This is a genomic window from Enterobacter cloacae complex sp. 385G4 (assembly GCF_057320665.1).
Genome location: NZ_JBXWDD010000011.1, coordinates 1 through 56,296, shown reverse-complemented (window position 1 = coordinate 56,296; position 56,296 = coordinate 1). Strand labels below are relative to the sequence as shown.

Annotated in this window: 55 protein-coding genes and 1 rRNA gene; 28 read left to right on the top strand and 28 right to left on the bottom strand. The window is 56.4% G+C overall.

Features of this window, described 5'->3' with window-relative positions:
* Positions 1-35: 35 nt before the first annotated feature.
* Entirely contained in the window at positions 36-710 is a 675-nt protein-coding gene (yiiM, locus tag AC2FAJ_RS20680) for a 6-hydroxyaminopurine reductase (RefSeq protein ID WP_045630603.1), read from the bottom strand.
* 71 nt (positions 711-781) lie between these two features.
* Positions 782-1,402, bottom strand: a complete 621-nt coding sequence (gene sodA, locus AC2FAJ_RS20675; RefSeq protein WP_003861999.1) for a superoxide dismutase [Mn] — start codon at positions 1,400-1,402, stop codon at positions 782-784.
* Positions 1,403-1,690: 288 nt separating this feature from the next.
* Here sodA and rhaT point away from each other — a divergent pair, with 288 nt between their 5' ends.
* Complete coding sequence (gene rhaT, locus AC2FAJ_RS20670; protein WP_045630604.1) at positions 1,691-2,725, top strand: L-rhamnose/proton symporter RhaT; 1,035 nt, start codon at positions 1,691-1,693, stop codon at positions 2,723-2,725.
* Here rhaT and rhaR read toward each other — a convergent pair whose 3' ends face one another.
* Positions 2,726-3,574, bottom strand: coding sequence for an HTH-type transcriptional activator RhaR (gene rhaR / locus AC2FAJ_RS20665; protein ID WP_041911786.1), 849 nt, complete (start codon positions 3,572-3,574; stop codon positions 2,726-2,728).
* 73 nt (positions 3,575-3,647) lie between these two features.
* Positions 3,648-4,484 (bottom strand): HTH-type transcriptional activator RhaS, encoded by an 837-nt coding sequence (rhaS, locus tag AC2FAJ_RS20660; RefSeq protein ID WP_485454484.1) that lies wholly within the window; start codon positions 4,482-4,484, stop codon positions 3,648-3,650.
* 301 nt (positions 4,485-4,785) lie between these two features.
* Between rhaS and rhaB the strand changes: the two genes are divergently transcribed.
* From rhaB to rhaM, 5 genes are all read left to right on the top strand, one after another.
* A complete protein-coding gene (rhaB, locus tag AC2FAJ_RS20655; protein WP_319880894.1) occupies positions 4,786-6,255 on the top strand; it encodes a rhamnulokinase in 1,470 nt (489 codons plus the stop codon).
* Positions 6,252-7,511 carry an L-rhamnose isomerase gene (gene rhaA / locus AC2FAJ_RS20650; RefSeq protein ID WP_041911783.1) on the top strand — a complete coding sequence of 420 codons (1,260 nt, stop codon included), beginning with the start codon at positions 6,252-6,254 and terminating at the stop codon, positions 7,509-7,511. The genes rhaB and rhaA overlap by 4 nt, the downstream gene beginning before the upstream one ends.
* 96 nt (positions 7,512-7,607) lie before the next feature.
* Positions 7,608-8,438: a rhamnulose-1-phosphate aldolase gene (gene rhaD, locus AC2FAJ_RS20645; protein WP_193357991.1), complete on the top strand. Its 831-nt coding sequence runs from the start codon at positions 7,608-7,610 to the stop codon at positions 8,436-8,438.
* Between the two features lie 30 nt (positions 8,439-8,468).
* On the top strand, positions 8,469-9,617 hold the full coding sequence (gene fucO / locus AC2FAJ_RS20640) for a lactaldehyde reductase (RefSeq protein WP_224066095.1): 1,149 nt from the start codon (positions 8,469-8,471) through the stop codon (positions 9,615-9,617).
* Positions 9,614-9,928, top strand: coding sequence for an L-rhamnose mutarotase (gene rhaM / locus AC2FAJ_RS20635; RefSeq protein ID WP_485454483.1), 315 nt, complete (start codon positions 9,614-9,616; stop codon positions 9,926-9,928). The genes fucO and rhaM overlap by 4 nt, the downstream gene beginning before the upstream one ends.
* On the opposite strand, the gene AC2FAJ_RS20630 is transcribed toward rhaM, so the two are convergent.
* From AC2FAJ_RS20630 to AC2FAJ_RS20615, 4 genes are all read right to left on the bottom strand, one after another.
* Positions 9,916-11,193, bottom strand: a complete 1,278-nt coding sequence (locus AC2FAJ_RS20630) for an oligosaccharide MFS transporter (protein WP_485454482.1) — start codon at positions 11,191-11,193, stop codon at positions 9,916-9,918. The two genes, rhaM and AC2FAJ_RS20630, sit on opposite strands and share 13 nt — an antisense overlap.
* 44 nt (positions 11,194-11,237) lie before the next feature.
* Complete coding sequence (locus tag AC2FAJ_RS20625; protein WP_485454481.1) at positions 11,238-13,361, bottom strand: alpha-galactosidase; 2,124 nt, start codon at positions 13,359-13,361, stop codon at positions 11,238-11,240.
* A gap of 104 nt (positions 13,362-13,465) precedes the next feature.
* Positions 13,466-14,461: a LacI family DNA-binding transcriptional regulator gene (locus AC2FAJ_RS20620; RefSeq protein ID WP_485454480.1), complete on the bottom strand. Its 996-nt coding sequence runs from the start codon at positions 14,459-14,461 to the stop codon at positions 13,466-13,468.
* A 16-nt stretch (positions 14,462-14,477) separates the two neighbouring features.
* Positions 14,478-15,026: a helix-turn-helix domain-containing protein gene (locus tag AC2FAJ_RS20615; RefSeq protein WP_003861973.1), complete on the bottom strand. Its 549-nt coding sequence runs from the start codon at positions 15,024-15,026 to the stop codon at positions 14,478-14,480.
* A 103-nt stretch (positions 15,027-15,129) separates the two neighbouring features.
* Here AC2FAJ_RS20615 and AC2FAJ_RS20610 point away from each other — a divergent pair, with 103 nt between their 5' ends.
* Positions 15,130-15,789, top strand: a complete 660-nt coding sequence (locus AC2FAJ_RS20610) for an AzlC family ABC transporter permease (RefSeq protein WP_028014867.1) — start codon at positions 15,130-15,132, stop codon at positions 15,787-15,789.
* Positions 15,789-16,112 (top strand): AzlD domain-containing protein, encoded by a 324-nt coding sequence (locus AC2FAJ_RS20605; protein WP_028014868.1) that lies wholly within the window; start codon positions 15,789-15,791, stop codon positions 16,110-16,112. The genes AC2FAJ_RS20610 and AC2FAJ_RS20605 overlap by 1 nt, the downstream gene beginning before the upstream one ends.
* Positions 16,113-16,152: 40 nt before the next feature.
* Here AC2FAJ_RS20605 and AC2FAJ_RS20600 read toward each other — a convergent pair whose 3' ends face one another.
* Positions 16,153-16,365: a YdgH/BhsA/McbA family protein gene (locus tag AC2FAJ_RS20600; protein WP_041911778.1), complete on the bottom strand. Its 213-nt coding sequence runs from the start codon at positions 16,363-16,365 to the stop codon at positions 16,153-16,155.
* Positions 16,366-16,479: 114 nt separating this feature from the next.
* Positions 16,480-17,316, bottom strand: coding sequence for a formate dehydrogenase accessory sulfurtransferase FdhD (gene fdhD / locus AC2FAJ_RS20595; RefSeq protein WP_485454479.1), 837 nt, complete (start codon positions 17,314-17,316; stop codon positions 16,480-16,482).
* Positions 17,317-17,687: 371 nt separating this feature from the next.
* Between fdhD and fdnG the strand changes: the two genes are divergently transcribed.
* The 4 genes from fdnG to fdhE are packed head-to-tail and all read left to right on the top strand — an operon-like array spanning position 17,688 to position 23,211.
* Positions 17,688-20,738 (top strand): formate dehydrogenase-N subunit alpha, encoded by a 3,051-nt coding sequence (gene fdnG, locus AC2FAJ_RS20590; protein ID WP_485454478.1) that lies wholly within the window; start codon positions 17,688-17,690, stop codon positions 20,736-20,738.
* Positions 20,739-20,750: 12 nt separating this feature from the next.
* Positions 20,751-21,653 carry a formate dehydrogenase subunit beta gene (fdxH, locus tag AC2FAJ_RS20585; RefSeq protein WP_003861960.1) on the top strand — a complete coding sequence of 301 codons (903 nt, stop codon included), beginning with the start codon at positions 20,751-20,753 and terminating at the stop codon, positions 21,651-21,653.
* On the top strand, positions 21,650-22,285 hold the full coding sequence (gene fdoI, locus AC2FAJ_RS20580; protein WP_015569914.1) for a formate dehydrogenase cytochrome b556 subunit: 636 nt from the start codon (positions 21,650-21,652) through the stop codon (positions 22,283-22,285). Before fdxH ends, fdoI begins: the two co-directional genes overlap by 4 nt.
* Complete coding sequence (fdhE, locus tag AC2FAJ_RS20575) at positions 22,282-23,211, top strand: formate dehydrogenase accessory protein FdhE (RefSeq protein ID WP_485454477.1); 930 nt, start codon at positions 22,282-22,284, stop codon at positions 23,209-23,211. The genes fdoI and fdhE overlap by 4 nt, the downstream gene beginning before the upstream one ends.
* A gap of 39 nt (positions 23,212-23,250) precedes the next feature.
* Here the strand turns inward: fdhE and AC2FAJ_RS20570 are convergent, their stop codons facing one another.
* Positions 23,251-23,622 (bottom strand): type II toxin-antitoxin system VapC family toxin, encoded by a 372-nt coding sequence (locus AC2FAJ_RS20570; protein ID WP_077266491.1) that lies wholly within the window; start codon positions 23,620-23,622, stop codon positions 23,251-23,253.
* Between the two features lie 2 nt (positions 23,623-23,624).
* Complete coding sequence (locus AC2FAJ_RS20565) at positions 23,625-23,867, bottom strand: ribbon-helix-helix protein, CopG family (protein WP_010436846.1); 243 nt, start codon at positions 23,865-23,867, stop codon at positions 23,625-23,627.
* 199 nt (positions 23,868-24,066) lie between these two features.
* On the opposite strand from AC2FAJ_RS20565, the gene AC2FAJ_RS20560 reads away from it, so the two are divergent.
* Positions 24,067-24,984 (top strand): alpha/beta hydrolase, encoded by a 918-nt coding sequence (locus tag AC2FAJ_RS20560; RefSeq protein WP_485454476.1) that lies wholly within the window; start codon positions 24,067-24,069, stop codon positions 24,982-24,984.
* 12 nt (positions 24,985-24,996) lie between these two features.
* Here AC2FAJ_RS20560 and fabY read toward each other — a convergent pair whose 3' ends face one another.
* From fabY to AC2FAJ_RS20530, 6 genes are all read right to left on the bottom strand, one after another.
* A complete protein-coding gene (fabY, locus tag AC2FAJ_RS20555) occupies positions 24,997-25,938 on the bottom strand; it encodes a fatty acid biosynthesis protein FabY (RefSeq protein WP_028014875.1) in 942 nt (313 codons plus the stop codon).
* A 44-nt stretch (positions 25,939-25,982) separates the two neighbouring features.
* Positions 25,983-26,420, bottom strand: a complete 438-nt coding sequence (gene dtd, locus AC2FAJ_RS20550; RefSeq protein WP_047362469.1) for a D-aminoacyl-tRNA deacylase — start codon at positions 26,418-26,420, stop codon at positions 25,983-25,985.
* On the bottom strand, positions 26,417-27,298 hold the full coding sequence (locus AC2FAJ_RS20545; protein WP_010436837.1) for a virulence factor BrkB family protein: 882 nt from the start codon (positions 27,296-27,298) through the stop codon (positions 26,417-26,419). Before AC2FAJ_RS20545 ends, dtd begins: the two co-directional genes overlap by 4 nt.
* A complete protein-coding gene (yihX, locus tag AC2FAJ_RS20540; protein WP_041911771.1) occupies positions 27,292-27,891 on the bottom strand; it encodes a glucose-1-phosphatase in 600 nt (199 codons plus the stop codon). Before yihX ends, AC2FAJ_RS20545 begins: the two co-directional genes overlap by 7 nt.
* Positions 27,892-28,009: 118 nt before the next feature.
* A complete protein-coding gene (locus tag AC2FAJ_RS20535; protein ID WP_000059683.1) occupies positions 28,010-28,810 on the bottom strand; it encodes a DeoR/GlpR family DNA-binding transcription regulator in 801 nt (266 codons plus the stop codon).
* Between the two features lie 34 nt (positions 28,811-28,844).
* A complete protein-coding gene (locus tag AC2FAJ_RS20530) occupies positions 28,845-29,741 on the bottom strand; it encodes a sugar kinase (protein ID WP_041911770.1) in 897 nt (298 codons plus the stop codon).
* 155 nt (positions 29,742-29,896) lie between these two features.
* On the opposite strand from AC2FAJ_RS20530, the gene yihU reads away from it, so the two are divergent.
* The 7 genes from yihU to ompL all read left to right on the top strand — a co-directional run bounded on the left by yihU (position 29,897) and on the right by ompL (position 38,634).
* Positions 29,897-30,787 (top strand): sulfolactaldehyde 3-reductase, encoded by an 891-nt coding sequence (gene yihU, locus AC2FAJ_RS20525; RefSeq protein ID WP_485454475.1) that lies wholly within the window; start codon positions 29,897-29,899, stop codon positions 30,785-30,787.
* 17 nt (positions 30,788-30,804) lie between these two features.
* On the top strand, positions 30,805-31,680 hold the full coding sequence (gene yihT, locus AC2FAJ_RS20520; RefSeq protein ID WP_188246135.1) for a sulfofructosephosphate aldolase: 876 nt from the start codon (positions 30,805-30,807) through the stop codon (positions 31,678-31,680).
* Positions 31,681-31,694: 14 nt separating this feature from the next.
* Complete coding sequence (gene yihS / locus AC2FAJ_RS20515) at positions 31,695-32,936, top strand: sulfoquinovose isomerase (protein ID WP_193357977.1); 1,242 nt, start codon at positions 31,695-31,697, stop codon at positions 32,934-32,936.
* A 16-nt stretch (positions 32,937-32,952) separates the two neighbouring features.
* Positions 32,953-34,977: an alpha-glucosidase gene (locus tag AC2FAJ_RS20510; RefSeq protein ID WP_485454474.1), complete on the top strand. Its 2,025-nt coding sequence runs from the start codon at positions 32,953-32,955 to the stop codon at positions 34,975-34,977.
* A gap of 45 nt (positions 34,978-35,022) precedes the next feature.
* Positions 35,023-36,405 carry an MFS transporter gene (locus AC2FAJ_RS20505; RefSeq protein WP_045630621.1) on the top strand — a complete coding sequence of 461 codons (1,383 nt, stop codon included), beginning with the start codon at positions 35,023-35,025 and terminating at the stop codon, positions 36,403-36,405.
* A 43-nt stretch (positions 36,406-36,448) separates the two neighbouring features.
* A complete protein-coding gene (locus AC2FAJ_RS20500) occupies positions 36,449-37,873 on the top strand; it encodes an MFS transporter (protein WP_280030199.1) in 1,425 nt (474 codons plus the stop codon).
* A 74-nt stretch (positions 37,874-37,947) separates the two neighbouring features.
* On the top strand, positions 37,948-38,634 hold the full coding sequence (gene ompL / locus AC2FAJ_RS20495; RefSeq protein ID WP_045630623.1) for a porin OmpL: 687 nt from the start codon (positions 37,948-37,950) through the stop codon (positions 38,632-38,634).
* 51 nt (positions 38,635-38,685) lie between these two features.
* On the opposite strand, the gene typA is transcribed toward ompL, so the two are convergent.
* Complete coding sequence (typA, locus tag AC2FAJ_RS20490; protein WP_028014891.1) at positions 38,686-40,509, bottom strand: ribosome-dependent GTPase TypA; 1,824 nt, start codon at positions 40,507-40,509, stop codon at positions 38,686-38,688.
* 378 nt (positions 40,510-40,887) lie between these two features.
* On the opposite strand from typA, the gene glnA reads away from it, so the two are divergent.
* From glnA to AC2FAJ_RS20470, 4 genes are all read left to right on the top strand, one after another.
* Complete coding sequence (gene glnA / locus AC2FAJ_RS20485; protein WP_008501856.1) at positions 40,888-42,297, top strand: glutamate--ammonia ligase; 1,410 nt, start codon at positions 40,888-40,890, stop codon at positions 42,295-42,297.
* Between the two features lie 169 nt (positions 42,298-42,466).
* Complete coding sequence (glnL, locus tag AC2FAJ_RS20480; RefSeq protein WP_014172250.1) at positions 42,467-43,516, top strand: nitrogen regulation protein NR(II); 1,050 nt, start codon at positions 42,467-42,469, stop codon at positions 43,514-43,516.
* An 11-nt stretch (positions 43,517-43,527) separates the two neighbouring features.
* Entirely contained in the window at positions 43,528-44,940 is a 1,413-nt protein-coding gene (glnG, locus tag AC2FAJ_RS20475) for a nitrogen regulation protein NR(I) (protein ID WP_028014893.1), read from the top strand.
* A gap of 110 nt (positions 44,941-45,050) precedes the next feature.
* On the top strand, positions 45,051-45,161 hold the full coding sequence (locus tag AC2FAJ_RS20470; RefSeq protein ID WP_017382667.1) for a YshB family small membrane protein: 111 nt from the start codon (positions 45,051-45,053) through the stop codon (positions 45,159-45,161).
* 53 nt (positions 45,162-45,214) lie between these two features.
* On the opposite strand, the gene hemN is transcribed toward AC2FAJ_RS20470, so the two are convergent.
* Positions 45,215-46,588: an oxygen-independent coproporphyrinogen III oxidase gene (gene hemN / locus AC2FAJ_RS20465; RefSeq protein ID WP_485454473.1), complete on the bottom strand. Its 1,374-nt coding sequence runs from the start codon at positions 46,586-46,588 to the stop codon at positions 45,215-45,217.
* A 188-nt stretch (positions 46,589-46,776) separates the two neighbouring features.
* Positions 46,777-47,292 carry a Der GTPase-activating protein YihI gene (yihI, locus tag AC2FAJ_RS20460; RefSeq protein ID WP_028014895.1) on the bottom strand — a complete coding sequence of 172 codons (516 nt, stop codon included), beginning with the start codon at positions 47,290-47,292 and terminating at the stop codon, positions 46,777-46,779.
* 577 nt (positions 47,293-47,869) lie between these two features.
* Here yihI and yihA point away from each other — a divergent pair.
* Positions 47,870-48,499: a ribosome biogenesis GTP-binding protein YihA/YsxC gene (gene yihA, locus AC2FAJ_RS20455; protein ID WP_045630625.1), complete on the top strand. Its 630-nt coding sequence runs from the start codon at positions 47,870-47,872 to the stop codon at positions 48,497-48,499.
* 98 nt (positions 48,500-48,597) lie between these two features.
* Here the strand turns inward: yihA and spfP are convergent, their stop codons facing one another.
* The 3 genes from spfP to AC2FAJ_RS20440 form a co-directional block, all read right to left on the bottom strand.
* The gene (gene spfP, locus AC2FAJ_RS20450) at positions 48,598-48,645 is read right to left on the bottom strand and encodes a small protein SpfP (RefSeq protein ID WP_071892919.1); all 48 of its coding nucleotides are present in this window, start codon (positions 48,643-48,645) and stop codon (positions 48,598-48,600) included.
* Positions 48,646-48,811: 166 nt separating this feature from the next.
* Positions 48,812-51,604, bottom strand: a complete 2,793-nt coding sequence (gene polA, locus AC2FAJ_RS20445) for a DNA polymerase I (protein ID WP_485454472.1) — start codon at positions 51,602-51,604, stop codon at positions 48,812-48,814.
* Positions 51,605-51,965: 361 nt separating this feature from the next.
* Positions 51,966-52,205, bottom strand: a complete 240-nt coding sequence (locus AC2FAJ_RS20440; protein ID WP_227013203.1) for a hypothetical protein — start codon at positions 52,203-52,205, stop codon at positions 51,966-51,968.
* Between AC2FAJ_RS20440 and AC2FAJ_RS20435 the strand changes: the two genes are divergently transcribed.
* Positions 52,102-52,953: an acyltransferase gene (locus AC2FAJ_RS20435; RefSeq protein ID WP_223824783.1), complete on the top strand. Its 852-nt coding sequence runs from the start codon at positions 52,102-52,104 to the stop codon at positions 52,951-52,953. The two genes, AC2FAJ_RS20440 and AC2FAJ_RS20435, sit on opposite strands and share 104 nt — an antisense overlap.
* Positions 52,954-52,976: 23 nt before the next feature.
* Here AC2FAJ_RS20435 and dsbA read toward each other — a convergent pair whose 3' ends face one another.
* From dsbA to AC2FAJ_RS20420, 3 genes are all read right to left on the bottom strand, one after another.
* Positions 52,977-53,600: a thiol:disulfide interchange protein DsbA gene (dsbA, locus tag AC2FAJ_RS20430; protein ID WP_028014899.1), complete on the bottom strand. Its 624-nt coding sequence runs from the start codon at positions 53,598-53,600 to the stop codon at positions 52,977-52,979.
* Positions 53,601-53,627: 27 nt separating this feature from the next.
* A complete protein-coding gene (locus tag AC2FAJ_RS20425; RefSeq protein ID WP_153656900.1) occupies positions 53,628-54,614 on the bottom strand; it encodes a serine/threonine protein kinase in 987 nt (328 codons plus the stop codon).
* Between the two features lie 75 nt (positions 54,615-54,689).
* Positions 54,690-54,959, bottom strand: a complete 270-nt coding sequence (locus tag AC2FAJ_RS20420) for a YihD family protein (RefSeq protein ID WP_116343731.1) — start codon at positions 54,957-54,959, stop codon at positions 54,690-54,692.
* A 68-nt stretch (positions 54,960-55,027) separates the two neighbouring features.
* On the opposite strand from AC2FAJ_RS20420, the gene mobA reads away from it, so the two are divergent.
* Together mobA and mobB are read left to right on the top strand one after the other, a co-directional pair.
* Positions 55,028-55,612, top strand: a complete 585-nt coding sequence (mobA, locus tag AC2FAJ_RS20415; RefSeq protein ID WP_045630629.1) for a molybdenum cofactor guanylyltransferase MobA — start codon at positions 55,028-55,030, stop codon at positions 55,610-55,612.
* Positions 55,609-56,112, top strand: coding sequence for a molybdopterin-guanine dinucleotide biosynthesis protein MobB (gene mobB, locus AC2FAJ_RS20410; RefSeq protein ID WP_485454471.1), 504 nt, complete (start codon positions 55,609-55,611; stop codon positions 56,110-56,112). Before mobA ends, mobB begins: the two co-directional genes overlap by 4 nt.
* Positions 56,113-56,210: 98 nt before the next feature.
* On the opposite strand, the gene rrf is transcribed toward mobB, so the two are convergent.
* A 5S ribosomal RNA gene (gene rrf / locus AC2FAJ_RS20405) occupies positions 56,211-56,296 on the bottom strand; the annotation flags it as partial.

The following is a 56,296-nucleotide window of genomic DNA, read 5'->3' as shown; positions in this document are numbered from 1 at the left end:
CGACTTCGCCTTACCCGGCCTACTTCCTACGGAACCTATTTCCCCCACAATCTCCGCGAACTACTCTCGATCTTCCCGCTTATACGCCGCTTTTGCATCGTTCTCGTCCAACTGGTAGACAACCCCGCCGCCGACAGCAGGCGATGATACTGTTCATCGTCGAAAGGCATATGCCAGGCAATCGCGCAGGCGTCGTACACCGACACCTCACTCAGGCGCGACGCGAGCTCAAGCGGCGCATCCGCCGAAACCTGTCCCGCCTGCACAACGCGGTACAGCCAGCCGGTTTTACCCGCGTTTTGCAGCTGGGCCGACATATCCTGAATACCGAAATGGTAGTTGAGCTTAAAGCACGGCGAGCGCGGCTGGGTGATCTGAATCAGGGCATCGCCCCAGCGGTAAATATCGCCAATAAAGACGTTCTTTTCCGTCAGCCCTTCCGTTGAGAGATTTTCGCCAAACGCGGGCGCGACGAAGAGGTCCGCCTGCTCAGGAAATTCGGTTTTCCAGTGCTGATAGTGCTCGCGCGGATAGTGGCACAGCGCGCGATCGGGCCCGCCGTGGATTTTCTTTTCAGCCTGCTGGTCGCCCACAAGCCCGAGCTCGGTCAGCGACAGCTCACCGTCGACCTGCACTTTGGCGATGGCGCTCGGGCGGCTGCCGTCGTACTCCCTTACCTTGCCTGTAAACACGTTCACCGGGTAATGCATCGCTGCCTCCATTACGCAGATACAAAAAAAGCGAGTCATCAGACTCGCTTCTCACAGGCGTCAATGCAACCTTATTTTTTAGCGGCGAAACGCGCTGCTGCTTCGTCCCAGTTCACGACATCCCAGAACGCTTTGATGTAGTCAGGGCGACGGTTCTGGAACTTCAGGTAGTAAGCGTGTTCCCACACGTCCAGACCCAGGATTGGGAAACCGGATGCGCCAGAGATCGCTTCACCCATCAGCGGGGAGTCCTGGTTAGCAGTAGAAACCACTGCCAGCTTGTCGCCTTTCAGAACCAGCCACGCCCAGCCAGAGCCGAAGCGGGTTGCAGCGGCTTTTTCGAATTCCGCTTTGAAGTTGTCTACGGAACCGAAGTCGCGCTCGATAGCCGCTTTCAGGTCGCCCTGCAGGGTGGTACCGGTTTTCAGGCCTTTCCAGAACAGGCTGTGGTTAGCGTGACCGCCCGCGTTGTTACGCAGTACGGTTTTCTTGTCTGCTGGCAGCTGGTCCAGCTTGGTGATCAGCTCTTCAACAGGCAGATTAGCGAACTCTGGCAGGCTTTCCAGCGCAGCATTCGCGTTGTTCACGTAGGTCTGGTGGTGTTTAGTGTGATGGATTTCCATCGTCTGCTTGTCGAAATGCGGTTCCAGTGCGTCGTAGGCATACGGCAGGGATGGCAGTGTATAACTCATAATCCTCTCCATTATTGTCGGGCGGCACAGCTGTTAATGCCGCGTAAGCAGTTGGTTCATTATAGTTAATTAAATGATATTGAAAATGATTATCAATGCCGTAGTTTTTATATGGTTATTCGGTTTTTGAGAAATAAAAGAATTGTGAGTCTGCTCACGCGCTTAACGTGCTGATTGCCATTCAAAACAAAAGTGCGGCAACCTTCTGAAGGTTCCTGAACAGCCTAATTTTTACACTCATCAAGTCGGGGGGAAGCCTCCGGCTATAAAAACGATGAGGACGTAAAAATGAATCATGCGATTACGATGGGTATCTTCTGGCATTTAATAGGCGCAGCCAGTGCAGCCTGTTTCTATGCCCCGTTCAAAAAGGTGAAAGGCTGGTCGTGGGAAACCATGTGGTCCGTTGGCGGTACCGTGTCCTGGCTGATTTTGCCGTGGACAATCAGCGCCATGCTGCTGCCCGATTTCTGGGGCTACTTCTCCTCCTTCAACGCCTCCACCCTGCTACCGGTATTCCTGTTCGGCGCAATGTGGGGCATCGGCAACATCAACTACGGCCTGACCATGCGCTACCTCGGGATGTCGATGGGTATCGGAATCGCGATTGGCATTACGCTGATAGTGGGCACCCTGATGACGCCCATTCTTAACGGCCATTTCGACGTGCTGATCAACACCCAGGGCGGCCGGATGACGCTGCTGGGCGTGCTGGTGGCGGTGATCGGCGTGGGGATCGTCACCCGCGCAGGCCAGCTAAAAGAACGCAAGATGGGCATCAGGGCCGAAGAATTCAACCTGAAGAAAGGTCTCCTGCTGGCGGTGATGTGCGGGGTCTTCTCGGCGGGCATGTCGTTCGCCATGAACGCCGCCAAACCGATGCACGACGCCGCTGCGGCGCTGGGCGTTGACCCGCTGTATGTTGCCCTGCCAAGCTACGTGGTGATCATGGGCGGCGGCGCGCTGGTAAACCTCGGTTTCTGCTTTATCCGTCTGGCAAAAGTGAAGAACCTGTCGGTAAAAGCCGACTTCTCGCTGGCAAAACCGCTGATCCTTACCAACGTTCTGCTCTCCGCGCTCGGCGGCCTGATGTGGTATCTGCAATTCTTCTTCTACGCCTGGGGCCACGCCAGCATTCCGCCGCAGTACGACTACATAAGCTGGATGCTGCACATGAGCTTCTACGTGCTGTGCGGCGGGCTGGTTGGGCTGGTGCTGAAGGAGTGGAACAACGCCGGACGTCGTCCGGTTGGCGTACTGAGCCTGGGCTGCGTGGTGATTATCATTGCGGCCAATATCGTCGGCCTCGGCATGGCGAACTGATTACGCTGCTTTTCGACTGCGATGACGCCACTGAACCGGCGTCATCCCCACCTCACGGTTAAACACCACCGAAAAGTAGTTACTGTCCTCAAAGCCGCTGCGCATCGCCACTTCACTGACCATCAGCTCCGTATGCTGTAACAGATACTGGGCGTGGCAGATGCGCAGCTGGCGCAGGTAATGGTTTATCGTCATCCCCGTCTGGGTGCGGAACTGCTGGCGCAGCGCGCGCTCGCTGCACTGCTCCTGCTCGCAGAATTTTTCCAGCACGAAACTCTTGTTCAGACTGCCCGCAAGCCGGGCGATCAGCTTATCCAGCAGCGCTTCCTGCGTGGTGGCGGAGGGATTATCCGTGGCGTAACGATGACGCTTCAGGGTCATCACCAGCTGGGCGAAAAGCAGCTCCGACATCTGGTTTGCCACCGGGTCGCTCTTCTGGCTCTCCTGCTCCAGCTGGGAAATCGTCTGGCGCACCTGAGCCATGCCGCTGCTGCTTAAGCGCCAGTGCGGTTCGCCTCCGGCATTCAGAATGCCCGGAATGTTGCTCGCCCAGTCGACATTCAGTTTAAGCCTGTCAGGGCAGTAGATGACGTTCTGCAACACCAGATCGTTAACCGAGGCGTAGGCGTGTTTGTCTTCGGCGCGAATGTAAAACAGATCCCCGCGCGTGATGCGGTAGGGCCGGTCGTTGAGGACGTGCAGGCCGTTGCCGCGCCACACCAGCACCAGCTCGCAGAACTCATGGGTGTGCTCGGCAAAGACATTTTGCGGGTAACGGTCGGCCACCGCGACGGCCTGACTCGCGGAGGCAAAAAAATCATCTTTGCGAAGAATTAACTGAGCGGCCACACCACAACCTCTACGGCGAATAACCGGGCATTATTAGCTTTTTTGCGGCCTGAAAACGGTGACTGCCCTCGCGTTACTGAAGCAACGCGTCTTTCCCCTGACGAATATCGCGCGGCGACCAGCTAAATTCCCGGCGAAATAGCGTCGAAAAGTGGTTACTGTCGCCGAAACCGCAGCGATAAGCAATTTCTGTAACGCTTTCGTCGGTATGCCGTAAAAGGTGACGCGCTTTGATCAGGCGCAGACGGTTAAGGTAACGCTGCGGCGTGAGCCCGGTATGCTGCTTGAGCTGACGATGCAGCGTGCGCAGCGAGAGCGAAAAGTCGTCCGCCAGCGTTTCCCAGCAGACATCTTCAGCGAAATGATCTTCCAGCCAGGCCATAAGCTGGTTCAGCCGTGCGTCATTATTTTCCATCCCTTCCACCAGGCTGCTTCGGCGCAGCAGCACCAGCAGCTGCATAAACAGCAGCTCGCGGGTGGCAATCGCGTGCGTCTCCTGCACGTCCTCGCTCTGCTCCATCTGGCTCACCAGCTGACGCACCTGCTGTAACGTGGATTGATTCACCCGCCAGTGCGACGGGTAGTGGCCGTCTTTCTCCTGCGGCAACAGCTGATTCAACCCGGAGAGAAACTGGAACGCATCCGGGGAACGATAGAGCACGTTGGTCAGACACAGGTTGTCGGTATGTTCATACAGGTGCCTGTCGTGGTCGCGCACGAAGCACACCGTACCGCCGCTGATGGTATACGGCTGACCGTTGAATACGTGGATGCCTGTTCCGTGCTCAACAATCACAATCTCATGAAAATCATGATGATGCTCCGGGAACGCAGCCTGAGGAAGCCGTGGCTCAATCGCGACGGGAGAAGCCCCCGAAGGAAAAAAATCGACGCTGTGCAGTACGGTCATAACGGCCCCCACCAATGAGAAAAGTTCTCAAAATAGTAATTAAGGCCCTCCACGCTCACCTTAAATTTTTGACAGTAAACCGCGCAAAAGCTGCCGATTTTTCAAGAAACAGGCGGAAAGATCGGGAAATGTGGTCAGCGTCACACTGCCTGCAAACCCCGTCATTACTGGAAACTGTGAACTCCCTCACGTTCACCTTTGCTTTCTTGCCAGCGCGAGATTTGGGCTGTCAGTGGAGAGAAGGTGGCTATTTCTTCCCTTTCTTACACTCATCGCTAATGACTTAAGAAAGGACCCGACCATGACTTTTCGCCATTGTGTGGCTGTCGATTTAGGCGCATCCAGCGGCCGTGTAATGCTCGCCACCTGGGACTGTGACCAGCACACCCTTACGCTACGCGAAATGCACCGTTTCGCCAATTGTCTGCAAAAACAGGACGGTTTTGTGACCTGGGATATTGATGCGCTGGAAGCGGAGATCCGCACCGGACTTCACAACGTCTGCGAAGACGGTATCCGCATCGACAGTATCGGCATTGATACCTGGGGCGTGGATTACGTGCTGCTGGACAGTCACGGCGAACGCGTTGGCCTGCCTGTTTCCTACCGCGACAGCCGCACCGATGGGCTGATGGCGCACGCCATCGCGCAGCTTGGCAAAGAGAATATCTATGGTCGCAGCGGCATTCAGTTTCTGCCGTTTAACACGCTGTACCAGCTGCGCGCGCTGGTGGAGCAACAGCCAGAGCTGGTTGAAAAGGTGGCGCATGCGCTGCTGATCCCGGACTACTTAGGCTATCGTCTGACCGGCAACATGAACTGGGAATACACCAACGCCACCACCACGCAGCTGGTCAATATCAACACCGATAACTGGGATGAACACCTGCTGGCATGGACGGGCGCCTCGCCGTCCTGGTTCGGCACGCCAACCCATCCGGGCAATGTCATCGGCCAGTGGATTTGCCCGCAGGGGAATGAAATTCCCGTTGTCGCCGTCGCCAGTCACGACACCGCAAGCGCGGTCATTGCCTCGCCGCTCGCCAGCAAAGACGCGGCCTATCTCTCCTCCGGTACCTGGTCGCTGATGGGTTTTGAGAGCAAAACGCCTTACACCAGCGACGCCGCGCTGGCCGCCAATATCACCAACGAAGGCGGTGCCGAAGGACGCTACCGCGTGCTGAAGAACATCATGGGCCTGTGGCTGCTCCAGCGGGTGCTGAAAGAGCAGAACGTCACCGACCTGCCCGCACTTATTGCGGAAACCGAAAAGCTGAAGGCCTGCACCTTCCTGATTAACCCGAACGACGACCGCTTTATTAACCCGGTGCACATGAGCGCTGAGATCCAGGCCGCCTGTTTTGACGCGGGGCAGCCGGTACCTTCCCGCCCCGCCGAGCTGGCGCGCTGTATTTTTGACAGCCTCGCCCTGCTCTATGCCGACATCCTGAGCGAACTGGCTGACCTTCGCGGTAAACCGTTCAGCCAGCTGCACATCGTGGGCGGCGGCTGCCAGAACCAGCTGCTGAACCAGCTCTGCGCCGATGCCTGCGGCATTACCGTGGTGGCAGGTCCCGTAGAGGCTTCCACGCTCGGCAACATTGGCATTCAGTTGATGACGCTGGACGAACTATCAAACGTCGACGATTTCCGTTCGGTGGTGACGGCGAATAACAGCCTGACCACCTTCACCCCCAATCCCTGCCATGACATTGCCCGCTACCGGGCGCAGTTTCAGCAAAAACGACTGACTAAGGAGCTTTGCGCATGACCACTCAACTTGAACAAGCCTGGGACCTGGCTAAACAGCGTTTCGCCGCCGTCGGCGTGGATGTCGAAGAGGCGCTGCGCCAGCTCGACCGTCTGCCCGTCTCCATGCACTGCTGGCAGGGTGATGACGTTGCCGGCTTCGAGAATCCGGGCGGTTCCCTGACGGGTGGCATTCAGGCAACGGGTAACTACCCGGGCAAAGCGCGCAACGCCACCGAACTGCGTGCGGATCTTGAAATGGCGTTGAGCCTGATCCCGGGGCCAAAACGCCTGAATCTGCACGCGATTTATCTCGAATCCGACGCGCCGGTCGCGCGTAACGAAATCAAACCGGAACACTTTAAGAACTGGGTGGAGTGGGCAAAGGCCAACCGGCTGGGACTGGATTTTAACCCGTCCTGCTTCTCGCACCCGCTGAGCGCGGACGGGTTTACCCTTGCACACGCCAACGACGAAATCCGGCAGTTCTGGATCGACCACGTCAAAGCCAGCCGACGCGTCTCGGCGTATTTCGGCGAACAACTTGGCACGCCGTCGGTGATGAATATCTGGATCCCGGACGGCATGAAGGACATCACCGTAGACCGACTGGCGCCACGCCAGCGCCTGCTGGCCGCGCTGGATGAAGCCATCAGCGAGAAGCTGGATCCGGCGCACCATATCGACGCGGTGGAGAGCAAGCTGTTCGGCATTGGCGCAGAAAGCTACACCGTCGGCTCGAACGAGTTCTACATGGGCTACGCCACCAGCCGCCAGACCGCGCTGTGCCTGGACGCTGGCCACTTCCACCCAACGGAAGTCATCTCCGACAAAATATCCGCCGCCATGCTCTACGTGCCGCGCCTGCTGCTGCACGTCAGCCGTCCGGTGCGCTGGGACAGCGACCACGTGGTCTTGCTGGACGACGAAACCCAGGCGATTGCCAGCGAAATCATCCGCCACGATCTGTATGACCGCGTGCACATCGGCCTCGACTTCTTTGACGCCTCCATCAACCGCATCGCGGCATGGGTTATCGGCACCCGCAACATGAAGAAAGCGCTGCTGCGCGCTCTGCTGGAGCCGACTGCTGCGCTGAAACAGCTTGAAGAAAACGGCGACTACACCGCGCGTCTGGCGCTGCTGGAGGAGCAAAAATCCCTGCCGTGGCAGGCGGTATGGGAGATGTACTGCCAGCGTCACGATGCGCCTGCGGGCAGCCAGTGGCTGGACAACGTGCGGGCGTATGAGAAGGACGTGCTCGCCGCTCGTCAGTAAAAAATATCGCCCGGCGGCGCGTTGCTTGCCGGGCCTACAGGTAAAAGCAGGCCGGGTAAGCGTAGCGCCACCCGGCATTTTCAAAGGAAACACTGTATGCAGACCATCACCACCTCCTGGTTCGTCCAGGGCATGATCAAAGCCACCTCCGACGCCTGGCTGAAGGGCTGGGACGAGCGCAACGGCGGCAACCTCACGCTGCGCCTGGACGATGCGGACATCGAGCCGTACGCCGCCGATTTTCACCAGAAGCCGCGCTATATTGCCCTGAGTCAGCCGATGCCGCTGCTCGCCAACACGCCGTTTATCGTTACCGGTTCCGGCAAGTTCTTCCGTAACGTTCAGCTGGACCCGGAAGCCAATCTCGGCGTCGTGAGGGTGGACAGCGACGGCGCGGGCTACCACATTCTGTGGGGGCTAACGGACGACGCGGTGCCGACCTCTGAACTGCCGGCGCACTTCCTCTCCCACTGCGAGCGCATCAAGGCGACCAACGGCAAAGACCGCGTCATCATGCACTGCCACGCCACTAACCTGATCGCCCTGACCTACGTGCTGGAAAATAATTCTGATTTCTTTACCCGCAAGCTGTGGGAAGGCAGTACCGAGTGTCTGGTGGTGTTCCCGGACGGCGTCGGCATTCTGCCGTGGATGGTGCCGGGTACCGACGAGATCGGCCAGGCGACCGCCAAAGATATGCAAAAACATTCGCTGGTGCTGTGGCCGTTCCACGGCGTCTTCGGCAGCGGTCCGACGCTGGATGAAACCTTCGGCCTGATCGACACCGCCGAGAAATCAGCAGAAGTGCTGGTGAAGGTCTATTCCATGGGCGGCATGAAGCAGACCATCCCCCGGGAAGAGCTGATCGCGCTGGGCAAACGTTTTGGCGTTACCCCGATGCAGTCGGCCCTGGATTTATACGCGTAACGCCACAGGCGATAGTTAAGGAGAATTATCATGAGCTTTATGTTGGCACTTCCCAAAATTAGCCTGCATGGCGCGGGTGCAATCGGCGATATGGTCACCCTGGTGGCGACCAGGCAATGGGGCAAAGCGCTGATTGTCACCGACGGCCAGCTGGTGAAACTGGGCCTGCTCGACAGCCTGTTTACCGCGCTGGACGCCCATCAAATGTCATATCACCTGTTCGATGAGGTGTTTCCGAACCCGACGGAAGCGCTGGTGCAAAAAGGATTTGCGGCTTACCGGGACGCGGAGTGTGATTACATCATCGCCTTTGGCGGCGGCAGCCCGATTGATACCGCCAAGGCGATTAAAATCCTCACCGCTAATCCAGGCCCGTCTACCGATTACTCCGGCGTCGGCAAGGTGAAAAACGCAGGCGTGCCGCTGGTGGCGATTAACACTACCGCAGGCACCGCGGCAGAGATGACCAGCAACGCGGTGATCATCGACTCCGCGCGCCAGGTGAAAGAGGTGATTATCGACCCGAACATCATCCCGGATATTGCCGTGGACGATGCCAGCGTGATGCTTGATATTCCGGCCTCCGTGACCGCCGCGACCGGTATGGATGCGTTAACGCACGCCATTGAAGCCTACGTGTCCGTTGGCGCACACCCGCTGACCGATGCCAACGCGCTGGAAGCGATTCGCCTGATTAACCTCTGGCTGCCGAAAGCGGTCGACGACGGTCATAACCTGGAAGCGCGCGAGCAGATGGCGTTTGGTCAGTACCTGGCAGGTATGGCGTTTAACAGCGCCGGGCTGGGGCTGGTACATGCTCTGGCGCACCAGCCGGGCGCAACGCACAACCTGCCGCATGGCGTGTGCAACGCCATCCTACTGCCGATCATCGAAAACTTTAACCGCCCGAACGCGGTCGCGCGTTTTGCCCGCGTGGCGCAGGCAATGGGCGTCGATACCCGCGGGATGAGCGATGAAGCCGCCAGCATGTCCGCCATTCAGGCGATTCGCGACCTGAGCGCCCGCGTCGGCATTCCGTCAGGCTTCAGCCAGCTCGGCGTCACCAAAGCCGATATCGAAGGCTGGCTGGATAAAGCCCTCGCCGATCCGTGTGCGCCGTGTAACCCGCGCACCGCCAGCCGCGATGAAGTCCGCGAGCTGTACCTGGAGGCATTATGATCCGCAAAGCGTTTGTGATGCAGGTAAACCCGGACGCGCACGACGAGTACGAACGCCGCCACAACCCGATCTGGCCCAAGCTGGAAGCGGTGCTGAAAGCCCACGGCGCGCACCACTACGCCATTTATCTCGACAAAACACGCAACCTGCTGTTTGCAACCGTGGAGATTGAATCGGAAGAGCGCTGGAACGCGGTCGCGAACACCGACGTCTGCCAGCGCTGGTGGAAATTCATGGGCGACGTGATGCCGTCGAACCCGGATAACAGCCCGGTGAGTGCGGAGCTGAAAGAGGTGTTTTACCTGGACTGATGTGTTAACGCTGCTGCCCCCGAGGCAGCAGCAATCTCCCGCCTGCCGCTCAGCGTAAACGCCGACACCACCGTAATCGCCAGCACGAAACAGCCCAGCATCAGATACGTCTCCTGAAAGCCGATCCGGTCATACATATTTCCGGCAAAGGCGGAGAGGAAAATCGCTGCCGACTGTTTGGCAAACTGAAAACCAATCAGATAGATGGTGGCCGACAGGCGCGTATCAAACACTCCGGTAATGTATTTGAATGCCCCCACCAGCAGGAACGGGACTTCCAGGGCGTGCAGCATCTTGAGGGCGATGACCTCCACGGCGGTGGTGGCAAACGACGAGCCGATAATGCGCGTCGCCATAATCACCCCGGCGATCAGCAGCGTATTCTTCGCGCCGATGCGGTTAATGATCCACGGCGAGCAGAACATGATGATGGCGTTACAAATCTCCCCCGCCGTGGTGGCAAAACCAAAGGCGCGGGTCCCTTCCTGCGGCGTGGCGAAGAAGGTTTTAAAGAAGGTGGCAAACTGCTGGTCGAAAACGTCATACACGCAGGCCACGCCAATCACGTACAGGATGAACATCCACATTCTGCGCTGGCGGAACAGGTTGAACACGGTTTTAGCGGTGATCTGCGGCTGGTTCGCGCCCAGGGCGTTCATCACCTGCGCCGTCTGGTTGGGCTTCGGCTTCGCGACCACCAGCAACAGCATCAGCAAAAGTGCCGCCGCCGATCCCATCCAGAAAACATACGACGGGTCGATGCCGAACAGGATGCCGCCCGTTGAGGCGCACAGCCCCCAGCCGAGGCAGCCAAACATGCGCGCCTTGCCGTATTCAAAGAGGCTGTTGCGGCTCACGCGTTCAATGTAGGCCTCAATGGCCCCGGATCCGGCTGAAAAAACAAAGCCGATATACAACCCGCCGCTCAGCGCGCCCAGCCAGATATTGGTTTTCAACAGTGGCGCAAAGACGTACAGGAAGAACGGCGCGAACAGAAACAGCAGCACCGAGATTATCCACAGCAGGTGTTTTTTCAGCCCCAGCTTGTCCGAAATGACGCCCAGCACCGGCTGGAACGCGATGGCCGACAGCGAGATGCAGGAGAAGACAATCCCGGTATGGGTTTTATTCAGGCCAATGATGTCCGACAGCCAAATCGGCAGGAACGGAAAGCAGGTGGCCATGATGAAGAAGTAGAGAAAGAAGAACAGCCCGAAGATCCAGAAATTGGGGTTGTCTTTGTGGGTACAGGTTGTTGTGTTCATTATTTTTATCCTCAACGGGGGGCCGGCTGCCCGGCCCGTCACCTTTACACGCGTTCTACGCCAATCAGAATGGCGGTTTCCGGATCCAGAATCGGCAGCGCAATACCCGCCTGCATCAGCCACTCGCCGCTTACCGTTTGCGGCGTTTCCATCCATGCCGGCAGCTTGCGCATGGTGTGCCCGCCCTCACCCGTAATCTGAATGTTCGGGTGATCGAGCAGCGTGATGCGGTACTGCGCGCTGGCGTCTAACCCCGGCATGCGCAGCGGCATCATCAGGGTGTAATCCGGCATCGCGAGCTGGCTGACTAAAAACAGCCCCTGCGTCCTGTCTTCGCTCACGATACCCTGCGCCAGGGTGGTGGCATCCGGCATATCCACGCGCCACTGGATGCCGTGATGAATGACCTCACGGTACCGCTTATGCAGCGCGGCGTAATGGCGATAGCCTTCGCGTTCATCTTCATCGACGGTGAGCGGATCCAGCTCCAGCCCCATATGGCCAAACAGCGCCGTCAGCCCGCGAAACTGAATGCTGTGCTGGCGGAAGGTGGCGTGACATTTATGATGACCGATATGCGCCCCCATCACCTCCGGCGGGAAGAAGTAGCTCATGCCGCGCTGGATGGTGCTGCGCTCCAGGGCGTCGTTGTTGTCGGACGCCCAGAAGCGGTGGCAGCGGGTCAGCACTTCATAATCGATTCGCCCCCCGCCGGAGGAGCAGGATTCAAATTCAATGTGCGGAAAACGCTCGCCCAGCACGTCCAGCAGGCGGTAAAACTGGCGGGTCTGCGCGTCGGCGGCGGCTTTACCGTTGTGCCCGGGCTGCACCAGCTCGCGGTTCATGTCCCATTTCACGTAGTCAACCGCATGCTCGCCCAGCAGCCAGCTCATGCGCTCCACGAGATAATCAAAGGCCTGCGGGATGTTGAGATTGAGCACCAGCTGGTGTCGTCCGGTCGCCTGGGGATAGCCCGGCAGCGCCAGCACCCAGTCAGGATGCGCGCGATAGAGATCGGAATCCGGGTTAATCATCTCCGGCTCGATCCAGATGCCAAATTCCATGCCGAGCCGTTTAACGTGACTGATTACCGGCGTCAGGCCGTTCGGGTATTTTTTCTCATCCAGGTACCAGTCGCCCAGCGCGGCATGGTCGTCGTTGCGGCCTTTGAACCAGCCGTCGTCAATGATAAAGCGCTCCACGCCCAGCGCGGCGGCCTCATCGGCCATGCGCATGATGTACTCCGGATCGTGGCTGAAGTAGATCCCCTCCCAGGTATTGAGGTGTACCGGGCGCGGTTTGTTTTCCGGGAAGCGGATGATGCTGTCGCGCAGGTAGCGGTGGAACTGCTGGCTCATGCCGTTCAGCCCGTGCGGGGAGTAGCTGGCATACAGGCGCGGCGTCCAGAGCGTTTCGCCCTCTTCAATCGCCATTTCACCCGGCAGGTAGAGCGCTTCGGCCTGTATATAACGGCGACCATCGGTTTTCGCTTCGGCGCGCAGGCGGTGGTTGCCGCTCCAGCCCAGATGCACGCCCCAGACGTCGCCCTGCATTTCGCTGAACGATGGCGTACCGGCGATCAGCGCCGGAAAATGTTCGTGGGACGTTTTACCCCGACGGTTTTCAATGACAAAGCTGTCGTGTTCAAGCGTGACGCGGTGCGGCTGAAATTCTCTGATCCAGCGTCCGTGAAAGGCCATAACCTCCTGCGCGCGCTCGGCCACCGGCAGCGTGACGGCGAATCGGTCCACCTGCCACGCCAGCGCTTTCAGGTTGGTTACTCCATGGCGCACCACCAGCACGCCGCTGGCCTCCAGCGTCAGCTCGCTGGTCAGACGCAGGCCCGCGCATCCATCTTCGGCGGTTATCGTCAGGGTGTTTACGTCCTGCTGCACCTGCGTGGTTTTAAACACCGGAGAACCGTCCAGCCCCTGGCGATGCCCCTCAATACCGGGCGAGCCAAACAGCCCGTGCCCCAGCTCGGCCATCAGCGTTACCGGGGAGTCCACATCCAGCCTGCCGTTTGCCACCGGCCGCGCCAGCGTAGCGACATTCTGCGGCGAAAAGTGCTGAAGGTGCGGCCCCCAGTAGAGAATTTCGGCGAACGGTTGGGTTTTTATCACCACGTCAACCGTGGCGCTTTCGAGTCGTAAAATGGCATCTTGCATCAGACATCTCCTGTCGTCGGGATGCCTTGAGTGTTGATCCGAAACGTTTCGGATACAAACCAAAACGTTTCGGATCTGTGATCGGGTTTGGAAATTTACGCAGTTTAGGCCGTCTGGCCCGGGAAGAATTCAGGCTGCCAGAGCACCTGGAGCTGCTCGATCGCCTCGCCATTGATCAGCTGGCGCACCATATCGGCAATCTGTTTCCCGACGCCCTGACGAGTGGACTGGATCACTGCCGCCACGTCAGCATCAACGATGCTGTCCTGCGGAAGTCCGTCATAAACCACCAGCGCAACGGCGTTCTCGCCTGTCAGGCGGCCCAGTTCCGCCAGCGCCATCGCCGCGCCGTCGCCGTGGGTGTTGCAGTCGGTAATGATGGCCGTGGGGGGCTGTGGCAGGGAGAGAAGTTCTTTCGTGGTGGCATACCCCACGCGGCGCGAAGGGGGCATAGCGCGCAGCCATTCGCTGGAGAGCCCGGCTTCCCGCAGCGCGTCCAGGTAGCCCTGTCGCCGCTGGGTGATGAATGCCTGATTATTGCTTTCGCCCAGCAGGGCGATGCGCTGATGGCCTTTCTCAATCAGCCAGCGGGTGGCCTGGTACGTGCCAGCATAGTTGTCGAAGTCGAACCATGCGTACGGCTGCGGCAGCTGGCTGCGGCCAAGCGCCAGAAAAGGGAATCCGACGGCCTGCAGCTGTTCAAGTCGCGGATCGCGATCCAGCGTATGGGCCACAATCAGCGCATCCACGCGGCGGCTTTGCACCATGCGCATATAGCTGTGCTTATCCGCCAGATCATCGTCGGCGATGAGCAGCAGGTCGATCTCATGTCGCGCCAGTTCGTGGCTAATTTCGCCGACCATGTCCATAAAAACGCTGTTATTGAGCGGAACAGGATGCACGGGAAAAACGAGACCGACGGCATCAATTTTGCCCATCTTCAGGCGGCGTGCAAACGTATTAGGTCGGTAACCACGGCGCTGGGCCTCCGCCTCCACGCGGGCGCGTGTCTCAGCAGAAACATCGTCATACCCGTTGAGGGCGCGGCTGACGGTAGTGACGGACAGCCCCAGTTCTTTAGCAATGGCTTTGAGCGACATGATTTTCGTATCTTCGTTAATTTTGTTCCGCCACCAGAAGGGCGTGGGTGTCTGGCTCCAGCGCCTTAAAGATATGCGGCTGATCGGCAGGGTAGCAAATGTAATCGCCCGGGCCGAGTTCTTCCGCCGCATCGATCAGGCCGACCATCGCCCGCCCCTGGGTCACGATAATATGCTCAACCGACCCCGGCGGATGCGGCTGGGAAATACGGTCTGCGCCCGGCTGCGTCAGCAGCAGATAGATATCACGACGCGCCCCCGGCGGACACGCCGCCAGCAAAATCGCCTCGTAATTGGCCTGCCCGGCAACCACCTTGGTGCCCTCGCCGCGGCGGATCACCTGCGTGACGGGCTGCTGCGGCTCCAGTAACCGGGCAAACGGGATATCCAGCGCCACGCAAAGCGACCAGAGCGTTTCCAGGCTAGGATTGCCGTTGCCAGACTCCAGTTGAGAAAGCGTAGATTTGGCGATCCCGGCACGGCGGGCAATTTCCGCCAGTGACAGCCCGGTTCGCAGGCGTTCCCGCACCAGGCTTTTGGCGATCACGCTGATTGGCTGCGTCATAAAAACGGCCTCTTTCTCTCTATAACGAACGATTCGTTCATCTTGTAAAACGATTTTGATGCGTTCATTATAATGGAAATACGTTCGATATGGCTAAAATGATATGAAGAATCCCCTCTCTTGCCTGAAAGGCGACACGATAAAAGCGATAATTTTGGTCTGCCTCGCGGTAGGCGTGGTCGGCATGTCTTACGGCTCCCTGGCGATGGCCTACGGTTTTCCGCTGTGGGTGCCGTTTGTGCTGTCCCTCACGGTGCTGGCGGGCGCATCCGAGTTTATGTTTATCGGCATTGTGGCAAGCGGAGGTAACCCGCTGGCGGCAGCGGCCGCCGGTTTGCTGGTCAACGCGCGCCATGTGCCGTTTGGCGTGACGGTGCGTGAACTGGTGGGCAAACGAGGTTTGAGCTATCTCGGCTGTCACATCATGAACGATGAAAGCGTGGTCTTTGGCCTGTCGCAAAAAACGCCCGAGCAGCGTAAAGCGGCCTACTGGCTGTGCGGTTTAGGTGTGGCGATTATCTGGCCGGTGGGGGCGCTGCTGGGTGCCATGGTCGGTAAACTGCTGCCGGACCCGGAGACCATCGGGCTGGACGCGGTGTTTCCGGCGATCCTGCTGGCGTTAGTGGTACCCGCGTTTAAAAACCGTACCACGCTGATCCGCGCCTGCAGCGGTGCCGCGCTATCACTGGCTGCCGTGCCGTTTGCCCCGGTGGGTTTACCGGTTCTGCTTTCGTTACTCGGTCTCGCTGCGAGGAAAAAATAATGGGAAACATGACGTTTTTTATTCTCGGCATCGCCATTCTTTCTGCCGGAACCTACCTGATGCGTCTCGGCGGGGCAAAGCTGGGCAACCGGCTGGCGCTTTCTGAACGTTCGCAGGCGCTGCTTTCCGATGCGGCTACCGTTTTGCTGTTCTCCGTCGCGCTGGCGACCACGTTTTATGAAGGGGAACATTTTGCGGGCATGGCGCGCGTGCTGGGCGTGGGGTTCGCGGTGTTCCTGGCATGGCGAAAAATGCCGTTAATTGTGGTGATCGTCGCGGCGGCGGTGGTGACGGCGCTGCTGCGTCTGGCGGGTATAAACTAAAAAAGCGCCCCAGGGGCGCTCTTTCGACGGTATAGCGAAATTATTTGTTCAGTTCAGCGGTCATGTGTACGCGGTTACCGGTGAACGCCTGGGTAATTTTGTAGGATGACGCGCCCGCTTCCTGAGCCTGAGCCGCGATTTTCGCTTCTGCGCTATCAATGGTGGAGGCAGAGGCGGTCACTGTTTGTGCAGCGAAAGAACCGAAAGAAGCAGCCAGAGCGATTACAGCGACAAAAGTTTTGATGCTTTTCATGATATAAACCCTTTCATTAAGTTGTTTAGGTAAGGCACCGTGCCTTGATGAGATAAATACTAGCCCTCATACTTAACAACTAAAAGCGGAAGGATTTGCTATTATCGTTCAAAATTACTGATCAACCATTAACCGCTGCGGATGGGTATAAATCGTCGCCCTGCCCGGCTTGCAGAACCCCACCAGCGTCAGATTGCAGCGCTCCGCCACCTCCACCGCCAGCGTGGTTGCCGCCGACACCGCAAACAGAATCTCCACGCCGCACATCGCGGACTTCTGCACCATCTCATAGCTGGCGCGGCTGGAAACAAGCGCCGCGCCCTGCTGCCAGAGATCGCTTTCCCCCGCACGACGGCCTAATAGCTTGTCGAGCGCGACGTGGCGGCCCACGTCCTCATGCCCTCCAGCAATATCTCCTGACGGCAATACCCACGCCGCCGCGTGCGTGCAGCCGCTCAGTTGGCCGATGGGCTGTACATCGTTGAGGTGTTCCAGTGCTTTATCGAGGTTGGCGAGATTAAACGTCTGAGTAAACGGCAGTGGCGTAACGGGCTTGCCGATATCGTTGAGCTGCTCAACCCCACACACGCCGCAGCCGGTGCGTCCGGCCAGCGCGCGTCGACGCTCTTTTAACCCCATAAAGCGGCGGCTGGAGAGCTCGATTTGCACTTCAAGACCGTTACACGCCTGAACCACGTCCATGCCGTAGATCTCCTGCGGGTGCGCAATGATGCCTTCCGAAAGGGAAAAACCGATGGCGAACAGTTCGAGATCTTTAGGTGAGGCCATCATCACCACGTGCGAAATACCGTTGTAAACGAGCGCAACGGGCACCTCTTCCGCCAGAAAATCGGGTGTGGCATGGGTAATGTGGGGCGGTCTGCGTACCGACATTTCCACAATGCCTGCAGGCAGTGGCGATGAGCGGGTAGCACGGTTTTGTTTAGACACAGCGGTATTCCTGAACAACCACGGAAGTAGGCCTGCTATTGCAGCATAAACCGCAGGCCTTACGCATAGTATGGATCAACTTTTCGACACTCATTGTCCTACTCATTAAGAAGAGGTGCAACCCGGCCCCCGCTACACCCCTTTAACATGCAGAGCTTATAGTGTGATCAGTGTCACACTTTATAATCAACACAGTGATAATACGTTCACTTTGTATTAACGCCGTTGGAACAGGTATACCGACATTGTGGTATTCTGATGATATCCCTCGGAGAAATGAGGGATTAACGCAAATTTTTCTCCTTTGCGGTCAATTCTCAACCGCGAAGTTAAAACTACATATATAAGCAATGTCGAACAAGGAGTGACCCATGCAGGTCAGCAGAAGGCAGTTCTTTAAGATCTGCGCTGGCGGTATGGCAGGCACCACGGCGGCGGCACTGGGCTTTGCGCCCGGCGTAGCGCTGGCGGAAACGCGGCAGTACAAACTGCTGCGCACCCGCGAAACCCGTAACACCTGTACGTACTGCTCCGTCGGCTGTGGGCTGTTGATGTATAGCCTCGGCGACGGTGCGAAAAACGCCAAAGCGTCTATTTTCCATATCGAAGGCGACCCGGACCATCCGGTCAACCGCGGCGCGCTGTGCCCGAAGGGGGCCGGTCTGGTGGACTTTATCCACTCCGAAAGCCGTCTGAAATTCCCGGAATATCGCGCACCTGGCTCCGATAAATGGCAGCAAATCAGCTGGGAAGAGGCGTTTGACCGCATCGCAAAACATATTAAAGAAGACCGCGATGCCAACTTTATTGAGAAGAACGCCGACGGCGTTACGGTCAACCGCTGGCTCTCCACCGGGATGCTGTGTGCTTCTGCCTCCAGCAACGAAACCGGCTATTTAACCCAGAAATTCACGCGCGCACTCGGTATGCTCGCGGTCGACAACCAGGCGCGTGTCTGACACGGACCAACGGTAGCAAGTCTTGCTCCAACATTTGGTCGCGGTGCGATGACCAACCACTGGGTCGACATCAAGAACGCCAACCTCATTGTGGTGATGGGCGGTAACGCCGCTGAAGCGCACCCTGTCGGGTTCCGCTGGGCGATGGAAGCCAAAATCCACAACGGTGCGAAACTGATTGTGATCGATCCCCGCTTTACGCGTACTGCGTCAGTGGCGGATTTCTACACCCCTATTCGTTCAGGTACTGACATCACTTTCCTGTCAGGCGTACTGCTGTACCTGATGACCAACGAAAAATATAACCGCGAGTACACCGAAGCCTATACCAACGCCAGCCTGATCGTGCGTGAGGATTACCACTTCGAAGATGGCCTGTTCAGCGGTTATGACGCGGAAAAACGCAAGTACGACAAAACCAGCTGGAACTACGAGCTGGATGAGAAAGGCTTTGCGAAGCGCGACACCACTCTTCAACACCCGCGCTGCGTATGGAACCTGCTGAAAGAGCACGTTTCCCGCTACACGCCGGACGTTGTCGAGAACATTTGCGGCACGCCGAAAGCAGACTTCCTGAAGGTCTGCGAGCTGATCGCGGAGACCAGCGCGAAGGACAAAACCGCGTCGTTCCTGTATGCACTCGGCTGGACGCAGCACTCCATCGGCGCGCAGAACATCCGTACCATGGCAATGGTGCAGCTGCTGCTCGGCAACATGGGGATGGCAGGCGGCGGCGTGAACGCCCTGCGCGGTCACTCTAATATCCAGGGTCTGACCGACCTCGGCCTGCTGTCGCAGAGCCTGACGGGTTACATGAACCTGCCGAGCGAGAAACAGACTGACCTGCATACCTACCTGACGGCCAGCACGCCAAAACCGCTGCTCGAAGGCCAGGTGAACTACTGGGGCAACTATCCGAAGTTCTTCGTCTCGCTGATGAAAGCCTTCTACGGCGACAAAGCGACGGCGGAAAACAGCTGGGGCTTTGACTGGCTGCCGAAGTGGGACAAAGGTTACGACGTTCTCCAGTACTTCGAAATGATGCACCAGGGCCAGGTCAACGGCTATATCTGCCAGGGCTTTAACCCGGTGGCGTCGTTCCCGAACAAGAACAAGGTTGTTGAATCCCTCTCGAAGCTGAAGTTCCTGGTGACGATTGACCCGCTCAACACCGAGACCTCGACCTTCTGGCAGAACCACGGCGAGTCGAACGACGTCGATCCGTCGAAGATTCAGACCGAAGTGTTCCGCCTGCCGTCTACCTGCTTCGCGGAAGAGAACGGTTCTATCGTCAACTCCGGCCGCTGGCTGCAGTGGCACTGGAAAGGCGCGGATGCCCCGGGCATCGCCATGAACGACGGCGAGATCCTGGCCGGTATCTTCTTACGCCTGCGTAAGATGTATGCGGCAGAAGGCGGCGCGAACCCTGAGCCGGTGCTGAACATGACCTGGAACTACTCGACGCCGGAAAATCCTGCGCCGGAAGAAGTGGCCATGGAGAGCAACGGTAAGGCGTTGGCGGACGTTATCGACCCGGTCACCGGCGCGGTTCTGGCGAAGAAAGGCGACCAGCTCAGCACCTTCGCCCACCTGCGCGATGACGGTACCACCTCCAGCGGCTGCTGGATCTTTGCCGGTAGCTGGACGCCGAAAGGCAACCAGATGGCCAACCGCGACAACGCCGACCCGTCGGGCCTCGGCAATACGCTGGGCTGGGCATGGGCATGGCCGCTCAACCGCCGCATCCTCTATAACCGTGCCTCCGCTGACCCGCAGGGCAACCCGTGGGATCCGAAGCGTCAGCTTCTGAAGTGGGACGGCGCGAAATGGGGCGGCGTGGATATTCCGGACTACAGCACTGCCGCACCAGGCAGCGACGTCGGGCCGTTTATCATGCAGCCTGAAGGGATGGGCCGTCTGTTTGCTATCGACAAGATGGCGGAAGGGCCGTTCCCGGAACACTACGAGCCGTTTGAGACACCGCTGGGCACCAACCCGCTGCACCCGAACGTGGTCTCTAACCCGGCAGCGCGTATCTTCAAGGGCGACTTTGAAGCGCTGGGTAAAAAAGACAAGTTCCCGTACGTGGGCACCACTTACCGTCTGACCGAACACTTCCACTACTGGACCAAGCACGCGCTGCTTAACGCCATCGCGCAGCCGGAACAGTTTGTGGAGATCGGCGAGAAGCTGGCGAACAAGCTCGGCATTGCCCATGGCGATACCGTGAAGGTCTCCTCTAACCGCGGCTACATCAAGGCCAAGGCGGTGGTGACCAAGCGTATTCGCACGCTGAACGTTCACGGTCAGCAGGTGGATACCATCGGCATCCCAATTCACTGGGGTTATGAGGGCGTGGCGAAGAAAGGGTTCATTGCGAACACCCTGACGCCGTTCGTCGGCGATGCGAACACGCAGACGCCGGAGTTTAAGGCCTTCCTCGTGAACGTGGAAAAGGTGTAACGGAGACGACTTATGGCTTATCAATCTCAAGACATTATCCGTCGTTCCGCGACTAATGGTTTCACGCCCGCGCCTCAGGCGCGGGACCACCAGCAGGAAGTGGCGAAGCTGATCGACGTGACCACCTGTATCGGCTGTAAAGCCTGTCAGGTGGCCTGCTCTGAGTGGAACGACATCCGTGACGAAGTGGGTCACAACGTCGGGGTGTACGACAACCCGGCAGACCTGACCGCCAAGTCCTGGACGGTAATGCGTTTCTCGGAAGTGGAGCAGAACGACAAACTGGAATGGCTTATCCGCAAAGACGGCTGTATGCACTGCGCGGATCCGGGCTGCCTGAAGGCGTGTCCGTCAGAAGGGGCTATCATTCAGTATGCCAACGGCATCGTCGACTTCCAGTCCGAGCAGTGCATTGGCTGCGGCTACTGCATCGCGGGCTGTCCGTTCGACGTGCCGCGCATGAACCCGGAAGACAACCGCGTCTACAAATGTACCCTGTGCGTTGACCGCGTTAACGTAGGCCAGGAGCCTGCATGCGTGAAGACCTGCCCAACCGGCGCTATTCACTTTGGCTCCAAAGAGGATATGAAAACGCTGGCGGCAGAGCGCGTGGGCGAGCTGAAAACCCGTGGTTACGACAACGCGGGCCTGTACGATCCGGCCGGGGTTGGCGGTACGCACGTGATGTATGTGCTGCACCACGCCGACAAGCCGAACCTGTATCACGGCCTGCCGGAGAACCCCGAAATCAGCGCCACCGTGAAGTTCTGGAAAGGCATCTGGAAACCGCTGGCCGCGGTGGGCTTTGCTGCCACCTTCGCAGCGAGCATCTTCCACTACGTCGGCGTCGGTCCGAACCGTGCGGAAGAGGAAGACGACAACCTGCATGAAGAGAAAGACGAGGTGCGCAAATGAGAAAACGTGACACCATCGTGCGCTACACCGCGCCGGAACGCATCAACCACTGGGTCACCGCCTTCTGCTTCATGCTGGCGGCGATAAGCGGGCTGGGGTTCTTCTTCCCCTCCTTCAACTGGCTGATGCAGATCCTGGGCACGCCGCAGCTGGCGCGCATCCTTCACCCGTTCGTGGGGGTGGTGATGTTTGCCTCGTTTATCATCATGTTTTTCCGCTACTGGCACCATAACCTAATCAATCGGGATGATATCTTTTGGGCGAAGAATATTCGTAAGATCGTCGTCAACGAGGAAGTAGGTGATACCGGGCGTTATAACTTCGGCCAGAAATGCGTATTCTGGGCGGCGATTATCTTCCTGGTCCTGTTGCTGGTGAGCGGCGTGATCATCTGGCGTCCGTACTTTGCGCCTGCTTTCTCAATCCCGGTGATCCGATTTGCGCTAATGCTGCATTCATTTGCCGCAGTGGCGTTAATTGTGGTTATCATGGTGCATATTTACGCCGCCCTCTGGGTGAAAGGCACCATTACCGCGATGGTGGAAGGATGGGTAACCAAAACGTGGGCGAAAAAACATCACCCGCGCTGGTACCGTGAAGTCCGCCAGAAACAGGAAAAGTCATCTGAATGAGTATTCGCATAATCCCGCAAGATGAGCTGGGGTCGAGCGAGAAACGTACGGCGGAGTATATTCCGCCGTTGTTATTCCCCAGACTCAAGAACCTCTACAACCGCCGCGCAGAGCGTCTGCGCGAGCTGGCAGAGAACAACCCGCTGGGCGATTTTCTGCGTTTTGCCGCGCTGGTCGCCCATGCGCAGGAGGTGGTACTGTACGATCACCCGCTGCAAATGAACCTGACCGCGCGCATCAAGGAAGCTAACGAGCAGGGCAAGCCGCCGCTGGATATTCACGTCCTGCCGCGCGACAAGCACTGGCATAAGCTGCTGCATTCGCTGATTGCCGAGCTGAAGCCGGAAATGAGCGGCACGGCGCTGGCTGTCATTGAGAACCTGGAAAAAGCCTCTGACCTGGAGCTGGAAGAGATGGCGAGCGCGCTGTTTGCCTCCGACTTCTCGCTGGTCAGCAGCGATAAAGCGCCGTTTATCTGGGCCGCGCTGTCGCTCTACTGGGCGCAAATGGCGAGCCTGATCCCGGGCAAAGCCCGGGCCGAATACGGCGAAGCGCGCCAGTTCTGCCCGGTGTGCGGCTCAATGCCGGTCTCCAGCATGGTGCAGATTGGGACCACGCAGGGGCTGCGCTACCTGCACTGCAACCTGTGTGAAACCGAGTGGCACGTGGTGCGCATCAAGTGCAGCAACTGCGAGCAGACCCGCGATCTCAACTACTGGTCGCTGGAAAATGAAGACGCGGCGGTGAAAGCCGAAAGCTGCGGCGACTGCGGAACCTACCTGAAGATCCTGTATCAGGAAAAAGACCCGAAAGTCGAAGCGGTGGCCGACGATCTCGCCTCGCTGATTCTGGATGCGAAGATGGAGCAAGAGGGCTTTGCCCGCAGCTCGATCAACCCGTTCCTGTTCCCGGGTGAAGGGGAGTAATCTCCTGTGAGAGTGCCGGGCGGCGCGAGCTTGCCCGGCCTACACCTGGTAAGGCGTAAGGACCTCGTCAATACCCGCAAAATCTTTCGTGTTGCGGGAAATCAACGGACATTTTCTGCTCTGCGCTGTAGCCAGGATGATAGCATCAGGCAGTTTCATTCCATGCTTCTCACGTAGTAAAACGCTTCTTTCCGCGATATCCCGAGACACATCAATAATTTCAAAAGCGCCCATCACGGCTGCCGTTTTCGCTTCATGACCATGCCTGCGAGCGCCCACCATCACTTCCATCCAGGTAATTAAGCTGATGGCACGATGCGACGCGGTATGCTCAATCGCATCCGCAGCTTCAACACGGTTGTTGAAGAGATCAATGAGAATATTGGTATCAAACACTGCCATGTGCTCCATGATTACCACTCCTCACGCAGCTTGCGTTCATACTCAAGCCCATCTTCCTGCTGGTTTCCCCACAGGCCAAGCGCATCGCGGATAACCGATGAACTCTGTTGGTCAAGATATTGCTCAATGGCTTCCCGCAGCAATTCGGCACGGGGCCGGTTGCGTAACTGCTTCAGGTTATCCAGTCGTTGAATCACGTCATCAGACAAATCGATCAGTATTCTGCCCATATCAAGGTCCGCCAAAAGACTCATATATCACCTTAGTATATCATCTGCGGTTAATTTTCAGGCAATATATCCACATTAAAAACAGAGTTAAAGGGCATAGCCAAGGGAGTTGCAGGTTTTGCGAGCCGCTTTCCAGAATGTTCACACCCGCAAATTTCTCTGTTTTCATCTGCCGTAAACCAGGCTATAAAGCTGTATATAAACACAGTGTAAGGACGTAGCCATGGCGCTGGAAAAGGGTATTAAAAAGCTTGTTCAGGATTTTATTGCGGCAGGACGGCCCTCCCCGCGAAAGCAAAGTATTGATGACCGCAGAGCCGGGTACATTGCGAGCACAGAACTTGCCGGTGAGACTGAAAATCGCGTCCTTGTTGAAACGCTCGTTCTTGAGGAGATGACCTTTCGGGTGTTTTCACCTCTCAATGCACCCGAAACCTTACCTGCAGCCATCTACTATCACGGCGGTTGTTTTGTCAGCGGTGGGTTTGAAACGCATGATAATCAGCTTCGCCAGCTGGCGTTTAAAGGCAACTGCCGTATCGTTGCGGTGCAGTACCGGCTTGCGCCAGAACATCTTTTCCCCGCCGCACATGACGACGCTGAAAGAGGGGCAGATTTAGTTTGGCAGTATGCCGACAGGCTTGGGGTTAACAGAAACCGGATAACCCTTTGCGGAGACAGTGCAGGGGCACATCTGGCGCTGGTGACGTCGCTGCGGCTCAAAGCGAAAGGTGTCTGGCAACCAGCACAGCTGATCCTGATCTACCCAATGCTCGACGCGACGGCTAGTTTTGAAAGCTATATTCTCAACGGCGCGGATTATGTCATCACTCGCGACACCCTGCTCAGCGGGTATGAAATGTATCTGGCCAGCACCGATCGCCAACATCCAGAAGCCAGCCCACTGTGGCGGGATGATTTTTGCGGACTTCCGCCAGTGCATATTGTTACCGCTGAGTATGATCCGCTCTGTGATGAGGGCGAGATGCTGTATCGGCATCTTTCAGAGCAGGGGGTGACGTGCACGGCCCAACGGTGGCTGGGTGTGATACACGGTTTCTTTCAGCTTGGCGGCGTGAGTCAGTCGGCGAGGGACGTGATGCGGGATATCGCCTGGCGGATCAGTGCCGCCCGGCGATAAAAACGGAAGAGACTACTCCTCCTCGTTCCCACCCTCTTCATAAGCGCCATACGGCTTCGCAGGAAGAACGATATAGGTTCCTTCAAACACCGCGCCCGGCGTTTCATCGCCGAACAACTCAACCTGCATCTGCACGCGCGCTTTGCGGCCACGTGCCAGACGATCAAGATCGCCGCCCAGCGCGCCCAGGTCAGCCACCGCGCTCGGCTTGCCGCTGATCGGCGCGCTGTAGCGAATGTGGGCATCGGCCAGAATAATGGTGCCGCCAAGATGCCGCTCGCGCAGCATTAGCCAGATCAGCCCCCAGCCGGTGAGCGTCGCCAGGGAAAACAGGCTGCCGGCAAACAGGGTGTGGTGGGGGTTCTGATTGCCGGTTTCCGGCATGGTGGTAATGAATTTTTGCCCGGTGTACTGCTGAATGCGCACGCCCATCTTTTCACTCAGAGGGATGTGTTCATACCAGGCCTGCTGCAGCTGCCCGCACCAGTCCGCGCGATGAAGAATATCGTCCAGCGTGGCGATGGGTTTGATCATCAAAAAGTGGCGAATCGGCGTGGTTTGCGGAGCGGTGATTTCACCCTGGTTAACAAAACCGAGTTTGGCAAAAAATTCCACGGCATCTTCCCGGGCGCTACAGGTGACGCGCTTAACGCCTTCCTGACGGGCGACGGACTCCAGCGTCATCGCCATTAGCGTCCCCAGCCCTTTATCCTGCACGGAAGGGTGAACCGCCATAAAACGAATCGACGCTTCGTTATCAGCGTTGATATACAGTCGCCCGACGGCGACGAGGTTGCCCTCTTCGTCCATCACCATCTGATGATGGGCCATCGCATCCCAGGCGTCGCGTTCAGATCCTTTTGGCTGATGCAGTGGCTTGCGCAGCATTTCCCAGCGGAACTGGTAATACGCTTCTAACTCTTCTTCCGTTTGCGGTACTCGAAGGTGATACATAGCTGTACTCTCTCTTGTTACCCGCGGCCACGCCGCCAGTTGGCTCATACCTGAAGCCAGAATGTGACGGGGCCATCGTTCACCAGCGAGACCTGCATATCTGCAGCGAATCGTCCGGTTTGCGTATTCATTTCCTGTTGGCGACAACGCTCAACAAAGTATTCGTAAAGTGCTTCTGCACGATCCGGCGCGGCGCCTTTAGAGAAACTCGGGCGCATGCCGCGCTCGGTATCCGCTGCCAGCGTAAACTGGGAAACCACCAGCACGCTGCCGCCCGCCTGCTGGACGTTCAGATTCATCTTGCCTTCCGCATCGCTGAATATGCGATAGCCCAGCACGCGCTCGCATAAGCGGTTCGCTTTTTGTTGGTCATCATCCTTTTCGACACCTAACAACACCAAAAGTCCTGGGCCAATTTCACCCGTCACCTCTCCCTCCACGGTGACGCTGGCACGGGTTACGCGCTGTATCAATGCAATCATGGTTGGTCTGCTTCTTGTTGTTTTTCAGCTTCTGCTGCTTTTTTAAGTTCTCGGTATATTCCGAGAGTGACAGTTATTTCGGCACCAAGCAAGACGATACACCAGGTCCAGTAGACCCAGACAAACAAAATGGGGATCACCGCCAGCACGCCGTAAATCAGCTGATAAGACGGGAACATGGTGATGTAAAGCGCGAATCCTTTCTTGCCCAGCTCGAAGAGGACGGCTGCGACCAGCGCCCCCACGATGGCATCACGGTTAGGTACGCGCGTCGTCGGCACCACGCTGTAAAGCAGCCAGAATGAGAGCCACGATAAAATGAGCGGGAAAATGCGCAGAACGTTATCAATCACGCTGTTTAAGTCACTCGCCCAGCGCAGAGAAAGAAGATAGGAACTTATCGCCAGGCTCGCCCCCGCCAGCAGCGGACCGAGGGTCAAAATCATCCAGTACACGGCAAAGGAGTATACCTTAGGACGGATTTTTTTGCTTCGCCAGATGGTGTTGAGAGCACTGTCGATGGAATACATCAAAAGCAGCGCCGTGACGATGAGGCCGCAGGCGCCCACCGCCGTCATCTTGCTGGAGTTGGCGACAAACTGCTCAATATAGTTCTGAATAACGTCGCCGGTGGCCGGAATGAAGTTTGCAAAAACAAAATGACGAAGCTGCAAGCTGACATCTGCAAACATCGGAAACGCGGAAAACAGGGCAAAGATGACCGCAACCAGCGGCACCAATGAGAGCAACGACACATAGGCGAGATTCCCCGCCAGCGTCGTCATGTTGTCCTCATCAATGCGGTGCCAGAGCAGCTTCAGCCATGCCCGGAGCGGCCGAGTATGGTGCGTGGCTTTTTGATGAACGGTTTTTAGCATAACTGCTTCGCAAAATAGTTCGGTATCGTCTCTTTTCCGGTCACCAGAATTGACGTGATACCTAACTGGTTAGCTCCCTCTATATTATCGGCGTTGTCGTCGAAAAAGACCGCATCGGCCGCGGAGAATCCTTCTTCCTGCAGAACCGCCTGATAAATACGCGCTTCAGGCTTGCGCATGCCCATCTCCTGGGAGAGATAAATTTTATCTGCTGCCGCGTGGATCTCCGGGTATTCATCCGGCCAGAAGGTGGTATGCAGGCGGTTGGTATTCGACAGCACCACCACGCGATGCCCCTGCTCGCGCAGTTTATGCATGATGTCGATCACTTCGGGGCGGATCGCGACAAATATGGCCTGCCAGCCGTGGGAAAACTGCTCATAGCTTAACGAGAGACCCATTTCCTGGCAGAAACGCTCTGCGAACGTTTCATCGCTGATCTCACCGCGCTCGTGCAGATGGAAAGTGTCGCCCATCGCGAAATTCTGCTTTAACGTCGCCAGCGGAACACGGCTAAAATCGCTCCATGCGCCCAGCACCCGGTTAAAATCGATATCGACGATTACATTTCCTAAGTCAAAGATATAAAGCATGTTTATCTCCTTTCGCCGTGGAAAAGTAACTGTAGCGGGAAAGAGTAACTTTAGCTATGCGCCAGATTCAGCTTAGAGAAAGGAAAGGCCCGAATAGGCATATCGGGCCATCAGAAGGTCAGCCAGCCTGCTGCTCTTCTCCGGAATTGACTTCAACAACCTCAACCTTGCTGGATTTAAGGTGGTTTTGCAGCGCCGAGCCGGGCAGTTCGTCGGTGAACAGCGCCGTTGCCTGCGCCACGTTGCCGATTTCAACCGCCGCGGAGGCGTGGTATTTCGTATGATCGGCCGCCAGCAAAATGTGGCGAGAGTGGGCCATCATGGTTTTCACCACGCTGGCTTCATTCACGTCAAACTCCATCATCGCGCCGTCGTGCTCAATCGCCCCGACGCTGGTCACGAGATAGTCCGCCCGAAAACCAGACACAAACGCCGTCGCCGCAGGCCCGATAATGCCGCCGTTGTGCGGGCGCAGCGTGCCGCCGGGCACCATCACTTCAAAGCGCGGGTTCTTATACAAAATATGCGCCACCCGCAGGCTGTTGGTGATGATGCGCAGATGATTATGGTTAAGCAGCGCCCGGGCAACGTGCTCTACGGTCGTGCCGATCGTAATAAAAATAGTTGAGCCGTCGGGAATATAGTCCGCAATCGCCTCCGCAATCGCCCGCTTCTCTTCGGTAAGCGACACTTCGCGCTGTTCGAACGCCGTGTTCACCACGCTGGATGCCCTGCCCGCGCCGCCGTGATGACGCGTGATCAGCCCCTGCTCGCTGAGCTTACGGATATCCCGGCGCACCGTTTGCGTCGACACGTCCAGCAGCTGCGCCAGTTCATCAATGTTCATATAGCCGCGATCGGCAATCAGCGTCAGCAGCTGATCGTGACGCGGGTTGCCGGTCAGTTCGGTAAGGCTCATGGGCTGTCCTCTGAAAACCATCACGCTCCGCATTTTATACAAAAAGTGACAAAAAAGAGCGGGTTTGATCACAGTCGGGTATACCCGCGCGCCCGCCGGGCTTTGTGCATTTCAGGGCTGCGACGGCGCTGGCAAAACGCACGGCATCTACGGCGGTGGATTGCTGCCCCAGGCTGAACGCCAGCGCGCCGTGGAAAACGTCGCCCGCGCCGGTGGTATCCACCACCTTCACCTCAAAGCCGGATTGATGACACAAGGCGCCGTTTTCCAGCCAGTAGCAGCCATCTCGCCCCTGAGTGACATACACATGTCCATTTGTGAGCGTTTGTGCTTTTTTAAGGGCATCTTCTGCTTTATCCAACTGAGTTAGTCGCCGCAGGCCCGGCGCGGAGAAGGCCGCGTGGTCGCTTAAGGCTATCAGCTCCGCGATGTCCTGCGGGGTAACGTCGGCATCAAGCAAAGTAGGAACGCCCTGCTGACGGGCCAGGGTAAACGCCTGTTTTGCCCCGTCATGCCAGCGCACGTCTGCTAACACGATATCCCATTGCGAGAAGTCGATTTCATGCAGCCAGTCTGCCTCGGCGGGCAGATCGGGGCTGGGGTAGTTGGCAATCACTCGTTCTCCGCCTGCGTCCACCAGCACCGCGGATTGTGACGATCGGGCACCTTTAAACACGCGTGTATAGCGAGTGTTCACCCCCAGGGATTCCAGCTCCGCCAGCAGCCGTCTGCCGGTATCGTCGTCCCCCACCCGGCCAATAAAATCCACTTCCGCGCCCAGTTTCGCCGCCGCCACAGCCGCAGTTGCCGCCGGGCCGCCCCCCACTTCCGTATAGTCCTTTGCGACATATTTCCCACCTTCCTTTGGTAAATCATCGAGATACCAGATGCGATCCAGCACGGTAATGCCGACACAAACGATGCGAGTCATGGTGATTCCTTCTGCGATTTCTGATGCCTTCATTTTAATTTCACCAAATGTTTAAAAAGTGACCCGTGTCAATTTTTTGACTATAAATTACAAATACGATCAAAAACAGACAACGCAAACGCGCAGAAATTGACACGATGTGACAGGAGAGAGGCATGTCAGCAATCGCATTTATCGGTTTAGGGCAGATGGGCGCGCCAATGGCGAAGAATCTGTTAAAGCAAGGCCACCAGCTTAACGTGTTTGACGTGAACCCGCAGGCGGTTCAGGCGCTGGTAGAGAGCGGCGCACGGGCGGCGGCTACGCCCGCTCAGGCCGCAACGGACGCCGAATTCGTCATTACCATGCTGCCAAACGGCGACCTGGTGCGCAGCGTCCTGTTCGGCGAGCACGGCGTGTGCGAAGGGTTATCCCGCGACGCGCTGGTGATTGATATGTCCACCATTCACCCGCTGCAAACCGACGCGCTGATCCGCGACATGGCAGAGCGCGGCTTCAGCCTGATGGACGTGCCCGTGGGACGCACGTCTGACCATGCCATCGCCGGCACGCTGCTTCTGCTGGCGGGCGGCACCGCGCAGCAGGTGGAACGCGCCACCCCCGTCTTAATGGCGATGGGCAGTGAGCTGATTAACGCCGGCGGGCCGGGCATGGGCATCCGCGTGAAGCTCATCAATAACTACATGAGCATCGCCCTGAACGCGCTTTCCGCCGAGGCGGCCGTGCTGTGTGAAGCGCTTGGCCTCTCCTTTGACGTGGCGCTGAAGGTTATGAGCGGTACGCCTGCGGGTAAAGGCCACTTCACCACCTCATGGCCGAACAAGGTGCTGAAAGGCGATCTTTCACCCGCCTTCATGATCGACGTTGCGCATAAAGATCTGGGGATCGCCCTGGACGTGGCTAACCAGCTCCACGTTCCGATGCCGCTGGGCGCGGCGTCCCGCGAAGTTTATAACCAGGCTCGCGCCGCCGGGCGCGGGCGCGAAGACTGGACGGCCATTCTTGAACAGGTTCGCGCATCTGCCGGGCTGAAAAAATCACACTGATACGAAAGGACTGAGGAATGACGATGTACACCCTGAAAGATATCACCCGACCTTCCGGCGGTTTTGCAATGCTGGCCGTGGATCAGCGCGAAGCGATGCGCCTGATGTTTGCCGCCGCAGGCGCGCCGGTGCCGGTAACCGACCAGCACCTGACGGATTTTAAGGTCAACGCGGCGAAGATTCTGTCGCCGTACGCCTCTGCCATTCTCGTCGATCAGCAGTTTTGCTATCGCCAGATTGTGGAGCAGCAGGCCGTTGCCGAAAGCTGCGCGATGATTGTGGCGGCCGACGAGTTTATTCCAGGGAACGGGATCCCGGTCGACAGCGTGGTCATCGACAAGAACATCGACGCGCAGGCGATCAAACGCGATGGCGGCAAGGCGCTGAAGCTGCTGGTGCTGTGGCGTAGCGATGAAGATCCGCAGCAGCGCCTGGAGATGGTGAAAGCGTTCAATACGCTGTGCCACGACAACGGGCTGCTGAGCATTATCGAGCCTGTGGTGCGTCCGCCGCGTCGCGGAGCCGAATTTAACCGCGAACAGGCGATTATCGATGCGGCTAAAGAGCTGGGCGACAGCGGTGCCGACCTTTACAAGGTGGAGATGCCGCTGTTCGGCAAGGGCACCCAGCAGGAACTGCTGGCGGCCTCGCAGAAGCTGAACGAGAACATCGCCATGCCGTGGGTGATCCTCTCGTCCGGCGTGGACGATAAGCTGTTCCCGCGCGCCGTGAGCGTGGCGATGCAGGCTGGGGCATCGGGCTTTTTAGCCGGTCGCGCCGTCTGGTCCTCGGTGATTGGCCTGCCGGATACCGAGCTGATGCTGCGTGATATTTCCGTACCAAAACTTCAGCGTCTGGGTGAGATCGTCGACGAAATGATGGCTCGCCGTTAAGAAAGGACCCGAACATGAAATGGTTTAACACCCTGAGCCACAACCGCTGGCTCGAACAAGAGACCGACCGCATTCTCGATTTCGGCAAAAACGCCGCCGTACCGACCGGCTTTGGCTGGCTGGGCAATAACGGGCAGGTTCGCAGCGATATGGGCACCCATCTGTGGATCACCGCCCGCATGCTTCACGTGTACGCGGTGGCGGCGAACATGGGCCGTCCCGGCGCGTATGCCCTGGTTGAGCACGGTATTAACGCCCTCAACGGCCCGCTGCGCGACAGCCAGCACGGCGGCTGGTATGCCTGCGTCAACGATGAGGGCGTGGTCGACGCCTCCAAGCAGGGTTATCAGCACTTCTTCGTCCTGCTGGGCGCGGCGAGCGCCGTCACCACCGGACACCCGCAGGCACGCAAGCTGCTGGACGATGCCATCGAGGTGATTGAGCGCTACTTCTGGAGCGAACAGGAGCAAATGTGCCTCGAGTCCTGGGATGAAGCCTTCAGCAAAACGGAAGATTACCGCGGCGGTAACGCCAACATGCACGCCGTGGAAGCCTTCCTGATTGTCTATGACGTAACCCACGACCGCAAATGGCTCGACCGCGCCCTGCGCATCGCCTCGGTGATTATTCACGACGTAGCGCGCAAAGGTGAGTATCGCGTTAACGAGCATTTCGACACCGACTGGAACCCGATCCGCGATTACAACATCGATAACCCTGCCCACCGCTTCCGCGCCTACGGCGGCACGCCGGGGCACTGGATTGAGTGGGGCCGCCTGATGCTGCACCTGCGCGCCGCGCTGGAAGCGCGCTTTGAAACTCCACCTGAATGGCTGCTGGAAGATGCGAAAGGCCTGTTCCACGCCACCATCCGCGACGCCTGGGCACCCGACGGCGCCGACGGGTTTGTCTATTCCGTGGGCTGGGATGGCAAGCCTATCGTCCGCGAACGCGTGCGCTGGCCAATCGTCGAGGCGATGGGCACGGCCTATGCCCTCTATACCGTGACCGGCGAAGCGCAGTACGAAGCCTGGTATCAGAAGTGGTGGGATTACTGCATCAAGTACCTGATGGATTACGAAAACGGTTCCTGGTGGCAGGAGCTGGACACCAATAACGAAGTGACCACCAAAGTCTGGGACGGCAAGCAGGATATTTACCATCTGCTGCACTGCCTGGTGATCCCCCGCCTGCCGCTGGCGCCGGGCTTAGCGCCTGCCGTCGCCGCCGGATTGCTGGACAGCCAGGCCAAATAATAAAGACGGAGTTTTTATGCGTACCCTACACAATATTGACCTAAAAAATAACGAACGTGGCTTTACCCTGCGCTGGCAGGATCGTCTGATTTTATCCCACACCGTGGATGCCCCTTGCCTTTGGATCGGAGCAGGCGAGGCCGATATCGAGATGTTTCGCGGCAATTTCAGCATTAAAGACAAGCTCAACGAAAAGATTGCCCTGACGGACGCGACCGTCACGCAGCAAAGCGCGGGCTGGGCGATCCGCTTTACCCGCGGCGATGCGGTAAGCGCGACGCTGCTGGTGGGCGTGGATGCGGAAGGCCGTCTGGAGCTGAAGCTGAAAAATGATGCCGCCAGCCATAACCGCATCTGGCTGCGGCTGGCGGCGCAGCCGGAAGATCATATCTACGGCTGCGGCGAGCAGTTCTCGTACTTCGATCTGCGCGGCAAGCCGTTCCCGCTGTGGACTAGCGAGCAGGGCGTGGGCCGCAACAAGCAGACCTACGTCACCTGGCAGGCCGACTGTAAAGAGAACGCGGGTGGTGACTACTACTGGACCTTCTTCCCGCAGCCTACCTTTGTGAGCACCCAGAAGTACTACTGCCACGTGGATAACAGCTGCTACATGAACTTTGACTTCAGCGCGCCGGATTTCCACGAGCTGGCGTTCTGGGAAGATAACGCCACGCTGCGCTTCGAATGTGCACAAACCTACGTCGATCTGCTGGAAAAACTGACCGGCCTGCTGGGGCGCCAGCCTGAGCTGCCGGACTGGGTTTACGACGGCGTGACGCTGGGCATCCAGGGCGGCACCGAGGTGTGCCAGCAGAAGCTCGACGCCATGCGCGAGGGCGGCGTGAAGGTGAACGGCATCTGGGCGCAGGACTGGTCCGGCATCCGCATGACCTCCTTCGGCAAACGCGTGATGTGGAACTGGAAGTGGAACAGCGAGCTCTATCCGCAGCTTGACGAGCGGATCGGGCAGTGGAAGCAGGAGGGCGTACAATTCCTCTCCTATATCAACCCGTACGTCGCCAGCGATAAAGATCTCTGCGAAGAGGCGGCGAAACGCGGCTATCTGACCAAAAACGCCAACGGCGAGGACTACCACGTTGAGTTCGGCGAGTTCTACGCGGGCGTTATCGACCTGACCAACCCGGAAGCCTACGGCTGGTACAAAGAGGTCATCAAAAAGAATCTGATCGAACTGGGTTGCGGCGGCTGGATGGCCGATTTCGGGGAATATCTGCCGACCGATACCTTCCTGCACAACGGCGTGAGCGCGGAGCTCATGCATAACGCCTGGCCTGCCCTGTGGGCGAAATGTAACTACGAGGCGCTCCAGGAGACCGGCAAGCTCGGGGAGATCCTGTTCTTCATGCGCGCGGGCTACACCGGCAGCCAGAAGCACTCGGTGATGATGTGGGCGGGGGATCAGAACGTTGACTGGAGCCTGGACGACGGTCTGGCGTCCGTCGTGCCCGCAGCGCTGTCGCTGGCGATGACCGGGCACGGCCTGCACCACAGCGACATCGGCGGCTATACCACCCTGTTTGAGATGAAGCGCAGCAAGGAACTGCTGCTGCGCTGGTGCGACTTCAGCGCCTTTACGCCGATGATGCGTACCCACGAGGGCAACCGCCCTGGCGACAACTGGCAGTTCGACGGCGATGCGGAAACCATCGCGCACTTCGCGCGCATGACCACCGTGTTCACCACCCTTAAGCCGTACATCAAAGCTGCGGTCGCGCAGAACGCGAAAAGCGGCCTGCCGGTGATGCGTCCGCTGTTCCTGCACTATGAGGACGACGCGCGCGCCTACACGCTGAAATACCAGTACCTGTTTGGCCGCGATCTGCTGGTGGCACCGGTTCATGAAGAGGGCCGCCGGGACTGGTCGCTCTATCTGCCGCAGGACAGCTGGGTCAATGCGTGGACCGGAGAAACCTGCCAGGGCGGTGACGTGACCGTTGATGCCCCGATCGGCAAGCCGCCGGTCTTCTATCGCCAGCACAGCGAATGGGCAGATCTGTTTAGCACCTTACGTGATATCTGATAAGGCTCGCCCGCAGGGAAACCTGCGGGCAGACGGAGAACAATAATGAGTCAACATACTTCCGATCCGGCAACCCTACGCCTGCCGTTTAAAGAAAAACTCGCCTACGGGATGGGCGATCTCGGCTCAAACATCCTGCTGGATATCGGCACGCTCTATTTGCTGAAGTTTTACACCGACGTGCTGGGGCTGCCCGGCACCTACGGCGGGATTATCTTCCTGATTGCGAAGTTCTTTACCGCCTTCACCGATATGGGCACCGGAATCATGCTCGACTCCCGACGCAAGATTGGTCCGAAAGGGAAATTCCGCCCGTTCGTGCTGTATGCCGCCTTCCCGGTGACCTTACTGGCGATTGCCAACTTCGTCGGTACGCCATTTGAGATGACCGGCAAAACGGTGATGGCGACGGTGCTGTTCATGCTGTACGGCCTGTTCTTCAGCATGATGAACTGCTCTTACGGCGCGATGGTGCCCGCCATCACCAAAAACCCGGACGAGCGCGCCTCGCTGGCGGCCTGGCGTCAGGGCGGCGCCACGCTCGGCCTGCTGCTCTGTACGGTGGGCTTTGTCCCGGTGATGAACCTGATTGAGGGTAACGACCAGCTTGGCTACATCTTTGCCGCCACCCTCTTCTCGCTGTTCGGGCTGTTCTTTATGTGGTGGTGCTATAAGGGCGTCACCGAGCGTTACGTCGAGATGCAGCCCGCTAACCCGGCGCAAAAGCCGGGGCTGCTGCAGTCGTTTCGCGCCATTGCCGGGAACCGTCCGCTGTTTATCCTGTGTATCGCGAACCTGTGCACGCTGGGCGCGTTTAACGTTAAGCTCGCCATTCAGGTCTACTACACGCAGTACGTGCTGAACGACCCAATCCTGCTGTCGTACATGGGTTTCTTCAGCATGGGCTGTATTTTTATCGGCGTCTTTATGATGCCCGGCGCGGTGCGGCGCTTCGGCAAGAAAAAGGTCTACATCAGCGGGCTGGCAATTTGGGTGGCGGGCGACCTGCTCAACTACTTCTTCGGCGGCGGCTCGGTGAGCTTTGTGGCGTTCTCCTGCCTAGCGTTCTTCGGCTCCGCGTTCGTGAACAGTCTGAACTGGGCGCTGGTGTCCGATACCGTGGAATACGGCGAGTGGCGCACCGGCGTGCGCTCCGAAGGGACGGTCTACACCGGCTTTACCTTCTTCCGTAAGGTATCCCAGGCGCTGGCGGGCTTCTTCCCGGGGATTATGCTCACGCAGATCGGCTATGTGCCCAACGTGGTGCAGTCCGCCGGGACGGTTGAAGGGCTGCGGCAGCTGATATTTATCTACCCGAGCCTGCTGGCGGTCATCACCATCGTGGCGATGGGCTGCTTCTACAACCTCAACGAGAAGATGTATGTGCGCATCGTGGAAGAGATCGAACTGCGCAAACGTACGGCCTAAATGACGTGATAGAGCGCCCTGCGGGGCGCTCTGAGGATCGACCATGACACACAATACTGATCCGTTAACCCTGAAATTGAGCCTGCGAGAGAAGTGCGCCTACGGGATGGGCGATTTTGGCTCGAACCTGATGCTGTGTATTGGCACGCTGTACCTGCTGAAGTTTTACACCGATGAACTGGGGATGCCCGCGTTCTACGGCGGCATAATTTTCCTGGTGGCGAAGTTTTTCACCGCGTTCACCGACATGCTGACCGGGGTGCTGTTGGATTCCCGGCGAAACATCGGACCGAGGGGGAAGTTCCGGCCATTCATTCTTTACGCCTCCGTGCCGGTGGCGCTGGTCGCGACGGCGCAGTTTATGGCCAACGACTTTAGCCTGACGGTCAAAACGGCCATCGCCACCGTGCTCTTCATGATGTTTGGGCTCTGCTACAGCCTGATGAACTGTGCCTATGGTGCGATGGTCCCTGCCATCACCAAAAACCCGAACGAGCGCGCGCAGTTGGCGGCGTGGCGACAGGGTGGCGCCACGGTGGGGCTGTTACTCTGCACCGTCGGTTTTATGCCCATTCAGGCGCTGTTCGTCAGCCAACCCTCCCTGGGCTATCTGGTGGCCGCGCTGGTGTTCGTCACCGGCGGCCTGTTCTGCATGTGGTGGTGCTATAGCGGCGTGAAAGAACGCTACGTCGAGATAACGCCCGATCACCATAAGCCCGGCATTCTGAAATCGTTCTGCGCGATTTTCCGCAATCCGCCGCTGCTGGTGCTGTGCATTGCCAACCTGTGTACTCTCGCCGCGTTCAACATCAAGCTGGCGATTCAGGTCTATTACACCCAGTACGTGCTAAACGATCTGCATCTGCTGTCGTGGATGGGCTTTTTCAGCATGGGCTGCATTCTGATTGGCGTGTTTCTGGTACCCGGCGCGGTGAAGCGCTTTGGCAAGAAGCCGGTCTATCTGGGCGGGCTGACGCTGTGGGCGGTGGGCGACGTGCTGAACTTCTTCTGGGGAACCAGCTCCCTGCTGTTCGTGCTGTTTTCCTGCATGGCCTTTTTCGGCACCGCGTTTGTGAATAGCCTGAACTGGGCGCTGGTGCCGGATACCGTTGATTACGGCGAGTGGAAAACCGGCATCCGCGCCGAGGGATCGGTTTACACCGGCTACACCTTCTCGCGCAAAATCTCCGCCGCTCTCGCCGGCTTCCTGCCCGGCATCATGCTGACCCAGATCGGTTACGTTCCTCATGCGGTGCAGAGCGCGGGCACGCTGCTGGGTTTGCGTCAGCTTATTTTCCTCTGGCCGTGCGGCCTGGCAATCGTCGCCGCCGTGACCATGGGGCTGTTTTATAAACTCAACGAAGCGCGCTTCGCCTTTATTATCGAGGAGATTGGAAAACGGAAAAAACAGTCAGCGAATACCCCTGAGATAACACCCAACAATAAAGCGTCAGCAGTCACTTTATAACAATAAATTCGGCCACTATGTCCTTCCTGTTTATCAGGAGGGAGGCCTTTCTGTACCTGATACATGGACAAATTATGAAAAGAATCATCACTGTACTGATCGTGTCGTCTGTGTCCTGCCCGGTATTTGCCGGGGCCTATGTCGAAACCCGCGAAGCCTACAATACGGCTTCTGAGCTGCACGAGGTGATCCTGCGTGCGGGCTATAACTTCGATATGGGCGCGGGGTTGATGTTCACCAACGCCTACAACGTGGGGAGGTGGGATGAGCTCAAGCACAGCTATAACGAAATAGAGGGGTGGTATCCGCTCTTTAAACCGACGGACAAACTCACCTTCCAGCCGGGCGGGTTGATCAACGACAGCAGCGCCGGTTCGGGTGGCGCGGTTTATTTAGATACCAACTATAAATTCACGGACGGGTTTAATCTGACGTTCCGCTATCGCTATAACCATAACAATTACGATACGCCGGACTATAACGGGCAGATGGATAAGAACGACACGCACGAATTCGCCAACTACTGGAATTTCAAGGTGACGGATGCGTTTTTCTACACCTTTGAGCCGCATTTTTTCCAGCGGGTGAATGACTACCACAGCAAAAATGGCAAAGACCATCACTGGGAAATTACCAACAAGTTCAGCTATAAGATCGACAGAAACTGGCTGCCGTACCTCGAACTCCAGTGGCTGGACAGATGGAATGATTACAACCGCGAGCAGTACAGGATCCGCCTGGGGTTACGTTATTCGTTCTAATAAAAAAGCCGCTGATTTCTCAGCGGCTTTTTTTACTACGGATTGACCGTATTAGTCTTCTTTCGCACCGCGCATAGCACGTTTACGATCGTTCTCGGTCAGGTGACGTTTACGGATACGAATTGACTGTGGAGTCACTTCTACCAGTTCGTCATCATCAATGAACTCCAGAGCCTGCTCCAGGGTCATCTTGATCGGTGGAACCAGAACCGTTGCTTCGTCAGTACCGGACGCACGCATGTTGGTCAGCTTCTTACCGGTCAGGCAGTTTACCGTCAGGTCGTTAGAACGGCTGTGAATACCGATGATCTGGCCTTCGTAAACTTCAGCACCGTGACCCAGGAACAGCTTACCGCGATCCTGCAGACCGAACAGCGCAAACGCAACCGCTTTACCCTGACCGTTGGAGATCAGTACGCCGTTGTTACGCTGGCCCACTTCGCCCGGACGAACGTCGTCGTAGTGGCTGAAGGTGGAGTACAGCAGGCCGGTACCGGAGGTCATGGTCATGAACTCAGAACGGAAGCCGATCAGGCCACGGCTTGGGATCACGTAGTCGAGACGTACGCGGCCTTTGCCGTCTGGATTCATGTTTTTCAGGTCGCCTTTACGCTCGCCCAGTGCCTGCATCACAGAACCCTGGTGCTGCTCTTCTACGTCCAGCGTTACGTTTTCGAACGGCTCTTGTTTACGGCCATCGATTTCACGGAAGATTACTTTCGGACGGGAAACCGCCATCTCGAAACCTTCACGACGCATGTTTTCGATCAGAACAGACAGGTGCAGCTCACCACGACCGGAAACGCGGAATGCATCAGCATCTTCGGTTTCTTCAACGCGTAGCGCAACGTTGTGCACCAGCTCTTTGTTCAGACGGTCAAGGATCTGACGAGAGGTAACGAACTTACCTTCTTTACCACAGAACGGAGAGGTGTTGACGTTGAAGAACATGGATACGGTTGGTTCATCAACGGACAGGGCTGGCAGCGCTTCGACGTTCTGCGGATCGCAGATGGTGTCGGAGATGTTCAGTTCACCCAGACCGGTGATCGCGATGATGTCGCCCGCTTCAGCGATGTCGCTCTCGATACGCTCAAGACCCAGGTGAGTCAGGACTTTACCGACTTTACCGTTACGGGTTTTGCCTTCGCTATCGATGATAGTGACCTGCTGGTTAGGCTTCACTTTACCGCGCTTGATACGGCCAATGCCGATTACGCCAACGTAGTTGTTGTAGTCGAGCTGGGAGATCTGCATCTGCAGGGTGCCTTCCAGGTCAACGTTTGGCGCAGGAACACGGTCAACAATCGCCTGATACAGCGGGGTCATGTCTTCAGCCATGTCTTCGTGGTCCAGACCTGCGATACCGTTCAGCGCAGAGGCGTAAACGATAGGGAAGTCCAGCTGCTCGTCGGTCGCGTCGAGGTTAACGAACAGGTCGAAGACCTGGTCAACAACCCAGTCAGGACGCGCGCCAGGGCGGTCAACTTTGTTGATAACAACGATTGGCTTCAGACCATGGGCAAAAGCTTTTTTGGTCACGAAGCGCGTCTGTGGCATTGGGCCATCCATTGCGTCAACGACCAGCAGAACGGAGTCTACCATGGACATTACACGTTCAACTTCACCACCGAAGTCGGCGTGCCCTGGGGTATCAACGATGTTGATACGGTAGTCATTCCATTTAATCGCGGTGTTTTTCGCGAGGATGGTAATCCCACGCTCTTTCTCCAAATCGTTGGAGTCCATCACGCGTTCTTGGGTTTCGGCACGCGCATCAAACGTACCGGATTGCTGCAGCAGCTTATCAACCAGGGTAGTTTTACCATGGTCAACGTGCGCGATGATGGCGATGTTACGCAAATTTTCGATCACAACTTTGCCTCAGGCATTTAGAAATAGCGCGTTATTGTACACGGATTAATCGCACTACAAAACAGGATCACAAACATCCCCCGCAAACAAGTATTGCAGAGATGCTTTGTGATCGCTTTCACGGAGCGGTAAAAGGGCACTTTAACGTAAATTGCACCAATATGGTGCTTAATGTTCACATTGAAGCACTATACTGGTGCAACAAATCCATCATGGTGCAGCCCTTTTGCACTATGGTGCGCATGATAACGCCTTTTTGGGGTGTTTTAAAAGTTGGCACAGATTTCGCTTTATAAAAAATACATGGCAACAGCCAGTACCAACAGAAATTGAAGACCTCGTTACCACGACGACAATGACCAATCTGGAGAGTTAAGTATGTCCGCTGAACACGTTTTGACGATGCTGAACGAACATGAAGTGAAGTTTGTTGATCTGCGCTTCACCGATACCAAAGGTAAAGAACAGCACGTCACAATCCCTGCTCATCAGGTGAACGCCGAATTCTTTGAAGAAGGCAAAATGTTTGACGGCTCCTCCATTGGTGGCTGGAAAGGCATTAACGAATCCGACATGGTTCTGATGCCAGACGCAACCACTGCGGTCATTGATCCGTTCTTCGAAGAACCAACCCTGATCATCCGCTGCGACATCCTCGAGCCAGGCACGCTGCAGGGCTACGACCGCGACCCACGTTCTATCGCTAAACGCGCTGAAGAGTACCTGCGTTCCACCGGCATCGCGGACACCGTTCTGTTCGGGCCAGAGCCAGAGTTCTTCCTGTTCGACGACATCCGCTTCGGTGCCTCTATTTCTGGCTCCCACGTGGCTATCGACGACATCGAAGGCGCATGGAACTCTTCCACCAAATACGAAGGTGGTAACAAAGGTCACCGTCCTGGTGTGAAAGGCGGTTACTTCCCGGTTCCTCCGGTCGACTCTGCACAGGATATCCGTTCCACCATGTGTCTGGTGATGGAAGAGATGGGCCTGGTTGTTGAAGCGCACCACCACGAAGTGGCGACTGCGGGTCAGAACGAAGTGGCAACCCGCTTCAACACCATGACCAAAAAAGCGGACGAAATTCAGATCTACAAATACGTTGTGCACAACGTTGCGCACCGTTTCGGTAAAACCGCGACCTTCATGCCAAAACCAATGTTTGGCGACAACGGTTCCGGTATGCACTGCCACATGTCTCTGTCCAAGAACGGTACCAACCTGTTCTCTGGCGACAAATATGCCGGTCTGTCCGAGCAGGCGCTGTACTACATCGGCGGCGTAATCAAACACGCTAAAGCGATCAATGCCCTGGCGAACCCAACCACTAACTCCTACAAGCGTCTGGTCCCGGGCTACGAAGCGCCAGTTATGCTGGCCTACTCTGCGCGTAACCGTTCTGCTTCTATCCGTATCCCGGTGGTGGCGTCTCCTAAAGCGCGTCGTATCGAAGTTCGCTTCCCGGATCCAGCGGCTAACCCATACCTGTGCTTCGCAGCGCTGCTGATGGCCGGTCTGGACGGTATCAAGAACAAGATCCACCCAGGCGAAGCGATGGACAAAAACCTGTACGACCTGCCGCCAGAAGAAGCGAAAGAGATCCCACAGGTTGCTGGCTCTCTGGAAGAAGCCCTGCAGGCGCTGGATGCAGACCGCGAGTTCCTGACTGCGGGTGGCGTATTCACTGACGACGCTATCGATGCTTACATCGCCCTGCGTACTGAAGAGAACGACCGCGTGCGTATGACTCCGCATCCGGTTGAGTTCGAACTGTACTACAGCGTTTAATTTAGTTGTTTTACCCGGCGTCAAAAGCGCCGGGGGTAGTTGCCGTGGAAACTTTTAGCCCATCTCCGGATGGGCTTTTTTCTCCACCAACAACCTGATCTCACGCGCTTTTTACGCCGAAACCGCTATACTGCACTAAAACAGTGCAACGACTCCAGGAGACTGCTGAATGGCAACTGGCACGCTGCCCGATGCTGGGCAGATCCTCAATTCTTTGATTAACAGCATCCTGCTGGTCGACGACGAGCTGGCCGTCCATTACGCCAACCCGGCGGCGCAACAGCTGCTCGCCCAGAGTTCACGCAAACTGTTTGGCACCCCGCTTCCTGAGTTATTGAGCTATTTCTCGCTGAATATTGGCCTGATGCAGGAAAGTTTGCAGGCCGGTCAGGGGTTCACCGATAACGAAGTCACGCTGGTGATCGACGGGCGCTCACATATTCTTTCCCTTACCGCGCAACGTTTGCCGGAAGGACTGATCCTGCTGGAAATGGCGCCGATGGATAATCAGCGTCGCCTGAGCCAGGAGCAGCTTCAGCATGCGCAGCAAATTGCCGCCCGTGACCTGGTGCGCGGTCTGGCGCATGAAATCAAAAACCCGCTGGGTGGGTTACGCGGCGCGGCGCAGCTTCTGACCAAGGCGCTGCCCGATCCCGCGCTGGCGGAGTACACCAACGTCATCATTGAGCAGGCGGACCGCCTGCGTAACCTGGTCGATCGCCTGCTCGGGCCGCAGCAGCCGGGTATGCACGTTTCAGAAAGTATTCATAAAGTCGCTGAACGGGTGGTGAAGCTCGTCTCCATGGAGCTGCCGGAGAACGTCACGCTGGTGCGTGATTACGACCCAAGCCTGCCGGAACTGGCGCATGACCCGGACCAGATTGAGCAGGTTCTGCTGAATATTGTGCGCAATGCTCTGCAGGCGCTGGGGCCGGAAGGCGGCGAGATTATTTTACGCACACGCACCGCCTTCCAGCTCACGCTGCACGGCGTGCGCTATCGTCTGGCGGCACGCATCGACGTTGAGGATAACGGGCCTGGCATTCCTTCTCATCTGCAGGACACCCTGTTCTACCCAATGGTAAGCGGGCGCGAAGGCGGTACGGGACTGGGCTTATCTATCGCCCGCAGCTTGATCGATCAGCACTCCGGAAAAATTGAATTTACCAGTTGGCCGGGACATACCGAGTTTTCGGTTTTCCTGCCGATTAAAAAATAAAGGTGACGTTTATGCAACGAGGGATAGTCTGGGTAGTCGATGACGATAGCTCCATCCGTTGGGTGCTTGAACGCGCGCTCACAGGGGCAGGTTTAAGCTGCACGACGTTTGAGAGCGGCAGCGAGGTGCTCGACGCACTCACCACCAAAACGCCGGACGTTCTGCTGTCGGATATTCGCATGCCGGGCATGGACGGGCTGGCGCTGTTAAAGCAGATCAAACAGCGCCATCCTATGCTTCCGGTCATCATAATGACGGCTCATTCCGACCTGGATGCCGCGGTGAGCGCCTATCAGCAAGGGGCGTTCGATTATCTGCCCAAACCGTTCGATATCGACGAAGCGGTGGCGCTGGTTGAGCGCGCGATTAGCCACTACCAGGAGCAACAACAGCCACGCCACGCACCCGATTTTGGGCCAACCACCGACATCATCGGCGAAGCGCCGGCGATGCAGGACGTGTTTCGCATTATTGGCCGTCTGTCCCGCTCGTCCATCAGCGTGTTGATTAACGGGGAATCGGGTACAGGTAAAGAGCTGGTGGCGCATGCGTTACATCGCCACAGCCCGCGGGCAAAAGCGCCGTTTATCGCCCTCAATATGGCGGCGATCCCGAAGGATTTGATTGAGTCCGAGCTGTTCGGCCACGAAAAAGGGGCGTTTACCGGCGCGAATACCATTCGCCAGGGGCGCTTTGAGCAGGCTGACGGCGGCACGCTGTTCCTGGACGAGATCGGCGATATGCCGCTGGACGTTCAAACTCGCCTGCTGCGCGTGCTGGCCGACGGGCAGTTTTACCGCGTGGGCGGCTATGCGCCGGTGAAGGTGGACGTGCGTATTATCGCCGCGACGCACCAGAACCTGGAGCTGCGCGTGCAGGAGGGCAAATTCCGTGAGGATTTATTCCATCGCCTGAACGTGATCCGCGTCCACCTGCCGCCGCTGCGCGAGCGTCGGGAAGATATCCCGCGCCTGGCGCGTCATTTCCTGCAGGTGGCGGCCCGCGAGTTGGGCGTGGAAGCCAAGCAGCTTCACCCGGAAACCGATGCCGCCCTCACCCGTCTGGCGTGGCCGGGCAACGTACGCCAGCTGGAAAACACCTGCCGCTGGCTGACCGTGATGGCCGCCGGCCAGGAAGTGTTGATTCAGGATCTCCCTGCCGAACTGTTTGAGGCCACCGCGCCCGAAAGCAGCACCGGGCACGCGCTGCCGGACAGCTGGGCAACGCTGCTGGCGCAGTGGGCCGACCGCGCGCTGCGTTCCGGTCATCAAAACCTGCTGTCTGAGGCTCAGCCAGAGATGGAGCGTACGCTGTTGACCACCGCGCTTCGTCATACGCAGGGCCATAAGCAAGAAGCCGCGCGCCTGCTGGGATGGGGACGTAATACCCTGACGCGCAAGCTGAAAGAGCTGGGAATGGAGTGATCGTACCCCGCTGTGTAAAGGTTATTAATTGAGCGCAAATTGCCGTTATTTTGCGCTTTACTGTTCCGATGAGTTTTGTATGATCGTGCCCGGAAATTGGGGGAACCATCATGCTGGAATCATTAGTGACTTTACTGTCGAGCGGAGCAGCTGAAAGCCACACGCCACAAACTGCCGTTGCGGCGGTATTATGTGCGGCGCTGGTTGGGCTGTTTAGCTAGCAGGGTGAAATGTAAAAGCCGGGTAGCGGCTTCGCCTTACCCGGCTTTGCGCCTTAAATCACCCGTGAAAACTGCTGCATACGCGCCTTCTGGCGCAGATACGCGTCAAAGCACATGCAGATATTACGGATCAACAGACGCCCTTTCGGCGTGACCTCAATCGCGTTCTCCGACACATCCACCAGCCCGTCTTTCGCCAGCGGCGCAATCAGCTTCAGGTCTTCCGCAAAATATTCGCTGAATGTCAGATCCCACTGTGCTTCCACGTCGCTAAAGTCGAGACGGAAGTTGCAGATAAGCGCCTTAATCACATCACGACGAATGCAGTCATCACGGGTCAGCGCGATGCCGCGCCATAGCGCGTTGCCGGTTGCATCAACCTGCTGGTAGTAGAGCTTCAGCTCTTTCTGGTTCTGCGCGTAGCAGTCACCGATCATGCTGATGGCGGAGACACCCATGCCGAGCAGATCGGTATCGCCCTGTGTGGTATAACCCTGGAAGTTACGGTGCAGTACGCCTTCGCGCTGGGCAATCGCCAGCTCGTCATCCGGACGGGCAAAGTGATCCATGCCGATAAATTGATAGCCGCTCTCGGTCAGAGAGGTGATGGTTTCCTGCAGGATATCCAGCTTCTGCTGGGCAGAAGGCAGATCGGCATCTTTGATTTTGCGCTGGGCGGCGAATAGCGTCGGCAGGTGCGCGTAGTTAAAGACGCTCAGGCGGTCCGGGCTAAGTTCAGCCACGCGCTTCAGCGTGAAGGCGAAGCTCTCCGGCGTCTGCTTTGGCAGGCCGTAAATCAGGTCGATGTTGGTCGAGGTAAAGCCGATGTCGCGCGCGTGGTTGAGTAAGGCGAAGATAAATTCCTCGTCCTGCTCGCGGTTGACCAGACGCTGCACCTCTTTATTGAAATCCTGCACGCCCATGCTCAGACGATTAAAGCCTTCGGCGCGTAAGTGATCCAGTACATCCAGCTCAATTTCACGCGGATCGACTTCGATCGAGATTTCGGCGTCGTCGTTAAAATTGAAATTTCCGCGCAGCAGCGTCATCAGGCGGCTTATTTGCGCCTTATTGAGATACGTTGGCGTGCCGCCCCCCCAGTGAAGCTGGCTGACGTGACGACCTTTAAATAGCGGTGCGCGGTGCACAATTTCCTGTTCGAGCGCATCGAGGTATTGGTCGGCTTTATGCTGCTGACGGGTCACGATTTTATTGCAGCCGCAGAAGTAGCAGAGCTTATGACAGAACGGAATATGGACGTAGAGCGACAGCGGACGCTCTGGATAGCGCGCGACGGCCTGAAGAAAATCCGCCTCGCCGAAGGCATCGGAGAACTCCAGCGCGGTGGGGTATGAGGTATAACGCGGCCCGGAATAGTTATACTTCTGGATTAGGGCCAAATCCCAGTCGATAGTTGGTGCTGACATGCTCACTCCTTCCGTTGGTGTCGCGTTCGTATACGGCGGCCCGTTCTGGCCCCATCGCGGGCCATCATTCGGGTGCGCAGCCACTTCTGTCGCCGCGACAACCGCCGTAGTTTAACGAATAACCACACCAGATAACATATAACCGGAAGGGTTATAAGCAGGACTATCGTGCCTGCCGGGTGCAAATGTTAGTTTCCACCTTTCAGAAGACGCATCATATCTTCCTGCTTTTCTTCTTCCTCTTCGTCGTCTTCGTCATCGTAAGACAGACCCAGCTTCTGCATTAGCTCATCAATGCGGTCCAGTTTGGCATCTACCCATGACTGCTCTTCGGCGGTCAGGGTTTCACCCTCTTCAAGACGTTCCAGCAGCGCGTCCAGGCGCTCATCGTTCTCCAGCATATCCAGCTCAGCCTGCGGTGAAAGCATAGGTTTCTCGCTCTTTGGTTTGTGCTGCTTAGTGACCGGGGTGTCTGTCACGCCCAGTGGAATGGGAGTTTTACTGCCGATACGAGGGTCTTTCTGCTGTTTGCCTTTTGCAGAGGCGCCCGCTGCACCACCGCCGTTGGCACGGCTACCCGCAGCATGACCGCGATGTTTTTTGTCGCGTTTGCGGTCGCGCGCTTCCTGGTTCAGTTCTTCGCGCGTTTTGCGGCGTGCTTTTGCTGGGCGTTTCGCGCCCGCAGCGGAGGTTGGTTTTTTCATGATGTTTTATCTTAAAGTCGTTTTCTTCAGTATAGAATTGCGGCGAAATCTAGCAGAAAGCAAGCAAAGAAAAAAGGCGACAGAGCAATCTGTCGCCTTTTTTCCTGACTCACAACCCTTAACGGGTCAGACATTCCATGTTTACCAACAACACACCCTGTTTATCCTTTGGCTGATACCGTCCGTGTATGGTTCCATTTCCTGTTAAAACGCCTCCAGGCGCTGGTCGTCCTGACTATCCTGCGTCTTCGCCTCCTGGCGCTCCTGACCCTAATCCTTAAGTCGATTTCCTGTTGGCTTCCTCGCCTTGCCGCATACTTTACCTTGTTCCGTTAAACTAACAAGCAACGAAACGGTACAAATACGGATTTTCAGATAATTACCTGGAAATAAACTTATGATTTAAAACAGTTTGCATTTTTTGACGTCTGCGAATTCTCTGAAATCTCCCATAGCAACATTAGCCGATCTCTTACAGCCGTTTGGGCATTCGCCTGCAAGCCTCGTGCAATGAGAAAAGCCTTTTGCCCGCATTCGGGTATAATCCCTCCAGATTACGATTTTTGGAGACGACCACGTGACTACCTGGAACTACCAACAGACGCATTTTGTCACCAGTGCGCCCGATATTCGCCACCTGCCTTCTGATACCGGTATTGAAGTGGCATTTGCTGGCCGCTCAAATGCGGGGAAATCCAGCGCCCTGAATACGCTGACCAATCAGAAGAACCTGGCGCGGACCTCAAAAACACCTGGCCGTACCCAGCTGATTAACCTCTTTGAAGTGGCTGAAGGCAAACGCCTCGTAGACTTGCCGGGATACGGTTATGCGCAGGTGCCTGAAGAGATGAAGATCAAGTGGCAGCGTGCGCTGGGCGAATACCTGGAAAAACGCCTGTGCCTGAAAGGTCTGGTGGTGCTGATGGATATTCGTCACCCGCTAAAAGATCTCGATCAGCAGATGATCGACTGGGCCGTAGCAAGCGATATCGCCGTGCTGGTGCTGCTGACGAAAGCCGACAAGCTGGCAAGCGGCGCGCGTAAAGCGCAGGTGAATATGGTTCGCGAAGCGGTACTGGCCTTCAATGGCGATGTACAGGTTGAGCCTTTCTCTTCGCTGAAAAAACAGGGCGTGGACAAGCTGCGTCAGAAGCTCGACAGCTGGTTTAACGAGCTGGAACCCGCGACGGAAGCGGAAGAAGAGTAATACCGAGCGCGGCAATGTCCGCGCTTTTTTTTGCCCGAACTTTTATTTGCCGCAATAAAAAACGCCCCAGTCATTACTGACTGGGGCGGCTAAAATATTCAGCCAAATCCGATTACGTGAAGTAAAAGGTCTGAAAGATAGAACATCTTACCTCTGTACCCTACGTCGATAACTCTACCCCTTTTTTTGCTGTAGAAAAAGCACTTTTTGTAGTTTTTTTTCATTCTTTACATAGGGAATTCTAATGATCGTCACAAAACGCGCGTTGTTATGTTGCTAACTTACATAAAAAGCGCGTTATTCACAGAACCTTTAGTGAGCCTGATCCCAGTTTTCACCACTTCCCACTTCCACCAGCAACGGCACGTCTAGCGTCATGCTGCTTTCCATCAGTTCATGGATCTTTTTCGACACAATATCGAGATCGTCTTTGTGCACTTCAAACACCAGTTCATCGTGTACCTGCATGATCATTTTCACGCGCGGCTTCTCTTTCTCCAGCCAGGCATCAACAGCGATCATTGCGCGCTTGATGATGTCCGCTGCGGTACCCTGCATCGGGGCGTTGATCGCCGCACGCTCTGCGCCAGCGCGGCGCGCCGCGTTGCTGGATTTGATGTCCGGGAGATAGAGACGACGGCCATCCAGGGTTTCAACGTAACCTTTCTCTTTCGCCTGCGCGCGGGTGCGTTCCATATATTCCAGAACGCCCGGATAACGCTCGAAGTAAAGATCCATATACTTCTGCGACTCTTTGCGCGGAATGTTTAGCTGGCGTGAAAGGCCAAACGCGCTCATGCCGTAGATTAGACCGAAGTTGATCGCTTTTGCACTGCGGCGCTGTTCGTTGGTCACGTTGTCCAGCGGTAAACCAAAGACCTCCGCCGCGGTCGCCCGGTGGATGTCTTTTCCTTCCGCAAATGCCGTCAGCAGACCTTTATCGCGGGACAGGTGCGCCATAATGCGCAGTTCAATTTGCGAGTAGTCAGCCGAGACAATCAGGTAGTCATCAGGAGCTATAAAGGCCTGACGAATGCGGCGCCCTTCCTCATTACGCACCGGAATGTTCTGCAGGTTAGGATCGGTTGACGAGAGACGCCCGGTTGCCGCTACCGCCTGATGATACGACGTGTGCACACGGCCCGTTTTCGGGTTGATCATCAGTGGAAGTTTGTCCGTGTAGGTAGACTTCAGCTTCGCGAGACCGCGGTACTGCAGAATCACTTTTGGCAGCGGGTAGTCCAGCGCCAGCTCTTCCAGCACCTCTTCAGAGGTTGACGGCGCGCCGCCAGGGGTTTTCTTCAGCGGCTTGATGCCCTGCTTTTCAAACAGAATGGTTTGCAGCTGCTTCGGTGAAGAGAGGTTAAACGGCTCGCCTGCAAGCTCATGCGCTTTCTGCTCGAGCTCGGTCAAACGCTGCGCGAGCTCGCCAGAGTGGTTATGCAGCACCGTTGGATCGATCTTAACGCCATTGCGTTCGATACGGGACAGAACGGGCACCAGCGGCATTTCAATATGCTGGAATACGTTCAGCGGACCTTCGTGCTTCTGCAGTTTCGGCCACATCTTCAGATGCAGTTGCAGCGTGACGTCGGCATCTTCCGCCGCGTAGCGCCCTGCTTCTTCAAGAGCAATCTGGTTAAAGGTGAGCTGATTTTTCCCTTTACCGGCAATCTCTTCAAAGGTAATGGTTTTGTGCTTGAGCCAGCGGTCAGATAAGGAATCCATATCATGGCGGCCCGCCACGCTGTCCAGAATGTAGGATTCGAGCATAGTGTCAAAGGCAATCCCGCGCAGCTCAATGCCGTAGTTCTGCAGAATGCCGCGGTCGTACTTGAGGTTTTGACCAACCTTCAGCGCCTTTTCGTCTTCCAGAATCGGCTTCAGTAGCTCGAGCGCGCGCTCGCGGGAGATCTGCTCCGGCGCATCCAGGTAGTCGTGCCCCACGGGAACGTAGGCGGCAATACCCGGCTCTGTCGCAAAGGACAATCCCACCATATTGGCTGAGATGTTGTCGAGGCTGTCTGTTTCGGTGTCAAAGGCAAAGACCGGCGCTTTTTTCAGTTTCTCGATCCAGGCGATCAGCTGTGACTCTTCCAGAATGGTTTCGTAGTTGTCGAAGGAGAGCGCTGCGGCTTCTTCTTCCGCCTGATCTTCGGCATCAACGACAATCGTCTCTTTCGGCTTAGCAGCAGGTTTGGCCCCTTTAGCCTGCAGCCATTTACCGGCTTCCACGTCAGTGGTCCAGCGCTTGAATTCGTATTTCTTAAACAGGCTCAGCAGGTCGTCAGCGGAAGGCTGTTGCACTTCCAGCTGCTCACAGCCCAGCTCCAGTTCCACATCGGTTTTGATTGTTGCCAGCTTATAGGAGAGATAAGCCACCTCTTTGTTCTCTTCCAGCTTCCCGGCCATGGTTTTTGCGCCACGGAAGGAAAGTCCGGCGATTTTTTCTGGTTCCGCGTAGAGCGTGTCAAGACCACCCAGCCCCTGAAGCAGCGCCTGCGCGGTTTTTTCACCGACGCCAGGAACGCCAGGAATGTTATCCGAGGAGTCGCCCATCAACGCGAGGAAGTCGATAATCAGCTCTGGCGGCACGCCATACTTAGTGACTACTTCTTCTGGCCCCAGAATGGTGTTGGTCATGGTGTTGATCAGGGTAATACCTGGCGTCACCAGCTGCGCCATATCTTTATCACCGGTGCTGATCAGCACCGGACGGCCCATTTTTTCAGCTTCGCGCGCCAGCGTACCGATGACGTCGTCGGCCTCCACGCCAGAGACGGCCAGCAGCGGCAGGCCCATTGCTTTCACCATGGCGTGCAGCGGCTCAATCTGCGCACGCAGATCGTCAGGCATTGGCGGACGATGGGATTTGTAATGTTCAAACAGTTCATCGCGGAAGGTTTTGCCTTTCGCATCAAAAACGACAGCCGCATGGGTGGGCTGATATTGAAGAATCAGGCTGCGCAGCATATTCAGCACGCCGTACATCGCGCCGGTAGGTTCCCCTGCGCTATTGGTCAGAGGAGGAAACGCATGGTACGCCCGATACAGGTAAGAAGAGCCGTCGACGAGAATAAGTGGGTTTTCTGGGATCTGAACCATAATGTCCGTGCCTTTAATCAATTTATGCGTAAAGGATGCCACAGAAGGATGAAAACATCAGTTATTCAGGTTCGATACAGGAAAAGATTTTGCGATCGTGAGGATCGCTCGCAAAATTCAAACTGTGGATAAGTTTGTGAATATTTTCACTTCAAATGAAAAACAGATACTAAAAGCAGGCACGCGTTGATAATAAATTATTAAATATCATAATGTTAACAACTAACACTGCATGAAAATAGCCTGCTGATGGCAATTTAGTCTATGTGGATATAAGTCCTGATTAGCGCACAATAATAGAGAAATCTTCTGCTTCAGGGGAAAAGCCGTCTATTGACGATATGAAAGCGCCATAATTTTGTCACTTTTCTGATAAAATCAGCCCCCAGCGCCGTATCATCGGCGGGTCCATTAAAGCTAACCACCTGAAAAAGCTCATCATGTCGAGATTGCTCGCTGCAATAACATTACCGCTAAGCATCATTTTAACAATTCTGGTGACGATTGCGTGTTCTGTGCCAATCATTATCGCCGGGATCGTTAAACTGCTGCTGCCTGTGCCTGCGGTGTGGCGATCCGTCTCTGCGTTTTGTAATTTCATGATGTATTGCTGGTGTGAAGGGCTAGCGATCCTGCTGTGCCTGAATCCGCATCTGAAGTGGGATGTCGAAGGGCTGGAGAGCCTCAACAAAAAGAACTGGTACCTGCTGATCTGCAATCATCACAGCTGGGCGGACATCGTGGTGTTATGCGTGCTTTTTCGCAAACATATCCCGATGAACAAGTACTTCCTGAAGCAGCAGCTCGCCTGGGTGCCCTTTATCGGGCTGGCCTGCTGGGCGCTCGATATGCCGTTTATGAAACGCTATTCGCGCAGCTATCTGATTCGTCATCCGGAGCGTCGCGGTAAGGATGTGGAGACCACGCGCCGCTCCTGTGAAAAGTTTCGCGCACATCCAACGACCATCGTGAACTTTGTGGAAGGCTCACGGTTTACGGAAGATAAACGTCAACAAACACGCTCCCCTTATCAGAACCTGCTTCCGCCAAAGGCGGCGGGTATTGCGATGGCGCTTAACGTGCTGGGTGCACAGTTCGATAAACTTCTGAACGTTACGCTCTGCTATCCGGAAAATGACAGGACGCCATTCTTCGATATGCTAAGCGGCAAGCTGACTCGCATTGTTGTTCGGGTGAATTTAGTGCCGATCGATGCCGGGCTGCACGGTGACTACGTTAACGATAAGAATTTCAAACGTGGTTTCCAGCAGTGGCTTAATACGCTCTGGAAAGAGAAAGACGAACAGATAGACAGCATTAAATCTTCATACAAAAACGCCGGTCAGTGACCGGCGTTTTCATATCAACGAAATTACTTCTTCTCAACCAGGTATTTCACGGTATCAGCATACTGCTGTACGAAAATATCCATGCTGCTGGTGTCCATGCCCTGCATGTTCAGCTGATATTTGCCGTTAACAAACATCGCCGGAACGCCCTGAAGCTGCAGATCAGCGGCCGCTTTTTCCTGCTGAGCAACCAGAGATTTCACTACAAAGCTGTTCCACGCGGCGTCGTACTCTTCACCTTTCACACCGGCATCAACGAACACTTTGCGGATATCCGCAGTGGTCTGAACGGTCTGGGTTTTCTGTACGGCCTCGAACATTGGAGCAGTGATTTTATCTTCCACGCCCAGCGCCATCGCAACCGCCCACGCCTGAGTCAGGTCTTTACCCAACGGGCCCAGGAATTCAACGTGGTACTTGGTCATTTTGGTGCCTTCCGGCAGCTTTTTCTTCACGTTGTCAGAAACATGCAGCACCTCTTCGAATTGATAGCAGTGCGGGCAATAGAATGAGAAGAACTCCAGAACCTGTGGCTCGCCAGCAACCGGCTTTTCCAGCGTGATAAACTGTTTACCGTCGGTAAACTGCGCAGCAGAAGCGCTAAATGCCAGAATCATACCTGCCAGCGCCAGCCAAATTTTTTTCATGATTAACTCTCTCCTGGGTGTGTCCAATTAATACATCGGCGTTAATTGCAGAGGGGGTTCCTGAAGAACCTTAACCTGCTGAGTGAATGTAGATATCTGGCTGCGCCAGTAATCTTCTCCGGTAAGCCACGGGAAATTACGAGGAAATGCGGGATCGTCCCAACGCCTGATTAACCATGCGAGATAATAAACAAAACGCATCGCACGTAAAGGCTCAATCAGGGCAATTTCGTCTGAATTAAACGGGCTAAATTCTTCATAGGCTTCAATAATCGTTTCAAGCTGCATGCGCTGCTCGGCTTTGTCGCCATTGAGCAGCATCCACAGATCCTGAACCGCTGGTCCCATGCGCGCATCGTCGAGATCGACAAACAGTGGACCATCGCGCCAGAGAATATTTCCGGCGTGACAATCGCCATGCAGGCGCAGAATGGAAATATCATCACGCCAGCAGGTTTTCACCGCAGCAATAAGCTTATCGGTGGCGTTGAGGAAATCATCCTTTAACGCAGCGGGGATCAGCGCAGACGTTTCGAATATCTGACGTGGTTCGGTGAGATATTCATGAATCCCGATCGTTGGTCGGGCAGTGAACGCTTTTTTACGTCCCGTCTGATGAATGCGTCCCAGATAGCGAGCAACCCACTCCATCTGATCGATATTATCCGCTTCAAACTGGCGGCCACCCAGACTGGGGAATACGGCATAGTAAAACCCTTCATGCGTGAGCAGCGTTTGGTTATTGAACTTTATCGGTGCGGCAACGGGGACGTCATCAACCAGCAGATCGTGAGCAAACTGGTGCTCCTCCTGAATTTGCTGTGCAGACCAACGTTCAGGGCGATAGAACTTTACGACGAAGCGCTGACGATCCTCGTCCTGAAATTGATAGACGCGGTTTTCGTAGCTGTTTAACGGAGTTAGCCCGGAATCCACACGAATACCCTGTTCAAACAGGGCATCCATAATGGTATCCGGGTGTAGTGTCTGGAAAGTAAAAGCCTGGTCGTTCATCCGATCATCCGGAAATTATACGAATGATTCAGGATATCATCTTGTAGCGATTTCGGTGGCTCCGCTTACAAGCTTTTACTCTTTAATTACGCCTCGGGCGCGCAGCAATGCAGTTTTAAAATCTTCCTCATAATCCTTCTGAATACCAGGAATAACAGCATCTTTGGCTGAGTCGCGCATTTTGAGGTGGTAGATCAGGATGTCGTCAGAAAGGTCTGCCAGATTGCCGTCAAAACCTGACTCTTTTGCCAGTTTCTGTAAGAATTGCATCAGATTCAGCTCTGGCTCTTTTTGCCAGGCTGGCTGGAGGAGTTCAATGACTTCATTCAGACGTTTACATTTCATGGTGGTGCTCCTTTCATTTAGAGTGACACGTTAGCAGGGTCAATCCCACAATAAAAGAGGCGATATTCGTGAATCTTAGCCTGGAAATCACTGGGGTCGTTCTGGCAGGCGGCAGAGCTACGCGGATGGGCGGGGAAGATAAGGGACTGCAGCTCCTGAAAGGCAAGCCCTTATGGCAGCATGTCGCTGATACGCTTGTCGATCAGGTATCGGCAATGGCGCTGAGCGCAAATCGCCATATCGATATTTACCAGCGCAGCGGGTTTCCCGTTTATCAGGATAATCTCGCAGATTTTCCGGGGCCGCTGGCCGGCATGCTTTCGGTGATGCAGCAGTCGCAGGGAGAGTGGTTTCTCTTTTGTTCGTGTGATACGCCTTTTATACCCACCTGCCTGGTGGAACGGATGGTGCAACAGCGAGGTGATTCACCCGTGGTCTGGGTGCATGACGGCGAGCGCGACCACCCAACTATCGCGCTCATTAACCGATCCTTGATTCCTGCTATGAGCGACTATCTGGCTTCCGGAGAGCGAAGAGTGATGGTGTTTATGCGTAAGGTCGGCGGACATACTGTTGATTTTAGCGACATGAAAACATCGTTCGTGAATGTGAACACAATAGAAGATTTACAGGCCATGCAGGAGAAGAGATGAATTCTGTTTTAGCCATTTCAGCCTGGAGTGGGACAGGAAAAACCACGTTGCTGAAAAAACTGATACCCGCACTGTGCGCCCGCGGTATTCGTCCAGGCTTGATTAAGCATACTCACCATAATATGGATGTCGATAAGCCGGGCAAAGATAGCTATGAGCTGCGCAAAGTGGGTGCCGCGCAGACAATGGTAGCAAGCAACCAGCGTTGGGCATTGATGACAGAAACGCCGGATGAGGCACCGCTGGATCTCGCGTATCTGGTGAGCCGGATGGATCATTCCACGCTGGATCTGGTGCTGGTTGAGGGATTTAAGCATGAGGCCGTGCCTAAGATCCTACTGTTCAGAAGTGATGCCGGGCACGATATCAGCGAGTTAACGCTGGATGAGCATGTGATTGCGGTGGCCAGCGATGTGGCATTGCCGCTTGAGGTTCCGGTGCTGGATTTAAATGATGAGGATGGGATTGCTGAGTTTATTGTGAAGTGGTGTGCGGTCTGACTTGCCGGGTGGCGGCTTCGCCTTACCCGGCCTACGGTTTGTGCAGCGCAGAAACGCAAAAAGGCCATCCTTTCGGATGGCCTCTTCACTTATTTGATGCCTGGCAGTTCCCTACTCTCACATGGGGAGACCCCACACTACCATCGGCGCTACGGCGTTTCACTTCTGAGTTCGGCATGGGGTC

Excerpts from the sequence above, each read along its gene's own strand:
- yiiM (WP_045630603.1), bottom strand. The coding sequence starts at position 710 with ATGCATTACCCGGTGAACGTGTTTACAGGCAAGGTAAGGGAGTACGAC.
- sodA (WP_003861999.1), bottom strand. The coding sequence starts at position 1,402 with ATGAGTTATACACTGCCATCCCTGCCGTATGCCTACGACGCACTGGAA.
- rhaT (WP_045630604.1), top strand. The coding sequence starts at position 1,691 with ATGAATCATGCGATTACGATGGGTATCTTCTGGCATTTAATAGGCGCA.
- rhaS (WP_485454484.1), bottom strand. The coding sequence starts at position 4,484 with ATGACCGTACTGCACAGCGTCGATTTTTTTCCTTCGGGGGCTTCTCCC.
- rhaB (WP_319880894.1), top strand. The coding sequence starts at position 4,786 with ATGACTTTTCGCCATTGTGTGGCTGTCGATTTAGGCGCATCCAGCGGC.
- rhaA (WP_041911783.1), top strand. The coding sequence starts at position 6,252 with ATGACCACTCAACTTGAACAAGCCTGGGACCTGGCTAAACAGCGTTTC.
- rhaD (WP_193357991.1), top strand. The coding sequence starts at position 7,608 with ATGCAGACCATCACCACCTCCTGGTTCGTCCAGGGCATGATCAAAGCC.
- fucO (WP_224066095.1), top strand. The coding sequence starts at position 8,469 with ATGAGCTTTATGTTGGCACTTCCCAAAATTAGCCTGCATGGCGCGGGT.
- rhaM (WP_485454483.1), top strand. The coding sequence starts at position 9,614 with ATGATCCGCAAAGCGTTTGTGATGCAGGTAAACCCGGACGCGCACGAC.
- AC2FAJ_RS20630 (WP_485454482.1), bottom strand. The coding sequence starts at position 11,193 with ATGAACACAACAACCTGTACCCACAAAGACAACCCCAATTTCTGGATC.
- AC2FAJ_RS20625 (WP_485454481.1), bottom strand. The coding sequence starts at position 13,361 with ATGCAAGATGCCATTTTACGACTCGAAAGCGCCACGGTTGACGTGGTG.
- AC2FAJ_RS20620 (WP_485454480.1), bottom strand. The coding sequence starts at position 14,461 with ATGTCGCTCAAAGCCATTGCTAAAGAACTGGGGCTGTCCGTCACTACC.
- AC2FAJ_RS20615 (WP_003861973.1), bottom strand. The coding sequence starts at position 15,026 with ATGACGCAGCCAATCAGCGTGATCGCCAAAAGCCTGGTGCGGGAACGC.
- AC2FAJ_RS20610 (WP_028014867.1), top strand. The coding sequence starts at position 15,130 with ATGAAGAATCCCCTCTCTTGCCTGAAAGGCGACACGATAAAAGCGATA.
- AC2FAJ_RS20605 (WP_028014868.1), top strand. The coding sequence starts at position 15,789 with ATGGGAAACATGACGTTTTTTATTCTCGGCATCGCCATTCTTTCTGCC.
- AC2FAJ_RS20600 (WP_041911778.1), bottom strand. The coding sequence starts at position 16,365 with ATGAAAAGCATCAAAACTTTTGTCGCTGTAATCGCTCTGGCTGCTTCT.
- fdxH (WP_003861960.1), top strand. The coding sequence starts at position 20,751 with ATGGCTTATCAATCTCAAGACATTATCCGTCGTTCCGCGACTAATGGT.
- fdoI (WP_015569914.1), top strand. The coding sequence starts at position 21,650 with ATGAGAAAACGTGACACCATCGTGCGCTACACCGCGCCGGAACGCATC.
- fdhE (WP_485454477.1), top strand. The coding sequence starts at position 22,282 with ATGAGTATTCGCATAATCCCGCAAGATGAGCTGGGGTCGAGCGAGAAA.
- AC2FAJ_RS20570 (WP_077266491.1), bottom strand. The coding sequence starts at position 23,622 with ATGGAGCACATGGCAGTGTTTGATACCAATATTCTCATTGATCTCTTC.
- AC2FAJ_RS20565 (WP_010436846.1), bottom strand. The coding sequence starts at position 23,867 with ATGAGTCTTTTGGCGGACCTTGATATGGGCAGAATACTGATCGATTTG.
- AC2FAJ_RS20560 (WP_485454476.1), top strand. The coding sequence starts at position 24,067 with ATGGCGCTGGAAAAGGGTATTAAAAAGCTTGTTCAGGATTTTATTGCG.
- fabY (WP_028014875.1), bottom strand. The coding sequence starts at position 25,938 with ATGTATCACCTTCGAGTACCGCAAACGGAAGAAGAGTTAGAAGCGTAT.
- dtd (WP_047362469.1), bottom strand. The coding sequence starts at position 26,420 with ATGATTGCATTGATACAGCGCGTAACCCGTGCCAGCGTCACCGTGGAG.
- AC2FAJ_RS20545 (WP_010436837.1), bottom strand. The coding sequence starts at position 27,298 with ATGCTAAAAACCGTTCATCAAAAAGCCACGCACCATACTCGGCCGCTC.
- yihX (WP_041911771.1), bottom strand. The coding sequence starts at position 27,891 with ATGCTTTATATCTTTGACTTAGGAAATGTAATCGTCGATATCGATTTT.
- AC2FAJ_RS20535 (WP_000059683.1), bottom strand. The coding sequence starts at position 28,810 with ATGAGCCTTACCGAACTGACCGGCAACCCGCGTCACGATCAGCTGCTG.
- AC2FAJ_RS20530 (WP_041911770.1), bottom strand. The coding sequence starts at position 29,741 with ATGACTCGCATCGTTTGTGTCGGCATTACCGTGCTGGATCGCATCTGG.
- yihU (WP_485454475.1), top strand. The coding sequence starts at position 29,897 with ATGTCAGCAATCGCATTTATCGGTTTAGGGCAGATGGGCGCGCCAATG.
- yihT (WP_188246135.1), top strand. The coding sequence starts at position 30,805 with ATGACGATGTACACCCTGAAAGATATCACCCGACCTTCCGGCGGTTTT.
- yihS (WP_193357977.1), top strand. The coding sequence starts at position 31,695 with ATGAAATGGTTTAACACCCTGAGCCACAACCGCTGGCTCGAACAAGAG.
- AC2FAJ_RS20510 (WP_485454474.1), top strand. The coding sequence starts at position 32,953 with ATGCGTACCCTACACAATATTGACCTAAAAAATAACGAACGTGGCTTT.
- AC2FAJ_RS20505 (WP_045630621.1), top strand. The coding sequence starts at position 35,023 with ATGAGTCAACATACTTCCGATCCGGCAACCCTACGCCTGCCGTTTAAA.
- AC2FAJ_RS20500 (WP_280030199.1), top strand. The coding sequence starts at position 36,449 with ATGACACACAATACTGATCCGTTAACCCTGAAATTGAGCCTGCGAGAG.
- ompL (WP_045630623.1), top strand. The coding sequence starts at position 37,948 with ATGAAAAGAATCATCACTGTACTGATCGTGTCGTCTGTGTCCTGCCCG.
- glnA (WP_008501856.1), top strand. The coding sequence starts at position 40,888 with ATGTCCGCTGAACACGTTTTGACGATGCTGAACGAACATGAAGTGAAG.
- glnL (WP_014172250.1), top strand. The coding sequence starts at position 42,467 with ATGGCAACTGGCACGCTGCCCGATGCTGGGCAGATCCTCAATTCTTTG.
- glnG (WP_028014893.1), top strand. The coding sequence starts at position 43,528 with ATGCAACGAGGGATAGTCTGGGTAGTCGATGACGATAGCTCCATCCGT.
- AC2FAJ_RS20470 (WP_017382667.1), top strand. The coding sequence starts at position 45,051 with ATGCTGGAATCATTAGTGACTTTACTGTCGAGCGGAGCAGCTGAAAGC.
- hemN (WP_485454473.1), bottom strand. The coding sequence starts at position 46,588 with ATGTCAGCACCAACTATCGACTGGGATTTGGCCCTAATCCAGAAGTAT.
- yihI (WP_028014895.1), bottom strand. The coding sequence starts at position 47,292 with ATGAAAAAACCAACCTCCGCTGCGGGCGCGAAACGCCCAGCAAAAGCA.
- polA (WP_485454472.1), bottom strand. The coding sequence starts at position 51,604 with ATGGTTCAGATCCCAGAAAACCCACTTATTCTCGTCGACGGCTCTTCT.
- AC2FAJ_RS20440 (WP_227013203.1), bottom strand. The coding sequence starts at position 52,205 with ATGAAATTACAAAACGCAGAGACGGATCGCCACACCGCAGGCACAGGC.
- dsbA (WP_028014899.1), bottom strand. The coding sequence starts at position 53,600 with ATGAAAAAAATTTGGCTGGCGCTGGCAGGTATGATTCTGGCATTTAGC.
- AC2FAJ_RS20425 (WP_153656900.1), bottom strand. The coding sequence starts at position 54,614 with ATGAACGACCAGGCTTTTACTTTCCAGACACTACACCCGGATACCATT.
- AC2FAJ_RS20420 (WP_116343731.1), bottom strand. The coding sequence starts at position 54,959 with ATGAAATGTAAACGTCTGAATGAAGTCATTGAACTCCTCCAGCCAGCC.
- mobB (WP_485454471.1), top strand. The coding sequence starts at position 55,609 with ATGAATTCTGTTTTAGCCATTTCAGCCTGGAGTGGGACAGGAAAAACC.